Source organism: Nonomuraea insulae (assembly GCF_042656245.1).
The window spans coordinates 139,207-192,864 of the sequence record NZ_JBHSPA010000023.1; the positions used below are offsets into that span (position 1 = coordinate 139,207).

The window sequence follows — 53,658 nt, forward strand, 5'->3', positions numbered from 1 at the left end:
CCACAAGTCCGTCAGCCTGGCCACGGCCTCGGCGGGGGCGGCGGCGATGACCGCGCCGTTCAGCGCCCCGACGGAGGTGCCCACCACGAGATCGGGACGGATGCCGGCCTCGTCGAGCGCCCGCAACATGCCGACCTCGTGCGCGCCGAGCACACCGCCGCCTCCGAGCACGTACGCGGTCTCCACGCGACTCCTCCTTCGGGCGCCGGGCACGACCCGCCTGGACGCCTGAGCCGCGTCACCCGGCCCGTTCACGCCCGGATCTTACCCACCTCGTCCGCCCCCGCTCCCGGAACTCCTCACCTCGGGCAGGGTTTGCCCTCGTGGGCCGCCGCGGCGGCCGCGTCGATGATGGAATCGAGCTTGCCGCGGGTCTTCACCATGTCGCCGATCTTCGTGTCGATGCGGTTCCGCTCCGCCCGCAGCCGTTCGAGCAGTTCGGGCGTCACCTCGCCTGACACCACGCACGGCATCAGCGGCTCGATCGACCGGCTGGCCAGCCCCGCCGCGTAGAGCTGCTGGATCAGCCACACCCGCTCGACCGCGCTCTCCGAGTAGACCCGCTGCCCACTTTGACTGCGCTCCGAGCCGAGCAGGTGCTGCTCCTCGTAGTAACGCAGCGCCCGCACGCTCGCTCCCGTGCGGGCGGCGAGTTCGCCGATGCGCATGGTGATCCCCCTCACAATCCTTGCCTCTGACGTCAACGTCAGGTCTTAGCGTAGCCGCGAACGACGAACACCTGAGAACTGCCAGGAGGCAGCCATGCAGATTTCCGGCTCCGTAGCCCTCGTGACCGGCGCCAACCGCGGCATCGGCCGTCACTTCGTCCAGCAGTTGCTGGAGAGAGGCGCCAAGAAGGTGTACGCGACCGCCCGGAACCCCGAACTCGTCGACATCCCCGGCGTGGAGGCGTTGAAGCTGGACATCACCGACCCCGCGGCGGTGACGGCGGCGGCCGAGGCCGCCCAGGACGTCACCCTGCTGATCAACAACGCCGGCAGTGCCACGTACGCGAACCTCATCGATGCCGACCTGGACAAGATTCGCCTGGAGATGGACACCCACTACTACGGCACGCTCCGCATGGTGCGCGCGTTCGCCCCCATCCTCGGCGCGGGCGGCGGCGGCGCGATCGTGAACGTCCTGTCGGCGTTGTCGTGGTTCTCCTACGACGGGTCCAACGCCTACAGCGCGGCGAAGGCGGCCGAGTGGAGCCTCACCAACGGCGTCCGCCTGGAGCTCCGCGGCCAGGGCACCCTGGTCACCGGCGTGCACCTGGGCGCCGCGGCCACCGACATGCTCGCCAGGTCCGGGTACGAGGGCGACGCGATCGACCCCGCCGAGGTGTCCCGCGCCGCGCTCGACGGTGTGGAGGCGGGCCACATCGAGGTCGTCGTGGACGAGTGGAGCGCCAGGGTCAAGGCGTCTCTGGCGGGCGATCCGAGCCTGTTCTACGCCGCCTCTTGAGTCTCCAGTCAGGGGAGACGCGAGAGTAGGAGCCATGGACGGGGACACGCTCTACTCGATCGGCGACCTGGCCCGGCGCACCGGGCTGACGGTCAAGACCATCCGGTTCTACTCCGATCAGGGGATCGTGCCCCCCACCGGCCGCAGCCCGGCCGGCTACCGCCTGTACGACCTCGCCGCCGCCGCCCGCCTGGACCTCGTCCGCACGCTGCGCGACCTCGGCCTGGACCTGCCCACGATCCGCCGGGTCGTGGACCGGGAGATCTCGCTCCCCGAGGTCGCCGCGGCGCACGCCGAGGCCCTGCGGGCCCAGATCCGCACGCTGAAGCTGCGGCGCGCGGTGCTGACGGCGGTGGCCAGGCACGGTTCCACCCCTGAGGAGACCAACCTGATGCACGAACTCGCCAAGTTGTCGGAAGAGGAGCGCCAGCGCCTGATCGGCGACTTCCTCGCCGCCGCGTTCGGGGACCTCAACGCCGGCTTCGCCGCGTCGATGACCCCCGAACTGCCGGACGACCCCGAGCCGGAGCAGGTGGAGGCGTGGGTCGAACTGGCCGAGCTCTCCCGCGACCAGGACTTCCGCGCCCGCCTGCGCCGCCTGGCCGACCGCTGGCAGCAGACCGGGCTGCGCCCTGACCCCGCCGCACTGGCCCGCGACCACGCCGTCCCCGCCCTGGCGGCCGGCGTCGACCCGGCCTCCCCCGAGGCAGAGCCGTACGTCACGGCGCTCGTCGACGCCTGCGGAGTCGACGGCCCCTCCCTGCTCGCCCGGCTGGAGGAGGCCAACGACCCCCGCAGGGAACGGTACGTGAGCCTGCTCGCCGTGATCAACGGCTGGCCACCCCCTGACAGCCTCACCCCCGCGCTCGACTGGTTCGCCGCGGCGCTGAGCTCTTCTGCCCAGATCAACCCGGCCCGCTGACGCGGCGCAGAAAGTCCTCCGCGAGCCGGTCGGTGTAGCCGGGCCCGACCGGCTCGTCGGTGACCAGGACGCGGTAGTAGAGGGGCCCCACGAGCCGGTCGGTCTCGGCCGCCACGTCGAGGTCGGCGGGCAGCTCGCCCCGTCGCACCGCCCGTTCGAGCGGCAGCCGGTCGCGGCGGCGCTGCTCGTCGATGTGCCGGGCCCGGAACTCCGCCCCGAAGGCCGGATCGTGCTGGGCCTGGGCGATCAGGGCCTTGAAGACGGCCCCGGTGTCGGTCCCGCTCAGCACATGGGCCAGCCGGGCGAGGTAGGCGGGCAGGTCGAGGGCGAGGCCGCCGAAGTCGGGTGGCGTCAGCTCCTCTGCCATGTCCGTGACGAACGCGTCCATGAGCACCGCGGTCTTGCTGCCCCACCAGCGGTAGACGGTCTGCTTGGCGACCCCGGCCCTGGTCGCGAGGCCCTCCATGGTGAAGCCCGCGAAGCCCTTCTCGGCGAGCAGGTCGTCGGCGGCCTCCAGCACCGCCTGGCGGGCCTCTTCGCTGCGCCCGTGCCGGTTGCCGTGATGACGTCGCATGTCACCAGAATACCCCTAGAGTAGACGCGACGTTGCGTCTACTCTAGGGGTCATGACCTACACCAACACGCTCGCCGACCCGCGAGTGGCACAGGCTCTCACCCGGATGTTCAACGCGGCGGCCCACGACGCCGACCAGGTGGTCGAGGACGGGGCGACGACGGCCCAGGAGCTGGCCGACGCGCTGGCCGCGATCTACATGCCGATCTCCGCCGACGGCGGCAAGCTGCTGTACAACCTGGTCAGGGCCACCCGCCCGGCCACGGTGGTCGAGTTCGGCACCTCGTACGGCATCTCGACCCTCTACCTGGCCGCCGCCGTACGCGACAACGGCGCCGGACGCGTCGTCACCACGGAGATGAGCAAGGACAAGATCACCGCGGCCCGCCGGACGTTCGCGGAGACGGGCCTCGACAACCTGATCACCGTGCTGGAGGGGGACGCCCGCGACACCCTCGCCGGCCTCGCGGACCCGCCGGAGTTCGTCCTGCTGGACGGCTGGAAGAATCTCTGCCTGCCCGTGCTGCGCCTGCTGGAGCCCCGGCTCGCCCCCGGCACGCTCGTCGTCGCCGACGACGTCAACCTGGACAGCCTGCGGCCCTATCTCGACTACGTCCGCGACCCGGCCAACGGATACCAGAGCGTCACCTTCCCCGTGGAGGACGGCATGGAGATCAGCTGCCGGCTCTGAACCCGCTCCACCGGCTGGAGTGGCCAGGTAGGCAGTGGTGACCCACGACCGGATTCGCGCCGGGCAGGTCGGGCGTTGTCGGCGGGGTTGCCTACCATACGCGCATGACCACGCACGGATTCACGCTCACCGCAGAAGGCCCGTTCGACTTCGCCGACTCGCTGCGCTTCGTCGAGGACTGGCCCGCCACCAGCGCGCTGCCCTCCGACGGCCGGGCGCTGCGCTTCGCCTACTGCGCGGAGTCCGACTGGCGGCCGATCGGCGTGAGCGTGACGGCCGCGCCGGGCGGGGTCGCCGTCACCACGACGCGGGCCGCCGGGCCCGGGATCCGGGGCGAGGTGGCGCGCATCCTCTCGCTCGACGTGGACGGAGCCGGGTTCGCCGAGGTGGGTGCGGCCGACCCGGTGCTCGGCGACCTGCAGCGGGCGCGGCCGGGGCTGCGGCCGGTGTGCTTCTGGAGCCCGTGGGAGGCGGCGTGCTGGGCGGTGATCGTGCAACGCTCGTCGATGCTCATCGCCTCCCGGATCAAGCAGCGCATCGCGGAACGCCACGGCGCGCAGGTCGTCGTGGACGGGCGGCCCTACCCGGCCTTCCCGCCGCCCGTCTCGCTCGTGGACGCGGGCGGCCTCGGACTTCCCGTCCAGAAGGAGGAGTGGCTGCGCGGGCTGGCCAGGGCGGCGCTCGATGGCGTGCTCACCACCGAGCATCTGCGCTCGCTCGCCCCGGAGGAGGCCCTGGCCGAGCTGCGCGGCCTGCCCGGTGTGGGGCCGTTCTCGGCGGGCCTGATCCTGATCAGGGGCGCGGGCGTGCCGGACGCGTTCCCGGGTGACGAACCGCGGCTCTTCGGGATCCTGCGCGAGGCCTACGGGCTGCCGGAGGACACCGCCCCGTCCGCCTACCGGAGGCTGGCCGAGACCTGGCGGCCCTACCGCTCCTGGGCCTCCTTCCTCTTCCGGGCGACCGCCTACTGAGTGTCTCCGTCCGGCAGGTCGTGCTCGGCGAACAGGTCGATCAGGAGGCGGACGGGCATGCCGGCCTCCGTCGGATAACGAAAGTGCTGCTCGAGGTTGAGGCTGTAGTGATTGCGCCGCCCGACCCGGTCGCGAGTGAGGTAGCCGGCCTGGTAGAGGTCGCGCACGATGCCCTGGACGGCCCGCTCGGTGATGCCGATGCCGACGGCGATGTCGCGCAGCCGGATGCCCGGATCCTTCGCGATCTCCACGAGCACTCGCGCGTGATGGGTGAGGAACGTCCAACTGGAGTGGTCAGCGGTCACAGCCTGGGCCTCTTCATTATCTGAAGATCCTATGACGAAATGTCTTTCCGGTATCTATCGACGGGCTTATAGTATGCCGCAACGGCAGGCGTCGCCGCGGTTACCGTTCGTCACCATCGGCCGCTCACCCTCGGGAGTGCCCGTGCACCTCACCTGTCGCCACCTGTCAGGGGCCACGATCATCACCATCACGGGGCAGGTGGACACCACCACATCCGGCGTGCTGGAGGACTACATCGACCGGCAGCGACGGAACCTGAACGACCATCTGATCATGGACATGAGTCAGCTGACCTTCCTGGACAGCTCGGGCCTGGCGGTCCTGCTCGCCGCCGCCACGCTCGCCCGGGCACACGGCGTCAGCGTCCATCTGGCCGCGCTGCAGTCGATGCCGGCCCGGCTGCTGGAGATCACCGGCGCCGGGCGGGCGGTGACGCTGCACGACCATGTGGAGCAGGCCATCGCGGCCGTGCAGAAGAGCGCCTGACCGGCAGGGTCACGCCGGCGACGGGGTCACGCCGGTAGACAGGGTCACGCCGGTCGGCGGTGCACCCCCACGAGATGGCCGTTGCGGCGGATCCGGGCCTCATCGTACGGGCACAGCGTGCGGGTCACGTACGACTCGGCGATGCTGTCGGCCTCGCCCAGGTCCACGCCCCAGCCGATCGTGTGCCAGCGCGCCTCCCCGTCGCCGCCGGTGGTGTCCAGGACGGCGATCTCGTACAGCTCAGCGGCGGCGGGAGGGGTGCACCGGAGGCGGGCGGGCACTTCTCCCTCGGCGGAGTGAATCTTCCGGCTGCCGGTCCTCCGCTGGTCCATGTGGCTCTCCCTCCGGTCACGCAAATCTGGTCCGGAGATGCATGCCCCGATCTACGACGAGTCAGTCATTCCGCAGGCAGCGCCGCCCTTGGGCGTGATCATTACCGAAAGCGGAGCGTTCGGCGGGAGCGGCCAGAGGCCCGGCAGGGAAGCCCTCGATGGGGCACATTCTCGGACCGGCGCGAAGGAGCGCACGCACATGACCTTCGATCCACTGCGGGAGCGGGGCATCCCGCTGGACGGGCAACTGCGTAATTGGCGGGAGCTGAACGTCACGCCGATCGATCCCGACCATGCCGATCCGTACACGCGGTGCCGGGTCATCGCGATGAACGGGATCGAGGTGGAGGCGATCCAGTTCAGCCACCGGCTCGCCCGCCACTGCCCCGACCTGGAGGTCAGGCAGCAGTTGGCGCGGGTGCGCTACATCGAGGCGCAGCAGCAGAAAGTGGTCGGCTGGCTGCTGCCCGGGGTGTCGTCGGTGCTGGAGATGACGATCGCCTACGAGCAGGTGGCGGTGGACCTGACGGCGTGGGTCGCCAGGATGGAGCCGGACGCGTACCTGAAGCAGGCCTACCAGTTCGGGGTGCTGGAGGACTTCGACCATCTCTACCGGTACGCCAACCTGTACGAGATGATCGAGCGCCGCAAGGCCGAGAAGATCGTCGACGGGCTCACCGAGGTCATGCCGGGACGGCCGGCGCACCTGCACCACCGTGACCCGATGGACAACGTGCGCGAGCCGTACAACAGGGAGAACACCGCGCCGGTCAGCAAACTGCACGCTCTGACGATCATGTCGGCCGAGCAGCAGACGATGAACTTCTACATGAACGTCGGCCCCATGTACATGGAGCCGATCGCGCGGCAGCTCTACCAGGAGATCGGCCTCATCGAGGAGGAGCACGTCACCCACTACGAGTCCCTGGTGGACCCGGGTGAGAGCTGGTGGGAGAGGTTGCTCAACCACGAGTACAACGAGTGCTACCTGTACCACTCGTTCATGGAGACCGAGTCCGACCCCAAGGTGAGGGCCATCTGGGAGTTGCATCTCAACATGGAGCTGGAGCACCTGCGGCTGGCCGCCGAGTTGTTCAAGAAGCACGACGGACGTGACCCGGAGCAGGTGTGCGCCCCCGAACTGCCCGCGCCCGTCACTTTCGAGCCGAACAAGGCCTACCTGCGCGAGCTGCTCGCCACCCAGATCGACTACACCACCCTGGGCACCGGTTACGTGCGGGCGGCCCACGAACGGTTCGAGAGGATGCGGGAGGCGATCATGGGTGGCGAGAAGGCGCCGTCCGAGCGGGTCATCGAGGACAACCGGGAGCGGTCCGGCCACGAGTATCGGCTGCAGACCGAGGGTGAGCACCCCGTGGGCAGCCTGGCGGACCACCGCTGAGTCATGGGCGGGCATACTTTCGCCGTTGTGGCCGCCCCCGGGGCCGTGCCCGGCACTAAGAACAGGCCGGTGACATCACTGCGTTCGCGGTGGGCGCTGCTCCTGGTGGCGCTCTGCTACGGCATCGTGCAACTGATCGCGGTCTCTCCCGGGATGGGGCTGGGGTGGGACGAGGTCGTGTACGTCAGCCAGGTCGATCCGCGGGTTCCCGCGGCCGAGTTCATCGCGCCCAGGGCCCGGGGGATTACGCTGCTCGTCGCGCCGGTGGTGCTGGTCACCTCCTCCACCGAGGCGCTGCGGGTCTACCTGTGCGTGTTGTCCGCCCTGGGGCTGTACGTGTCGTTCGGCACCTGGCTGCGGATACGTCCCGGCGCGACGGCGCCCCTCGCGGCCCTGCTGTTCGCCTCCACGTGGCTGGCGGTCTTCTACGGGAACGAGGCCATGCCGAACTTGTGGGTGGCCTTCGGCGCGGTGGCCGCCGTGGGCTGCTTCCTGCGCTGCGCGCGGCCGGACAGCGGGCGGGGTGCGGCGGTCGGGCTGGCGGTGAGCGTGGCCGCCGTGGCCCTGCTCCGGCCGCCCGACAGCATCTGGCTCGTCCTGCCGCTCGCGCTGGCGCTGGCCAGGCCCGCATGGCGGCTGATCAGACCCGGACCACCGCTGGACGGGAACGGGGACAAGGTCAGGGACGGGGTCGGGGACGGTCGGCGGTGGGTCCGGGCCGGGGTGGCGCTCGTGGCGGGGCTGGTGGTGGGCTGGGCCGACTGGATCGTGGAGGCGTACGTGCGGTTCGGCGGGTTCGCCGCGCGCTGGCAGGCCGCCGGCGCGGCGAACGAGACCGGTCTGCACGTCACGCTCCTCGACCACATCCGCGCGCTCAACGGCCCGCTGCTCTGCCGCCCTCCCGCGCACTGCGGGCCCGTCGTCTGGCCCTGGTTGGTGTGGTGGCTGGCGATCCCCGTCCTCGTCCTGCTCGGCCTGTACGCCGCCGCCCGCCGTGACCGCCTGCCCGAGTGCGCGCTGCCGGCGATCTGCGGCCTGACGCTGGCCGTCCCGTACGTCTTCCTGGTCGGCTACGCGGCCCCCCGCTTCCTGCTGCCCGCGTACGCGCTGCTGGTCTTCCCCATCGCGCACGCCCTTTTGTCGCTGAAAGGACGCCCGGCCGCCGGGCTCGCAGCGGCGGGCGTGCTCGCCCAGTTCGTCCTGCAGGGGCTCACCCTGGAGAAGATCGTCTCCCACCGGCTGTCCATGCGGGGGTCCGACGTCGAGGTCGCCGAAGCCCTGCGCGCCCTGAACGTCCGCCCGCCCTGCCTGGTGTACGGCGAGCACGCGGTGATGATCGCCTACCGGATGGGCTGCGACGGCTACCCGGTCCTGCGCTGGCCGGCGCAGGCCCCGGCCCCGGTCCTCAGCTCGGGGAAGAACGTGGTCGCCGTCGCCGAGGGCCGTACGGTCCCGGCGCCGCTCCGGACGTGGGGAAGGGGGCGGCTGACGGGCAACTGGTACGCCTACCAGCCCCGATGACCTCAATCCTCCAGAACCGGCAGGCGCAGCACGAAACGCGCACCGGTGTCGGAGTCCTCGATGGACAGCGTCCCGAGGTGGGCCGTGGCGATCTCGCGGGCGATGGGCAGGCCGAGCCCGGTGCCACCGGCGTCCCTGCTGCGTGAGGCGTCCAGCCGGGTGAAGCGCTCGAAGACGATCTCCCGCTGGTCGGGCGCTATGCCCGCGCCGTCGTCCAGCACCTCCGCCACGACCTCGCCGTCCAGCCGCCGCAAGGTCACGATGATCTTCGACTCGGCGTGCCGTTCCGCGTTGTCCAGCAGGTTCGTCAGCAGGCGGGCCAGTTGCAGCCGGTCGCCCGTGACGACCACGCCCGTCTGCAGGGTGGTGACGACCTGCTTGGAGCGCGGCCTGGCGGTCTCGGCGGCGACGAGCTCGCTCAGGTCCAGGGGCTCGCGGCGGTCGGGGGCGCCCGCGTCCATCTTGGTCAGCGTGAGCAGGTCCGCCACGATGGCCTGGAGCCGGTCCAGGCTGTCCAGCACCTCGTTGCCCGTCTCCTGCCAGTCGGCGTCCTCGGGGTACAGCAGGGCGTCCTCGACCTGTGCGCGCGCGGCGGTGATCGGGCTGCGCAGGTCGTGCGAGGCGTCGGCGGCGAACCTGCGCTGCCGCTCCATCGCCACCTGCTGCTGGTGCAGCGCCGACTCCAGCCGCCCGAGCATCTGGTTCCCGGTCTCGGCCAGGGCCTTGATCTCGTCGTCGTTCTCCGGCACGGGGATGCTCATCCCGCCGCCGCCCGCGCTGATCTCGGCCAGCTTCCTGGTGATGCGGCTGACCGGCGCGAGCGTCTTGGCCACCACGCGTGACACCCCGAACCAGGTCAGGGCGACCAGCCCCCCGGTCAGACAGACCTGGAACAGGATGAACTGCGGGCTGACGTACCAGGGGACCGCGGGGGCGAAGGCGTAGATGATCCAGTCGCCTTCCGGCTGGTACGCGACCACGGCCACCACGATCTTGCACGTGCGGGGAAAGGCGGGCAGGTCGCAGAACTCGCGGAAGTCGTTGGCCTGGTCGCTGTGGGGGATGGCCGACGTCTGACGCGGCTGGCCGGCCAGGTTGGGCGTCCAGGCGACCGGGCGGCCGCTCGGGTCGATCACCTGGATGGCGTCGAGCCCCTCGTACCTCAGGTCCCGGGACAGGTTGCCGTGCTTGATCATGAGCAGTACGTGGACGGCTCTGCCCTGCACCTCGTGTGCCCGGATGTCGGCCACTTCGTTGCGGATGCCGTACATCACGAACACGCTGACGACGATGTTCAGCAGCACCATCGCGATACTGGCGAACAGCGCCAGCCTCGTCCGCAGCGACCGGCCCAACCGTGTGCTCACGCCACTCCCCCGAGGACCAGAAGATCACAGTGATCCCCTTCGCCGCTAACCTCGGGAGATTCCTCGACAAATCCGGTCCGTCCGCCGCGCTACTCGACGACCAGGGTGACCGGGATGTTGCCGCGGGTGGCGTTGGAGTACGGGCAGACCTGGTGGGTGGCCTCGACGAGTTCGCGGGCCGCCTCCGGCGCGATGCCGTCGGGCAGTTCGACGCGGAGTGTCGCCTCAAGCTGGAAGCCGCCCTTGCCGTTGGGTGACAGGCCGACCTCGGCGGTGACCGCGGCGTCCGAGACATCGAGCCCCTGTTGCCCGGCCACCAGCCGCATCGCCGAGGCGAAGCAGGCGGCGTAGCCGGCGGCGAAGAGCTGCTCCGGGTTGGTGCCCTCGCCGTCGCCGCCCAGCTCCTTCTGCAGGGCCAGCTTGACGTCGAGGCGACCGTCGGAGGAGACCGCGCGGGCGTCGCGTCCGGCGGAGGTGGCGATGGCGGTGTAGATGCTCATGTCGTGCCCTTTCACGAGTAGACAGACAGGTCTGTCTGGCAATGTCTCGATAATAGACAGGTCTGTCTGCTAACGTCAACAGGGTGAGCGCAGAAACGTCGGAAGGCCGCCGGAGCCCGGCACGCGACCGCGTGCTCGAGACCGCGGGGCGCCTGTTCTACGCGGAAGGGATCCACTCGGTCGGGATCGACCGGATCATCGCGGAGGCGGGCGTCGCGAAGGCGACCTTCTACCATCACTTCCCGAGCAAGGACGACCTGGTCCGCGCCTACGTGAGCGCGCAGAGTTCGATGCAGCGCGCCATGGTGGCCGGGATGCGCGACGGGTCCCCGTACGAGCGGTTGCGAGCCATCTTCGCGTTCATGTGCGAGTTCGGCGCCGGGCCCGGCTACCGCGGCTGTGCCTTCGTCAACACCGCGGCCGAATATCCCGACCCGGCTCATCCGGTGCGTCAGGCCATCGCCGAGCACCGCCGCTGGAACCGCGACCTGTACCGCGACCTGCTGGCCGAGGAGGGCCATCCGGGCGCGGAGCTGACGGCCGACGTGCTCCTGCTGCTGCGGGACGGGCTCGTGGTCGGCTTCGACCTCGACGATCCGGCCACCGTTCGCGCCGCCGTGCGGGAGGCGCTGGACAAGGTGCTGGAGCGGTGAGTCAGAGGCGGTCGAAGAGCCGGTAGAGGCCGACCGGCCGTCAGCGCGGCCACAGTCGGGTCTCCTCATTCTGCCCATCTGTCACGAAACAGGGGCAACTAGGTCATAAGTGCGCCGGGCCGACCGACTGGCCCGGCACCAGGGTGCACGGGATGAGGACGTGCGGCGACGCGGGGACCCCTTCGAGCTGGTCGACCAGCGCGTCCGCGGCCAGACGCCCCAGCTCGGGGGCCGGCGCCGCCATGACGGTCAGGGCCGGCTCGATCATCTCACCGAACTCGTGCGTGGTCGCCGCCGAGATGATCGACAACTCCTCCGGCACGGTACGGCCGAGCGCCCGCACCCCCTTGGCCAGCCCCGCCGAGGCGCCCTCGTTCACCAGGATCACGGCCGTCGCCTCGGGGAAGTCGGTGTGGAGCGTGCTCGCGGCCTCCCGCCCGCCGGCCGAGGTGCCCTCCACCGTGATGACGGCGGGCCGCCCGCCAAGGGGCGCGATGGCGCCGAGGTAGGCGGACTCGACCCGCATGATGCGGCCGGGCTCGTTCCCCGGAGACGCCTTCGTCCGCTGCGTGACCAGCGCGATGTTCCGGTGGCTGTAGGAGCGCAGATGCTCGACGGCCTGGTGGATCGTGGTGGCGAAGTCGATGTCGACGTAGGGCAGGTCGTCGTTCTCGGTCCGCCCGATCAGCACGAACGGCACCCCGGAGGACAGCAGCCGTTCGACCCGCGAGTCGCGGATCTGCACCTCCATGAGCAGCACGCCGTCCACAAGGCCCCCGGCGAGCAGGTGCGACATCTGCTCGTCGTCGTTCACCGGCCACAACACCAGGTCGTAACCGCGCTCGCGAGCGCCGTGCGCGGCACCCATGACGAACTGGATCACCGTGGCGTTCGGCCGGGACTCCAGATCCGGGTGCAGCAGCGCGAGGATGCGCGTGCGCGAACTGGCCAGGGCGCGGGCGACGACGTTGCGCCGGTAGTTGAGCTCCTCGATGGCCGCCTCGATGCGGGCCCGGGTCGCGGGGGCGACGCGTTTGGTGCCGTTGAGCACGAAGGAGACCGTGGCGATCGAGACGTTCGCCCGCTCGGCGACGTCGCGCATCGTGACCATGGATGCCGCCTCCCAACTCGTGCGGGCACGCGAAGCACTGCGACTATATATCCCTGGCGACTTGAGTAAAACGCTTAACTTGTTGTTGACATCACAGACAGAACGGCGCAACATACTGCACAAGCGAGCGCCGGTTAAGCGCTTTGATTGATCAGTGACCGGCCATACCACGCGTGGCCCCATAAAACACCCCCCATCCTCCTCATCGGGAGCGCAGCCGCATGCCCTCCCTCCCCCGACTGCTTTCCACAAAGCCCCCCGTCCACCACAGGTGGTGCACATGGAGACAACACGGAAGCGCTCCGGAAAGGCGCCCAGAGCGGCTGTCGCGGCGGCGGCCCTGTTCCCCCTCACCCTGACGGCGTGCGGCGGCACGGCCTCTTCCGACACGGAATCCCCGAACACGCTGACCATCCAGGACTACTACGACGAGGTCCGCGATCCGATCTACCATTCGTGCGCGAAGAGCGTCGGCGTGGACATCGAGATCAGCCACCTCCCCGGCCGCGGCCTGATCCCCAAAGTGCTCCAGCAGAGCTCCTCCCGCACCCTGCCCGACGTGCTGATGCTCGACAATCCCGACGTGCAGCAGATCGCCGAGTCCGGCGCGCTCTCCCCGCTGAGCGACTACGGCATGCACGGCGAGGGCATGGTGCCCGGCGTGGTGAAGGCGGGCACCTACGCCGGCACGTTGTACGGTCTCGCCCCGTCCGTGAACACCCTCAGCATCTTCTACAACAAGGACCTGTTCTCGGCCGCGGGAATCACGACACCGCCCAGAACCTGGGAAGAATTCCGCGCCACCGCGAGGAAACTGACCACGCCGGACCACTACGGCTTCGCGATGAGCACCATCAACACCTACGAGGGCTCATGGCAGTTCCTGCCGTTCATGTGGGGCAACGGCGGCACGGAGCAGGACATCACGACGCCGGGCACCGAACAGGCGTTGCGGTTCCTGGTCGATCTGCAGAATGACGGGTCGATCTCCAGGAGCTCCATCATCTGGAGCCAGGACGACGTCAACGACCAGTTCGTGGCGGGCAAGGCCGCGATGGTGGTCAACGGCCCGTGGCAGATCCCCGCGCTGCAGGAGCAGAAGAACGTGCGATGGGGGTCGTTCACCGTTCCCACGCGGCTGGCCTCGCAGCCCACGGTCGCCCCGCTCGGCGGTGAGCTCTTCACCGTGCCGCGCACCGGGAACACGGCCAAGATGGCCAAGGCCGGGCAGTTCGTGAAGTGCCTCGTCTCGCCGGAGCACCAGCTCGAAACGGCGAAGATCACGCAGACCGTGCCCACGAATCCGGACGTCGCCGAGGAGGCGGCGAAGGCCAACCCGGCGATGGCCACGTTCGTCACGACCGTGAAGACGGCGCGCTCGCGCACGGCGATTCTCGGGCCCGACTGGCCCAAAGCGGCGACGAAGATCTACAACGCCGTACAGATCGCCCTGACCGGCAAGGCGACTCCCGCGCAGGCACTGCGGCAGGCGCAGGGCGAGTAGCCACTCGAAAAGACCCCTACCCAAATTCCTTTCGAACTTCTTCGACTTCGCCCGAAATTCGCCGAAATTCGCCGAAAAGGAGTGGCTCGGTGACCTCAGCCAACCTCACCCTCACGGCCGCGGCCGGCGACCGCCGCAAGACCTTGTGGACGCACCTGCTGAGGCGCGCCACGCCGTGGTTGTTCTCCCTGCCCGCGATCGTCTTCGTGGCGATGTTCTTCGGTTATCCCGTCGTCCAGAACATCGTCATGAGTTTCCAGGAGTACACGACCTCGACCTTCTACAGCGGGCAGGCGCCGTGGGTCGGCCTGGGCAACTACGTGACGATCCTGTCGAGTTACCTGTTCACCACGACCATGGTGAACACGGCCCTGTTCACGATCGGGTCGATCACCTTCCAGTTCGTGATCGGGCTCGCGCTGGCGCTGTTCTTCAAACGCAACTTCCCGTTGAGCGGTTTCCTGCGCTCGATGTTGCTGCTTCCGTGGCTGCTGCCCCTGATCGCGTCGAGCGCGGTCTGGAAATGGCTGCTCGACCAGGAGAGCGGCGCGCTCAACCAGTTCCTCGGCCTGTTCGGCGTGCCCGCCGTGCCGTGGCTGGTCGACCCCACGCTCGCGCTCGCCGGGGTCATCGGCGTGAACATCTGGCTCGGGATCCCGTTCAACGTCGCGATCCTCTACAGCGGCCTGCAGGCGGTCCCGAAGGAGTTGTACGAGGCGGGGGCGCTGGACGGCGCGGTCGGATGGCGGGCGTTCCGGCACATCACCTGGCCGAACATCCGGTCCGTGGTGAGCGTCGTGCTGGTGCTCGGCGTCGTCTACACGCTCAAGGTCGTCGACATCATCCTCGGCCTGACCGGCGGCGGCCCGGCCAACTCCACCCAGACCCTGGCCACGAACGCCTACAACAAGTCGTTCATCGAGTTCAACTTCGGCGAGGGCGCCGCGATCAGCAACATCCTCATCGTGGTCTCGCTCGTCTTCGCCATGGTCTATCTCTACATCTCGCGCCGGGAGCCCACCGAATGAACACCTCCCCGACCGTGCGCCGGCTGCCCATGACCGTGCTGGGCGTCTTCTTCCTGGCCGTGATGATCTTCCCGGTCTACTGGATGGTGAACAGCAGCCTGCAGGCCAGCTCCGGCGCCGCCACCAGCGATTTCTTCCCCTTCCACCTGAACCTCTCCGGATACACCACGGCCATCACCGAGCAGGGCCCGAACTTCGTCACGAGCCTGCTGATCGCCCTCGGGACCGTCGTGCTCACCTTGCTCATCGCCACCCCGGCCGCCTACGGGCTGGCGCGTTTCCGCAGCCGGGGCGGGAACGTGTTCCTGCTGGTGTTGCTGATCACGCAGATGATCCCGGCCATGGTCATCGCCAACGCGCTCTATCCGCTGTTCAACTCGCTCTTTCTGATCAACACCATCTTCGGCCTGATCCTGGCGAACACCGCCGCGGGCATTCCCTTCGCGGTGTTGCTCATCCGGGCTTTCATGGGCTCCATTCCCGGGGCTCTGGTGGAGGCCGCGCTGGTGGACGGGGCGGGCAATCTCCGGGCGTTCGTCTCCATCGTCATACCGATCAGCAGGAACGCGATCGTGACCGCCGCCCTGTTCACCTTCCTGTCCGCGTGGAGCGATTTCCTGTTCGCCCTCACCCTGACCAGCACGCCGGAAGTCCGGCCCATCACGCTCGGCATCTACGACTACATCAGCGCGAACTCGCAGGACTGGGCCGCCGTGATGGCCACCGCGGTGCTCGCCTCCATTCCCGCCGGTCTGCTGCTGATATTCGCGCAGCGCTACATCGCGGCGGGCGCCGTCAGCGGCGCCGTCAAGTGACCTTTTGGAAAGGACCTTCCCATGAACGCTCGATCCATCAACGTCCTGGTGTGGGGCGAGAACCGGCACGAGCAGGCCGAGCCCGAGGTGGCCGAGATCTACCCGGACGGCATGCACAACGCCATCCGCCGGGGCGTCGAGGCCAGGCTGGGCGACAAGGCGGCCGTCACCACGGCCACGCTCGACGACCCCGAGCACGGGCTGAGCGAAGAGGTGCTGGCCGGCACCGACGTGCTCACGTGGTGGGGGCACGCGGCCCATGGCGAGGTGGCCGACGAGGTGGTCGAGCGGGTGCACCGGCACGTCCTGTCCGGCATGGGCCTGGTCGTGCTGCACTCCGGCCACTGGTCGAAGATCTTCACCAAGCTCATGGGCACCACGTGCACGCTGCGCTGGCGCAGCGACAACGACCGCGAGCTGGTCTGGACGGTGAACCCGACCCATCCCATCGCCCGCGGCGTCCCGCATCCGATCGAGATCCCCGCCCAGGAGATGTACGGCGAGCAGTTCGACATCCCCACCCCCGACGAACTCATCTTCATCAGCTCCTTCACCGGCGGCGAGGTGTTCCGCAGCGGCTGCACCTTCCACCGCGGCAACGGCAGGATCTTCTACTTCAGCCCCGGCGACCAGGACTACCCCGTCTACCACCATCCCGACGTGCTCCAGGTCATCGCCAACGCGGTCGAGTGGGTGGCCGGCGATCCGGCGCGGCGGGAGGTGCCGACCCTGCTGCGGTACGACAGGGACGACTTCTTCAACGGGCAGGGGTACCGCGGCGCCATGCACAACAAGGAGAACGCGTGAGCCCTTTGCGGGTCGTACAGGTCGGGGCCGGGTCGATGGGCCTGGCCTGGATGCGGACCTTGACCGCGGCCCCCGGCGTCGAGCTCGCAGGGGTGGTGGACCTCGACGTCGAACGGGCGCAGGCGGCCGTGCGTGAGGTGGGCGGGGAGGCCAAGGTGTCGGCCTCGCTCGGCGAGCTGCTCACGGCGACCGGGCCGGACGCGGTCGTGAACGTCACCGTGCCGGCCGCCCACACCGAGGTCAGCGTCGAGGCGTTGTTCGCCGGGGTGCCGGTCCTGTGCGAGAAGCCGGCCGCGCCCACCCTGGCCGAGGCGCTCGTCCAGGCCGCCGCCGCCGAGGCCGCCGGGCGGTTGCTGATGATCAGCCAGTCGCGCCGGTACTACGCCGCGCTCGCCGAGTTCCGCGACCGGATCGGCACGCCCGGCCTGCTCACCACCGGCTTCTTCCGCGGCCCGCGGTTCGGCGGCTTCCGCGAGGAGATGGAGCAGCCGCTGCTGGTGGACATGGCCATCCACGCCTTCGACGCCGCCCGGTACCTGCTCGGCGCCGAGCCGGTGTCGGTGGTGTGCGAGAGCTGGAACCCGGCCTGGAGCTGGTATCGCGGGGACGCCTCCGCGACGGCGACCTTCCTGTTCGACGACGGCAGCCGCTACGTCTACACCGGGAGCTGGTGCGCGGACGGGCTGGAGACGTCGTGGAACGGCGAGTGGCGGGCCGTCGGCGCCGGGGGCACCTCAACGTGGGACGGTGAACAACTCGTCACCTCCAGCGCCGGTGGTGTGAGCGAGGTGCCGCCGGGGGCCAGTGAGCAGATCGCCGGGGCGCTGGAGGAGTTCCTGGAGGCGGTTCGCACGGGTGTGGAGCCGTCCGGGGCCATCGCGCGCAACATCCGGAGCCTGGCCATGGTGGAGGCGGCGGTCCGCTCGGCCGAGAGCGGCGAGCGGGTGGAGATCGGCGCGTTGCTGGATCAGGCGTACCGCGACGCGCTGGCCCTGCCGGTCCGGGAGGAGATCCGGGAGCAACTACGCTCCTGGGAAACCCCCGAGGCCGCTCTCACCCCGTCTCCGGCGCGGGAGCGGTGATCGCGCCGGGTCACGTCTCGACCGTGCGGTCCAGGCGGTCCAGGCGGTCGTGGAGGGCGGTGAGCAGGCGGGCGCGGGCGGAGGCTGAGGCCGTAGCGTCGTAGGTGTCCGGGCGGTCGGCGCACAGGAAGCCGTGCCCGGCTTCCGGGTAACTCACCAGTTCGTGCGCCACACCCGCCGCCGTCAGCCGCCGGCCGAACTCCTGCCACTCCGCGGGCGGAACCAGGTGATCGTGCTCGCCGACGAAGCCGAGCACGAAAGCGCCCAGGGCGGCGATGGCCGCGCTCCCCTCCACGGGCGGCGCGGGGTCGGCGAGCGGGATCCCGCCGTGCACGACCCACCCGCCGTAGAAGTCCACCACCACGTCGAACGGCACGGCGGCCGCGGCCAGGATCGCGACGTGCCCGCCCAGGCTCAGGCCCACGATGGCGGCGCCGCCCCGGCCCGCCCGCGAGACGGCCTCCGTACGGGCGGCCAGGACGTCGGCCAGGACCTCCTCCCGCCGCAGGTCGCGCATGAGCCGCAGACCGTCGTCCCGGCCGTGCTCGGCCCGCCGGGCCCGGCGCCAGTACAGGTCGGGGGCCACGGCGACGTACCCCTCCCCTGCGAGGTCCGCGCAGACCTCGCGTACGTGCGCCGTGACCCCGAAGATCTCCTGCACCACGACCACGGCCCCGCGCGCCGGCCCTTCGGGCATGGCGACGTGCAGCTCCGGCCCGCCCGCTGAACCCACCCAATCAGTCTTGATCACGACGCCGAAGCTACGCCGCCGGACGCCCCAGGAACCAATAGCGACAACGATGGCACCCATCGGCGAATCGATGGGAACCGCTACTTCGTGAACCTGGCCAGCAGCAGGGCGAGCCGTCGCGGGTGCTGCTCACGGGGGATCCGGCCGCCGAGGGTGAGTGTGGCCAGCCCGTGCAGGGCCGCCCAGAGCGTCTCGGTGAGCAGGCCCAGGTCGTCGCCGTCCGCGTGCGGGCGCACGGCCTCGGACAGTTCCTCGAAGGCCGCCCGCAAGGCGGGGGGCGCCTCGGCGGTGGCGAACGGCAGATCGACGTGCCGGCGGAACATGGCGTCGTAGAGGGCCGGGCGGCGCTCGGCGAACGACGTGTAGGCCTCCCCCACCCCTGCCAGGGCACCGGCGGCGTCCGGCGCGGCGGTCCTGGCCGCGCGTATCTCCTCGGCCATCTCGGCGAAGCCCTCCACCGCCACCGCCGCCATGATCGCGTCCTTGCCCTTGAAGTGGCTGTAGAGCACCGGCTGGCTGTATTCGACCCGCTCGGCCAGCCGCCGCGTCGTCACCGCCTCCCAGCCCTCGGTCTCGGCCAGCTCACGGGCCGCCGTGATGATCAGCTTCTCCCGCTCCGCCCGCTCGCGCTCCCGGCGCGTCTGGATCGACATGCTCCTGATTCTAGCATCGCTAGCGTTATTGTCGATGACCGTGATAGCGTCGCCTCTGTTCCTAGCACTGCTAGCACCTCACGGAGACGGACATGTTCCCCACCATCGCCTACGGCCTCGCCATCGTCCTCGACCTCTTCGTCGCCTTCATCGGGGCCAGATTCCTGCTCGCCCCGCGTGTCGCCGCCACCGGCTACGGCGTCCCGGCCAGGCAGGACGGCGACCCCGCGTACCTGACGATCAAGGGTTTGCGCGACGGCACCTACGGCCTGGCCGGCCTGGCCCTGCTGGCCTTCGCCGGCGCGCACGCGGCGGCCTGGCTCATGCTGGTCGTCGCCCTGGTGCCGCTCGGCGACACCCTCATCGTGCTGCGCCACGGAGGGACGAAGGCGGTCGCGTTCGGCATCCACTTCGCGACCGCCGTAGTCGTCCTGATCAGCGCCGCCCTGCTCTTCGCCGTCTAGACGACCACGCGCCCCGCCCCCCGGGATCGGCACAGGAGCGCTCCGTCCCGTGACAAGAGCGCGACGGCTCAGGCGATGTACGGGAGTTGCTCCGGCTCCACCCGTCCGACCAGCGGCGCCCCGCTGAGGAACCGGCCCACCTCGGCGACCGCGAACTCCCCCAGCCGGCGCAACTCCCTGCCCTGCGCTCCGGCCAGGTGCGGCGTGACCAGGACGTTCGGCAGCGCGAGGAGCGGGTGCCCCGGCGGCAGCGGCTCGGGGTCGGTGACGTCGAGCACGGCGGAGATGCGGCCGGAGGCGCACGAGCGGGTCAGCGCCTCGGTGTCGATCAGCGAGCCGCGGGCGGTGTTGATCACGACCGCGCCCTCGGGCAGAAGGTCGAGCCTGCGAGCGTCGAGCATGTGACGGGTCTCGGGCAGGGCGGGCGCGTGCACGGTGACGAGGTCGCCGCGGCGGCAGAGGTCGTCCATGCCCACCAGTTCGGCGCCCAGGTGCGCGGCCTCGGCGGCGCTCACGTACGGATCGTGGAGCAGCACCTCGACGTCGAATCCCCGCAGCCGGCGCAGCACGAGGCGGCCCACCCGGGAGGCGCCGATCACGCCGACCGTGCAGTGGTGCAGCCCGGTGCCCTCGCCGGACAACCAGTCCCGGGGCGTGCCCTCGACGGCGGCGGCGTAGCGGGCGGCGCGGCCGAACACCTGCTTGGCGCCCAGGACGAGCATGGCGATCGTGTAGTCGGCCACCGGGACGGCGTTCGCCTCGGCGGCCGAGGACACGACGAGCCCGCGATCGAACACGACGGGGTCGAGCCTGGCCTTGACGGTGCCGGCGGCGTGCACGAGGGCGCGCAGCCGCGGCGCGGCGGCCAGCACGCCCGCGTCGATGCGCGGGCAGCCCCACCCGGAGAGCAGGATCTCCGCCTCCGCCAGCGCCGCGGCGGCGGCCGGCCCGTCGAACGAGGTGAAGGTCGTCGCCGGGTCGATGTCCACCAGTTGCCGCAACCGGGTGAGCAGATCGACGGGGAAGACACCGCCGAACGCCCAGGGGGCGATGGCGAAGACCGCGACGGGTCGCCGTGGCACGGAGTGAGCTCCTATCAGAGAACGACGTGTAAACGCTTCCACAAACGGGCCTACGTGGAAGGCCGGCGGCGACCAGGTGGCCGGGGAACTGGCCAAGGAGTACGCCGCCGCCCAGTGATCAGCTCCGTTCGCAGGTGGGCGCCTCCGCCAGGCGGACCGTCGCCGTCTGTCCGCCCGGCAGGGTCAGCACGACCAGGTCGTCGCCCTCGACGCGCACGTCCGGCGCGGGGGGCTCCTGGTTCCCCGCCAGCCACACGAGGCTGACGTAGACGGCGGTGCCGCCGGGGTGGGTGCCGAGGGCGTACGGGGTGGCGGAGTGCGGGCCAAAGGCGTTGGCCTCCCGCGCCGTCACCAGGCCCGTGCCCGTGTAGCCGTGCAGGGCGCGCACGCCGCTGCTCAGCCCGTCAGAGCGCCGGACCTCCCCCTCGCCCAGGTCGAGCGGGACCGCCGCGGCCAGGGGGTGACCGCCGTCCCTGACCTGGTGGCCGGCGGGGGCGGTGACCTGGTGGATCCTGATCTCCGCCGCGCCCTCGACGACCGAGGCCGTCACGACGCGGACGCGGCCGTCCTGGTAGGCGGAGGCGGCGAAGCGGTCGGACACGGCCAGGGGTTCGATGCGCCGCCTGAGCGAGGCGGTGCCGTCGGGCGCGATGACGGCCAGATGGTTGTCCACGCCCTGGGTCTCGGGTCCCGTGTGGCTGGTGTAGGCGAGTTTGAGGTAGTTCGGGTCGGGGGTGCCGTCCGGGTGTTGCACGCGGTCGCGGTCGCTGCCGTGGTTGACCAGCCGTACGACGCCGTCCGCCCGCGTGGCGTGCAGCAACCAGCCGGGCGCGCGCATGGCGATCACCTGGTCGGCCAGGTCGATGGGCGCGGGCTGCTCGGGGTCGGTCCAGACCGGATGTTCGGGGGGCAGCAGCAGGCCGAGGAACGCCTTGCTGGCCCAGTAAGGGGAGGCCGGGCCCGAGTAGTCCTGCGCGATGGGCAGGTAGGCGTCGTACCAGCCGAGGGTGAGCAGGCCGCGCTCGTCCGGGGCGCCGCGCTCGGCGAAATGGCGCAGCGCGCCGCTGGCGATGCGCCGGGTGCGGCCGGGCGGCAGCGGCGAGGCGCCGGTCAGCGCGCCCAGCCACAGCGGCGCCACCGTCGCGAACCGGTAGGTCAGCGACCGCCCCTGGTGAACGGGGCCGCCGTCGGCGGCGAAGAAGTGCTGGTACTGCTGGAGGAAGCGGTGCAGCCGGGCCGCGTACAGCTCCTGCCGGCCGGTGTCGCCGGCCATCCGCGCCCACAGGGACGGGTAGAGGTGCAGCGCCCAGCCGCAGTAGTAGTCGAAGTTCTTGCCCTTGCCGTCGGAGTACCAGCCGTCGCCGGCGTACCACTCCTCGATGCGCTCCAGCCCGCCGGTGATCTCGCCCGGTTCGTACGGCCCGCCGGCCTCGGCCAGGAACTGCTCGACGATCACCCGGAACAACACCCAGTTGTTGTCCGGCGTGCGCCGCCCGACGAACCCGGCCAGCCACGCCACCACCCTGTCCCGCTCCCCCGGTGACAGCCGGTCGAACAACCACGGGCGGGTCTCGTGCAGGGCCAGCGCGATCGAGGCGGCCTCGACGAGTTGTTGCGACATGTCGGTCAGGGCCGGCCACGCGTACGGGTGCGCGGGGTCGGTCCCCGCGGTCAGGCCGCCCGCGTACCGCTCCAGCAGCTCGGGCGGCACGTTCCCGCCGGCCCCGGCGATCCTGAACGCGGCCAGCAGGAACGTGCGCGCGAACCCCTCCAGCCCGTCGCTCACCGGCCCTGACCTGCCGGCCCGGCCCGGGAGGCGGTACTGGGCGAACCCGTCCGTCGCGTACGGCACCACGGAGGCCAGCAGGTGATCGGCCATGGCCTCCCAGTGCGCCCGGGTCCAGCCGGTGTGGCCGGACAGTCGATCGTCGGGTGGGGGGAGGCTCAAAGGCATGGGGAGGATCCTAGTGTAAGCGGTTTAACATCAGTAGCTGATGTTCGGCCTCGGAGGCTTCGTCATGCCGGAGCCGAGGAAGTAGTCCACGTGGTGCGACTGCATGTAGCCCTTGAGCGTCATGCCGTTGCGGTAGGCGGGGTTGTGGGCGAGGGTGTACAACCTGGTCGTGGTGGGCTGGTTCGTGGTGAAGATGATCAGCTCGTTGTAACTCGCGTTGGTGTAGACGGCCTCCTCGCGCCAGTCGCCGAGGATGTCGCCGACGAGGGTCGGCCCGCTCTGGGCGGCGGTGACCGCGCCGTAGTTCCAGGTGGCCAGCAGTCGCGGCAGGCTGCTGGTCGGCTTGGGGTTGGCCGGGTCCCACTTCTCGATCTTGCCGGCGTTGAGCAGCTCCATGCTCAGGTCGCCGTCCCACCACAGGCCCAGTTGCGGCCACGGGCGCAGTGACGTGTCGGGTTCGGTGAGCTGGTTGGTGCGGGCGTTGTAGAGGCCGGAGAACGACCAGACCTCCATGCCGGGGAAACGCGGGTCGACGTCGCCCGCCATGCCCCGGCCGACGTCGCCGACCCCTGCCTCGGCGTGCTGCCAGATCATGGTGCCGTTGGCGGCGTTGTAGTAGTACTCGCGCAGGCCGCTGGGGTTGTCCTGCTGCACGCCGTAGCCCTGCAGGCCGGCCTTGCCCGGGTCCATCTTGGCGATGTGGAAGCGGTCGCCGTGGATGATGCCCTCGTCGGCCAGGCTGTAGCGCAGGGTTCCGTCGCCGTTGAGGACGAAGCCGATCTCGGCGACCTCGTCCTTGCCGTCGCCGTCCACGTCCACGATGCGGGTGTTGTGCCCGTCGGGAAGATCCTGGTTGCCGCGCAGGAACTTCCACTGCCGGGTCAGCGTGCCGCCGTTGAACTTCCAGGCGGTGTACATGAGGTTGAAGCCGCCGTTGCCGATCCGGTTCTTCATGTACGCGACCAGGCTGTTGCTCGTGCCGTCGAGGGAGCCGATGCCGAAGCGGGCGTACAGGGGGCCGTCGGCCAGGTAGTCCGCGGGAACCGGCGCCTTGGCCCTGGGCGCGCCGGTGCGGCCGTCGAGGATGGCGATGGACTGGCGGGTGTTGTCGCTCTCGGTGTGCCTGGAGCCGTCGCCGAAGGTGACGCCGTTGGCGACGCGCACGGCGACCTCGGCGCGGCCGTCGCCGTCGAGGTCGCCGACGGTGACCCCGTCATTGTGGCCGACGTCGACGGTGGCCGAACCGCCTTCGATGTTGTCCTGGTCGGTGCTGTTAGGACCCATGTTCACCGACCACAGGAACGTGCCGTCGCTCTTGTACGCCTCGATCGTCTGCGGCGAGGTCTGCCGGTCGATGACGTAGTCGTAGGCGCCGTCGCCGTCCAGGTCTCCGACCCAGGTGAACTTCACCGCGCCGCCCGCGCGCAGCGGGACGCGGACCACCGGCTCGACGGCGTGGCCCGCGCTCAGCAGGAAGGATTCGCTCGCCGGCTGCCAGACGCCGTCGATCACCGGGCGGACGTAGTAGCTGTTGCGCCGCGTGAGATCGGCCGTGGAGTCCACGAAGTTCGTGCCGCCGGTCAGCAGGTCGGTGTTGATCTTGACGGCCGCGCCGCCGGCCGTGGAGCGGTAGAGGTTGAAGCCGATGCCGTCGGGGTCGAGCCCCAGCAGCCGCCAGGTGATCAGGACGCTGGTGCCGCTGGCGCGCACGGCCACGACGCCGCGCCCGAGGTTCTCCATCGGGCGGGCGGCCGCGGCGGTGCTCGGTAAGGCCGGCCCGGCTACCAGCGCCGTACCGGCCGCCAGCAGCGCCGCGGCGACGACCGCGGTTTTGCGCAGGGCGTACATGGTGTTCTCCTTTGCGTGGGGGGGTTACGCGGGGAGTTCGTCGCCGATGAGGGCGAGGCACTGGATGGCGGCCAGGCCGTACTGCGCGGAGGCGTTGGTGCTGAACTGGGCCTCGTCGATCGGCTTGAGGACCTTCGAGCCCTCGATCCGTACGGACTCGAAGGGGTGTGCCTTGGGGTAGCCGGCGTGGCCGGTGTCGAACTCCTTCCACGCCCGCGCGGCCAGGGCGGCGTCCCCGAGCTTGGCGGCGGCGTAGGCGGTGAGCCGGGAGTGGGCCTGCCTGAGGTTCTGGCTGCCGAACGACTGCCCGGTCTCGGCCTGCTGCTCGGCGGCGGTGCCGTTGTAGAGGCGGCAGTACTGCAGCCACGCCTTCGTGAACGCCTCGTCACCCGTGAGGCGGATCACCTCGCTGCACAGCTCGACCAGCCCGAACACCGCGCCGAGCGAGCCCACGCTGACCGCGGTCTCGTTCGGCTTGAACGTGCCGTCGTCGATGTCGTACCAGCCGCCGCCACGGACGAAGCCGTTCGGCATCGCCGCGATCGTGCGCATGCCGTTGAGCAGCTTCTCCTTGGCGATCGGGTCGCCGCCGCGCTCCCACTCGGTCAGCCAGGCCAGCGCCAGGGCGCCCCAGTCGGTGCCGGTGCCGACGCCGAGGGCGTGCGGGTCCGGCTCGTACGGCTCGGTGCGGATCTTGCGGACGGGGTCGAGGACCAGGAACGTCCTGTCGGAGTCCACGAGGTCGCGCAGCAGATCGCCGACCCGCTCGTCGGCGGTGAGGAAGTAGTAGAAGCGGCGGTAGCCGGCGTTGCTGATGCGGGTCTGCTTGGCGCTGTCGGCCCAGTGCATGACGCCGTGCCGGGTGCCCAGGTCCCTCCACTTGCCGAGGTGGTAGACGTCGACCTCGCCCGTGTGGCGGGTCATGGACTCGGCGAAGCGGAACGCCTGCGACGTGCCGGTGCGCAGGTAGTGGTACCAGAGCCACAGGTCGGTGGAGAGCTCCGAGTTGTCCCAGGCGTAGCCGCCGACGTCGTAGCGCCAGACGTGCCGGTCGCCGTCGTAGCTGTGCATGACGTCGCCGTAGTCCCAGAAGCCGTACCAGGAGCGCTGCTCGGGCTGCTCGCTGTGGTACTTGAACATCAGGTCCAGGCGGTCCTCGATCAGCTTCCTGGCCGGGGTCGAGCGGTCCACCGGCGACCAGTCGCCGAACACCCCCGCTCCGTGCAGGTGCGCGGGCGGCGCGACGACCTGCGGCGGCGTGCGCACGACGTCCGTCAGCTCCGCGATCCTCTCAGCCGCCGGGGTGGCCTCCAGGGCCCAGAACATCAGCTCCGTCGTCCTGGCGATGCCGTACGGGGTGCCGAAGCCGGGCTCGTAGTCCTCGTAGGTGATCTCCAGACCTTCGAGCTGCTCCGCGTAGGTGTCCTGGCCCAGGCCGTCGTGGTAGAAGCGCAGGTCCATCGCCCCCGCCTCCGGCGACCACAACCACAACGTCACCTCGGCCCTGTCGCCGGCCGCGCCCCTGATGTCGAGCTGGGTCGGGTGCAACTGCCAGAAGTTACGCATGCCGAACGCGAACCCGCCCTCGGGGCCGCCGACGTATCCCAGGCCGCCCGCCCTCGATCCGGCGTCCACCCGGATCCAGGAGTTGCCCGCCTTGGTGCGCTTGTGAATCTGGAAGCCGTCCGCGCTGAGCTGGCGCAGCGAGTAGTCGCCGAAGGCCGGGATGAGGTGCAGGCGGGAGCTGACCCTGGTGTCCCAGGTCTCGACCGCCGGGGTGGCCTGGCCGGCGACCTGCGCCTTGCGGACGGCCTCGCCCGGGTCGCGGCGCAGGCCGGTGATGCCTCGAACGGCCTCGGCCAGCACGCCGTCATCCGGGCCCGCGAAGCGGACGTGCCGGTTGTACAGCTCGCCGCGCATCGGCACCTCGAACCGGATGCCCAGGCCGCGGATGAAGTCCTTCTTCTCGTTGCCGTCGTACACGAAGCTGTGGACGGCGCGGACGCTGTCGCTGCCCGCGTAGAAGTACAGGCGCACGGTGAACGGCAGCCAGGAGCGGTTGCCGTGCCGGTGCCTGCCCTCGATCCTGATCACCGCGCGGACGGGGCCGGACTGCTCGACCGTCACCTTCTCCGTCCGGCCGGCGAACTTCTCCGTCTTTCCCGCCCGGCCCTCGTCGTCGTCCGGCTCGTCCTGGCGCAGGCAGACCAGCTCGCCGTCGCGGGCGATCTCCTTGTCGCCGCGCAGCAGGGAACGTACCAGCTTGTCGCCCTTTTTCGGGATCCGGCAGGTGATCACGCCGGTGTTCACCTCGACGTCCTCACGACCGTCCTTCACCGTCACGGCCGTCGCCGACGCGGCGGAGGCGCCGGCGGTGAGCACGTACTGCTCAGCCGGGGCGACCTCGGCGCCGATGGCGTGCGCGGTCCACTTCAGCGACCCGTCGGGCCAGTACGCCGTCGCCCACGTCTGCACCGGCACCTGCTGCCCGGCGGCGGTCTTCAACGCGAACGCCTGATCCTTCTGAACGGCGCCCATCGGCCACGGCACACCCCAGGTGGACCCGGCGGCGAGCTGCTTGGGCGCGCCGCCCTCCAGCCACTTGAGCCGCACGCCGTCGGCCGGCGGACCGGTCGTCGCGGCCCCCCGCGCGGGTCCCGCGTTCAGACCGAGCTGTCCGGCGGCGCCGACCGCCGCCGCGCTCAGGAGCAGGTTTCGTCGGGACATCATCGCCATGGGGGCTCCACTCGGGCTAGGCGTAACACCGATGAAACGGTCCGTTGTTTAACCGTTTACTAAGCGCTGATCGCAGCACGGCCAGTTAGACCTGTCAAGAGGCCCCTTTTGGCGTTGGATACGTTTGAACTGGTCATGTCCGCTTTCACAAGGTGCCACCTCACCGCGGGGCGTCGTGGCGGTGATTTGACACCGCGACAACCAGGCGGAACCATCACGCGTAAGCGGTTTACCAGCAAGTTTCACTGCCCGGTGGAGGTGGGATGGTCCGGCGAGCGGCGTCCGACGACGAGGGGCGACGGCCGACGACGATCCGCGACGTGGCGGCGCACGCGGGCGTGTCCGTGGCCACGGTCTCCCGGATCCTGTCCGGCACCTACCCCAGCGCGCCCGCCACCCGCGGCAAGGTCATGAAGGCGGTCCGCGAGCTGGACTACGTGGCCAACGCCAACGCCCGCGGCCTGGCCGGCGCCAGCAGCCGCAGCGTGGCCATCATCGTCAACTCCGTCATCTCGCCCCACTACGCGCACGTCGCGCAGGGCGTGCAGACGCAGGCCGCGCTCGAAGGCAAGCTCTGCATCATCGGCACCACCGGCGGCGACCCCGAGCGCGAGCTCGCCACCGTCCAGCTCATGCGGCAGGAGCACGCCGAATGCGTGATCCTCGTCGGCAACGTCGTGGCGGACGAGGCGTACAGGGAGCGCATGGGCGAATACGCCCGCGCCCTGGCGGCGGCCGGCTCCCAGCTCGTCCTCTGCGGGCGGCCCGCGCTCGGCCCCGACGTGCCCGCCCTCGTCGTCGAGTACGACAACACCGGCGGCGCGTACGCCATCACCAGCCACCTGCTCTCGGCCGGCCACCGGCGCATCCTCTTCCTCGGCCGCCGCGACGGCTACACCACGCCTGACGCCCGCATCGCCGGCTACCGCGCCGCCCTGGCCGACCACCGGGTGCCCCATGACCCGGATCTGGAGCTCGAAGGCACGATGGAGCGTCACGAGGGCTACCGCATGATCCGCGAACGCCTCGCCGCCGGGGCCCGCGACTTCACCGCCGTCTTCGCCGGCAACGACCTGCTCGCCGCCGGCGCCCGCCAGGCCCTGCGCGAACACGGCCTGCGCGTGCCCGACGAGGTGTCCATGGCCGGCTTCGACGACCTGCCCACGGCCGCCGACATCGACCTCACCACCGTGCACGTGCCGCACGAGGAGCTGGGGCGTACGGCTGTGCGGCTCGCGCTCGAACGGCGGCAGGACAGGTCGGGCATGAACGCGCACGTCATGCTCGGCACCCACATCATCGTCCGCGACTCGGTCCGCCCCCTACGGGGCCCGAGCCGGTAACCGGCCGCTCGGGACATCGCTGGGCCCATACCAGAGTCGGAGGGTGGTCTCAGGCGTAGAGCCAGTCCACGTAGGTGTAGTCGCGGGCGTCGCGGCGGCGGAACAGCTCGTTTCGCATGAGGCGGCCGACGCCGTCCACGTGCCACATGTCGCCCCACAACCGGGCGGTGTCCTGCACCCGGGCGGTGCGGGCGGTGCGCTCCGCCTCGTACCGCTTGAGTGCGTCCGCCCAGTCCGGATCGGACAGTTCGGCGGCCAGGCAGCGCGCGTCCTCGATCGCCTGGCACGCCCCCTGGGCCAGGTACTGCAGCATGGGATGGGCGGCGTCGCCGGTCAGGACGAGGCGGCCGTCGGTCCAGCGGGCGATCGGCCGCCGGTCGTACATGGGCCAGCGCCGGTCCCGCCACAACGATGCCAGGCCCTCGCGGACGTCGGGGCAGCTCGACGCGAAGGCCGCGTCGAGTTCCTCGGGGCCGCCCCAGTCCTCCGCGCCCGCCTCGTACGACGGCGAGCGGAAGACGGCGACGGTGTTGAGTATCTCCCCGCGGCGCAGCGGATACTGCACCAGGTGGCGGCCGGGGCCGACGTGCACGACCACGTTCTGGGTGGTCTCGGGGCCGAGGTCGCGGCCGAGGCGGGCGATGGGGAAGGCGCCGCGGTAGGCGACGTACCCGGAGCAGATGGGCTCGTCGTCGCTGAACTTGGCGCGCAGCCGCGAGCGCAGGCCGTCGGCGACGACCACGAGCCGCACCGCGTGCTCGCCGCGTGCGCTGTGGACGACGGCCCGGTCCGCCTCGGTGACGGCGTCGTGGACGGCGCAGTCGGCCACGAGGTCGACCCCGGCGCGCTCGCAGGCGCGGGCGAGGATGTCGAGCAGGTCGCTGCGGTGGATGACCACGTACGGGGCGCCGTAGCGCTCGACGAAACCGTCGTCGAGGTCGAGGTGGGTCAGGTCGCCGCCGTCGAGCGCGTCCTTGAACAACAGCCGCCGTGGGGTGACGCCGGCGGCGAGGACGTCCTCCAGCAGGCCCCAATCCTTGAGCACGCGGGTCGCGTTGGGCGCCATCTGCAGGCCGGCGCCGACCTCGGCGAACTCGGGCGCGCGTTCCAGCACTCGTACGGAGTGCCCGGCGGTGGCCAGGGCGTAGGCGTTGGCCAGGCCGCCGATGCCGCCTCCGACGACCACCACGTCCACGGGAGCATTCATCGTCGTCATCCTTGATCGAGGGTTCACAACCAGGGCCCCAGCTCGGGCGGCCTGGGGCTGCGGCCGGTCAGCCAGCCGGCCAGGCCGGCGGCCGCTCCCTTGGCGGCGTGCCGGGCCAGCGCGTCGGCGGCGAGGGCGGCGTTGAAGTCGTCGGGCAGGTCGGCGAAGCCCACGCCGTGGGCCAGGTCGACGGTGTGGACGGCGACCTCCCTGGCCCGCATCCAGACGATCTCGCGGGCGGGCACGGTACGCCCTTGGGCGGTCACCACGGCCTGGTCCCAGGCCGGCGCGGGCAGCCGGTCCATGTCCTGCGCCAGTTCCCGCGCCGAGCGGGCGGCCAGGGCGCGCAGGGTCGCCGCGGGCAGCGCCGCGACGGCCTCGATCTCGTCGGCGCGCTGCCGGGCGTCGGCGTACATGCGCTGCTCCACCCCGGTGGCGGCCCAGCTCAGCAGGCGGCGCAGCGCCTCGGCGTTGCCGTGGACGTGCCCGATGACGTGCCCGCGGGTCCAGCCGGGCAGCGCGGTCGGCGCGGCGAGTTCCTCGTCGGTGAGGCGATCGACGGTGCCGAGGAACAACTCGGTGCCCAGGTCGAGCCAGGGACGCGCGTTCACGGCTTCCTCACCGCGCTCGACGAGCCGGGCCAGGAGCGCGCCTTCACCGCGTCCTCCAAGCCGGGCCAGGAGCGCGCCTTCACCGCGTTCACGATTTCCTCGCCGTGTTCTCCAGGCGGCCGATGCCCTCGATCTCCGTCACCAGGGTGACGCCCTCGGCCAGGTAGCGGGGTGGCTTGCGGGCGTGGCCGACGCCGCCGGGCGTGCCGGTCGCGATGACGTCGCCGGGCCGCAGGGTCATGATCGTGGAGACGTACCGGACGAGGTCCACCGGGCCGAACACCAGGTCGCCCGTGTCGGCCCGCTGCACCACCTCGCCGTCCACGCGGCAGGAGATCGGCAGGACCGGGGCGACCCCGCCGGGCAGTTCGTCGGGGGTGACCAGGACGGGGCCCAGCGGCGTGGTGCCCTCGAAGGTCTTGCCCTGGAGCCATTGTCCGGTGCGGTACTGCCAGTCTCGCATGGTGACGTCGTTCATGACGGTGAACCCGGCGATGGCCGCCGCCGCCTCCTCCGCCGAGGCCCGGCGGACCGTGGCGCCGATCACGACCGCCAGTTCGGCCTCCCAGTCCACGGCCGACGACTCGGGCGCGAGCTGGATGTCGTCGCCGGGGCCGATGAGGGCGTCGGCGTACTTGGCGAACAACGTCGGGTATTCGGGCAGGTCGCGGCCCATCTCCAGAATGTGGTTGCGGTAGTTGAGCCCGACGCACACCACCTTGCCCGGCCGCGGCACGACGGGCGCCAGGCCGGTCACGTCGAGCCGCTCCCCCGCGGCGGCACCGGCCAGGCCCGTACGCGCAAGGAACGTGCCGACGTCGGGGCAGCCGAGGTCGAGGTAGCCGTCGTCGGTGAGCAGGGCGGCGCGGGTGCCCTCTGCGGTGCGGACGGTCGCGAGCCTCACTGGTGGTCCCCCTTGACGCGATGCTGGTGCAACTTCTCGAAGATCGGTGTGTCGCTGAACCGGAACAGGTCCAGCCCACCGTCGGTGGCCACGCGCAGCGGCTGCCACGACGGCACCACGAACAGGTCGCCCCGCTCCGCCTTCCACGTGTGCTCGGCGACCGTGACCTCGCCGGCGCCGTCGAAGACCTGGAAGACCGACGAGCCGACCTCCCGTACGGGCTCGGTGGCGGTGCCGGGCGCGAGCCGGTGGAACTCGGAGCGCAGGGTCGGCATGACGTCGTCGCCGGTGGTGGGGTTGACGTAGCGGACGGCGGCGTGGCCGGGCTCGACCGTGGCGCGGTAGCCCTCGGCCTCCAGGGCGAGCTGCTCGCTCAGCGCCCGGTCGGTGTGCTCCCAGCGGTAGGCCAGCAGCGGCGTCGCCGGCGTCGGCTGGAGGTGGGTCAGGGGCCGCAGCCCCGGGTGCCCCCACAGGCGCTCGGAGCGCGATCGGTCGGGCGCCTCGCGGGTCTCCACCTCGTCGGGCCCGAACTCGAAGAACGTCGAGTCCGCGTAGTGCTGGAACGGGATGTCCAGGCCGTCGATCCAGGCCATGGGCCGGTCGGTGACGTTGTGGTGGCCGTGCCAGTGCCAGCCCGCCTGCGGCAGGAAGTCGCCGCGGCGCATCGCGACCGGGTCGCCGTCCACGACCGTCCACACGCCCTCGCCCTCGACGACGAAGCGGAAGGCGTTCTGGGTGTGGCGGTGCACGGGGGCGTCCTCGCCCGGGTTGAGGTACTGGATCGCGGCCCACAACGTCGGCGTCGCGAACGGCCGGCCGGCCAGCCCGGGGTTGGCCAGCGCGATCGCCCGACGCTCACCGCCGCGCCCGACCGGGACCAGCTCCCCCGCCCGCTCCGCCATCGGCAGCAGGTTCGTCCACCGCCACAGGTGCGGCACCGCTCTGGAGCGCGGCGCGAGCGGCATGAGATCGCCGATCTCCGTCCACAGCGGGATCAGCATCTCGCGCTCGAAGCCGCGGTAGAGCGCCTCCAGCTCCGGCGTGCGCTCGGGCTGGTCCTCGGCGTCGCTCGCGACGACGGCTACCGGTGTTGAGGTCATGGCAGGACCTTTCGTGATGTCGGCCAGGCCTCCAGCATGTCTGGTTTTCCGCAGCTCAGATAAGCTCTTTCTGCGATGAGGAATAAGCCCCCGTACGCGCTGTCGTCCGTGGACCACGCGCTGCAGCTCGCCGCGCTGTTGCAGCAGGAGGGCCCGCTGCGGGTGACCGACGCGGCCGAGCGGCTGGGCGTGGCGGTCTCGACGGCGCACCGGCTGCTGGCGATGCTGGTCTACCGGGACTTCGCCGAGCAGGGCGCCGACCGGCGCTACCGGCCGGGCAAGGTGCTGCGGCCGGCCGAGACGACCGGGGCGCCCGTGGCGCTGCTGCGCGAGGTCGGCCTGCCGGAGCTGCGCACGCTGGTGGAGCGGACGCGCGAGTCGGCCAACCTCGTGGTGCCGGCCGGGGCCGAGGTGCGGTTCGTCGCCACGGCCGAGTCCCCGCAGATCCTGCGCGTCGGCGACCGGGTGGGCTGCTCGTTACCGGCGCACCAGGCGTCGGGCGGCAAGGCGATCCTGGCCGCGCTGCCGCCGTCTGACGTCACGGCCTTGTACGACGGGGACGCCGGCATCGACCTTCCCCGGCTGCGCCGCGAACTGGCGCTGGTCCGCAAGCGGGGCTTCGCCGTCAACGACCAGCTCACCGAGACCGGCCTGACGGCCATCGGCGTGGCGGTCCGGCGCGCGGACGGCTCACCGCTGGCCGCGGTGTCCCTCGCCATGCCCACCGCGCGGTTCGACCGGGACATGGTGCCGGCCTGGGTGAGCGCGATCTCGGCGGCCGTGACGCGGATCCAGGCGGCTCTGGAACATCCGGCCTAGCAGGCCGGGGGCTCATGGGGCAGCGGCTCGCAGCGTGATGGGGAAGTCGACCCAGCGGAACGGGTTCGCCAGGCCTGCCTCGGCCGCGCGGGCGGGATCGTCCACGACGGCGAACTCGCGGATGAGGCTGGACTTGACGCCGAATACCGCGTCCGAGTCCAGGTAGGGGGTGCCCGCCACGAACAGGTGGGTCGTGAGCGTGCGCAGCCCCGGCGCCGAGACCTCGACGTGGATGTGCGCCGGGCGGTTGGGATGGCGGCCCGTCGCCTTGAGCAGCCGCCCGACCGGACCGTCGTCGGGGATCGGGTAGTAGCGCGGCACGATCGTACGGAACCAGAACCGGCCGTCGGCGTCGGCCGTGAACAGCCCGCGCAGGTTGAGCGGCGGCACCTCGCCGGGTCGCTGCACGTCGTAGAACCCGTCCGCGTCGGCCTGCCAGATGTCCACGGACGCCCCCGCGACGGGCGTGCCGTCCTCGCCGACGACCCGGCCCGTGAACAGGCACGGCTCGCCCTTGCCCGCCTCGTCGATGGTGTCGCCGAGAGCTCGCGGCGGCGAGGCGATCACGTGGAAGGGGCCCTCCACGGTGGACTCCGTCAGCTCGCCGCCGGCCCGGTGGTTCAGGGTCTCGACCAGCATCGACACGCCGAGCACGTCGGACAGCAGGATGAACTCCTGCCGCGTGTCGGTGCACGTCTGGCCGGTGGTGGTCAGGAAGGCGATGGCCGCCTGCCACTCCTCGGGGGTGAGCGCGACGTCCTTCACGAAGGCGTGCAGGTGCCGTACCAGCGAGTCCAGCACGGTACGCAGGCGGGAGTCCTCGGTCCTGGCGAAGCTGGCGGCCACGATCTCGGCCGAGCGCTCTTCTGTGAACAGATGCTCTGTCATATCCAGATCTTTCACCGGATCGGGGAAGCGCGCCTCCTCCCGTGGTTCAGTGGGGTGTGCGGCCGAGGTGGCGCAGGGCGCGGGCGGCCGGGGTGCCGGCGTCGGCGGTGAGGAAGACGACCTGCTGGTCGTCGTCGGGGACGATGAGGACGTCGCAGTTGACGCGGAGCGGGCCCGCCTCCGGATGCTGGAGCACCTTCTTACGGTGCCCAGGCGCGTGCACCGGGTTCGTCTCCCAGATCCGGGCGAACTCCTCGCTCCCGGCCCGCAGTTCGGCCAGCAGTCCGGCGACGGCCTCGTCACGGGGGTAGCGTTCGGCGGCGCGGCGCAGGCGGGAGACCACGATGCGCCCGAACTCCTCGGCGCTCGGCCCCTCGTACAGGCGGTAGGAGCCCAGGAAGCGGCGGCGGGCCAGGTTCGGCTCGGCTCTGAGGTCCCGGCCGAGGAGGGCGTCGGCGAGCGGGTTCCAGGCGATGACGTCGTAGCCGGCGTCGGTGACGATGGCGGCCGTGTCGGGGATGCGGTGCAGCAGTTCGGCCACGTGGGGACGGACCCGGCGTACGGGGCCCGGCGGCGGGGTCGGGTCGGCGCCGGCGAGCTGGAACAGGTGGGTGCGCTCGACCAGGGTGAGCCGGAGCGCGCCGGTGAGGGCGTCGAGGATGCGCGGCGACGGGCGCGGGCCGCGCGCCTGTTCGAGGCGGGCGTAGTAGTCGACGGACATGTGGGCCAGGTCGGCCACCTCCTCCCTGCGCAGGCCGGGGGTGCGGCGGCGCCGGTCGGCAGGCAGCCCGACGTCGCCTGGGCGCAGGCCCTCCCGTCGTTCGCGCAGGTAACGGGCCAGTTCCTGCCTCGCCACGCGTGCCTCCTTCTCCGCTGACAGGGATCGGCTGTCCCTGGCTACGGGCGTGCCGCCGCGGAATCGTCATCGCTATGAACGACTTCGCGACACCGAAGGATTCCATCGCCCTGGTCACGGGCGCCAACAAGGGCATTGGCAAGGAGATAGCGCGGCAACTCGCCGACGCCGGACTGACCGTGTACGTCGGCTCGCGCGACGCCGGTCGGGGAGAGGCGGCCGCCGCGGAGCTCGGCGGCCGGCCGCTGGTCCTCGACGTCACCGACGAGCGGAGCATCGCCGAGGCCGCGCGGCAGGTCGGCAGCCTGGACATCCTGGTCAACAACGCCGGGATCATGGTGGACGGCGCCAATCCGGCCGAGGCCGGCGTGGAGAGCTTCCGGCGTACGTACGAGACGAACGTCTTCGGGGTCCTGGCGGTCACCAACGCGTTCCTGCCGGCGCTGCGCCGCTCCCTCAGGCCCAGGATCGTGAACGTCTCCAGCGGCACCGCGTCGTTGACCTGGAGCTCCGACCCGGAGCGTGAGTTCGCCCTCGCGGGGGGCTCGGGCGCCGCCTACCGCTCGTCCAAGGCGGCGCTCAACGCCGTGACGCTCTACTACGCCCAGACGCTGGCGGCCGACGGGTTCAAGGTGAACGCCCTGGCTCCCGGGCTGCGCAGGACCGGCCTCAACGAGCGGGCCGCCACCAGCGACGGCGACCCGGCCGAGGCGGCGCGGGGCGCGGTCCGGCTGGCCTTCCTCCCGGACGACGGTCCCACCGGCCGCTTCTTCTCCTGGGACGGAACGGACGTGCCGTGGTAGCCGCCGGCGACCGGTGATCGCGCCGATGCCGGACGGGCGGGGATCGGGAGAGCATCGGTGCCGACCCCCGGAAGGAGAACGCCTCGGCCGGTCGGAGGAGGCCGTACGGTCCTCGCTGGAGCGGCCATAGGGGCCGTCTGCGGCGTGGCACCGTTCCCGGTCGGCGCGGATTCCTCACAATGGGAGACTGTCCGGTCACGGTGTGCGAAGGGGACTTATGCGGTCCATCACGGGAATCGCGGCGGTGGCCGTCCTGGCGACCACCGCAGGGGCCGGGGTGGCGCGGGCGGACACCTCGCCGCCGTGGAGGAAGCTCACGTCCTTCTGGGTCACGCCGGAGGCGCCCCATCAGAACGACGTCATCCGGGTGCTCCTCCACTGCCCCGTCGAGGCCAACCACGCGATCGTCGGCTCCACCGCGTTCACCCTGAAGGGCTCCTGGCGCCTCTACCGTGAGGTGGGGGTGGGTCTGTCCGACCGGGGTTTCGGCAGGCGAGGGGTGATCATCTCCCGCTACGCGCCGCCCGGGGACCACGAGGTGCACATGAAGTGCGTCAAGGTGACGATCGACAAGGCGAGCGGGTTCAGGAAGGTCAAGGTGCTCAGCCGCAGGTGGGCTCCGCTGCTGGTACGCGAGTTCCGCATCCGGCAGTACTTCTGAGGCGGCTCATCGCTCGGCCAGGCTCTTGACCCAGATGGACACGCTCTGCATGAGGACGTCCAGTTCCCTGCGCAGTTCGGCGTTCTCCGCGCGCAGCGACGACAACTCGGCCCGTTCCTGATCGGTGAGGCCCTTTGCAGGCTCCGGGGCGTTCGCACGGAAGGCGTTCTCCCAGGGGCCGAGCCGCTCGTACCCGATCGCCATCGCCCGGGTCGCCCGTGCGAACGGCTGGGTCGCCTCGGAGGGCAGGTACTCGGCGGCGCGCTCGGGTGCCATCTGCGGGACAGGCTCGGGGAAGGCGGGCTCGGGAGGACGTTGCGCGATCGGTTCGGGGGCGGGCCGGACCGCGGCGGGTTCCGGGGCGCGCTGGGGCTTGGGGAGGATCAGGGTCACCAGCGCGGCCACCAGCGCGACACCGCAGCCGATCACCAGCGCCGTACGGAACCCGGACTCCGACGGCAGGGCGCGACCGCCCATCGACACGGTCATCTGCGCCAGCACGACACCGACGACGGCGGCCGAGGTGGAGGTGCCGATGGAGCGCATCAAGGTGTTGAAGCTGTTCGCGGAGGCCGTCTCGCTCTGGGGCACCGCGCCCATGATCAGCGCGGGCATCGCCCCGTAGGCCAGTCCGACCCCGATGTTGCCGATGCAACTGGCGATCATCAGGCCCCAGGCCCAGTCCATGAGCCCCAGCGAGGCCCCGTACCCGATGGCGATGATCAACGCCCCGAGGAACAGGCTGGTCTTGGGCCCGCGGGCGGCCGACAGCCGGGCGCCGAGCGAGGAGACGGCCATCATCATCAGCCCGGAGGGAGCCAGCCACAACCCGGCGGCCAGCATCGACTGGCCCAGGCCGTACCCGGTGGCCGCGGGCAGTTGCAGGATCTGCATGACGACCAGGGACTGGGCGTACATGGAGAAGCCGACGAGGATCGAGGCCAGGTTGGTGAAGAGGACCTGGGGGCGGGCGGTGACGCGGAGGTCCACGAGGGGGTCGCGGACGCGGAGTTCGTACAGGGCCCACAGGAGCAGAACCACGACGGCGGCGCCGAGCAGGCCGAGCGTGGTGCCGCTGCCCCAGCCCCAGTCGGCGCCCTTGGACACGCCCAGAAGCAGGCACACCAGCGCCGCGCCCAGGCCGATCGCCCCGAGGAAGTCCAACCGGCCCCTGGCGTTCCCTGGCGTGGCGGGGACCAGCGTCCAGATCAGCACGGCGACCAGCACGCTCAGCGCGGCCGAGCCCCAGAAGAGCATCCGCCAGTCCGCGTACTCGGCGACCGCCGCCGAGATCGGCAACCCGAGCGCGCCGCCGATGCCCATGGAGGAGCTCATCAGCGCGATCGCGGGGCCGACGCGCTGGGGCGGCAGCAGGTCGCGCAGCGCGCTCACGCCGAGGGGGATCATGCCCACGCCCAGTCCTTGCAGGCCACGGCCGGCGATCATCGGGATCAGCGAGCACACCACCGAGCCCCCGATGAGCGGCACCGAGCAGACGAGCATCATGCGGCGCTTGCCGTACATGTCGCCGAGTTTGCCGATCACCGGGGTGGCGACCGCGCCTACCAGGAGCGTCGCGGTGATCACCCAGGAGGTGTTGGCCGCGCTGGCATCGAGCAGCCGGGGCAGTTCGCCGACCAGCGGCACCACCAAGGTCTGCATGAGCCGCCTCCACGACGAACGCGAACGCAACATCCGCGGTCTTGAGCGCGTCATGACGGACTGGAGCGAGGAGGACTCCGCCGCGTTCGCCGCCTGCCTCCGACGCTTCAACGCCGCCGTCGAAGCCCTTTCCTAGGGACGGGGCCAGGGCCGCCCTTCGAGCCGCTCGATGTCGGAGTTGAACCGCCTCAGGTACGCCGCGAAGACGGCCGTCTCCTCGGGCGTCCAGCCGGCCAGCACCTTCTCCAGGCCGTGCAGGTTCCGCTCCCGCTCGCTCTCCAGCCGCCGCTCACCCTCCGCCGTCACGCGGAACTTCCTCGCGATCCCGCCGTCGGGGTCGGGGATGCGCTCGAGCAGCCCGGCGCGCATCATGGCGGAGGTCTGCCGGTTGAGTGTGGAGGGATCGAGCCTGAACGCCTCGCTGAGCTGCCCGATCGACATCGGGCCGTCCAACCGCAGGCGACTGAGCAGGATGTAGGCGCTGCGGTCCAGCCGTCGCTCCCCCCGGGCGCCGGTCGTGTCGCGCAGGCGCCCGAGCAGCATCGTTTCGTACTCGATCAGGTGCGTGGACTCGTCCATGACCGGTCTCGTTTCCTCTCCGCACGTCGGCCCACGAAGAAGACGCATCCTACAGGGAGTCACCGGGCGGGACGGAGCCCGTCGAGGACGAGACGGACCACCGCGTGCGCTCCCGCCTCCCAGTCGGGCTGGTCGTGCGAGGTGCAGACGCCGCCCATGGCACGGAAGACCGTCTCTGGTGCGACGTCCGCCCGGATGTCCCCCGCCTCGGCCCCGGCCGCCATGATCGTGGCGACCGCGTCCATCATGGCCGCGCGGGCCTGGGCGAAGATCTCGGATCGGGTGGTCGTCAGGCTCTCCAGCACACTGGCCATGCCCGCACTGGCCGCCGCATGGGCGATCAACTGCCCGAGGAACGCGCCGAGCGCGTCATAGGGCGCGTGGGCGGACAGCAGGCGCGGCGCGGTGGCGCACAGATCCTCCACCCGCCGGCGGTAGACGGCCTCGACGAGCGCCTCGCGGGTGGCGAAATGGCGGTAGAACGTGCCCACGCCGACCCCGGCCCGGCCGGCGATCTCCTCGATGCGGATGCCCACCTCACCGGCCTCGAACGCCTTCAGCGCCGCCGCCAGGAGGGCCGCGCGGCTGCGCTGCGCGTGCGCCCGCAACGGCCGCTCGCTCTCCGCCATCGTGCCCCCCTCTGTCCGTCGGACCCACGATATCGGAATATGATTCCGCTATGATGCCGGAATGTGATTCCGGTTTCTCCCCGACACCCGTGAAGGCGGACCTGATGCAGCACACGACGTTCGGCCGGCGTACCGGCCTGCGGGTCTCCGAGTACGCGCTCGGCACCTCGAACTTCGCCACCACCCGCGCGAGCGGCGCGGCCCGCGAGCAGTTCAGGGCGATCTTCGACACCTTCGCCGAGGCCGGCGGCACCTTCCTGGACAGCGCGGACGCCTACCAGGGCGGCGAGGCGGAGAGCGCGCTGGGCGAACTGCTGGCCGGGAAGCGCGACCACTTCGTCCTGGCCACGAAATACACCCGCGGCGTGACGCGTACGGGGACCAGCGGGACCGGCAACAGCCGCAAGACGATGATCAGCTCACTGGAGGCGAGCCTGAAGCGCCTCGGCACCGACTACGTGGACCTCTACTGGGCCCACCTGCCCGACACCGTCACCCCCGTGGACGAGATCGTCGCCGCCTTCGACGACCTGGTCCGCTCGGGGAAGATCCTGCACGGCGGACTGTCCAACTTCCCCGCCTGGCGGGTGGCCACCGCCGCCACCCTCGCCGACCTGCGTGACCGGGCGCCGATCATCGGCATCCAGGTCGAGTACAGCCTCGCCGAGCGCACCGCCGACCGCGAACTGCTGCCCATGGCGGAGGCGTTCGGCCTCGGCGCCGCCCTGTACGCCCCGCTGGCCGGTGGCCTGCTGACCGGCAAGTACCGCCACAGTGACGAGGGGCGTCTGAGCAGGCTGGGCGCCGGAGTGCGTACCGAGGACGACGACCGCACGACCGCGATCATGGACACCGTGCTCGCCATCGCCGGCGAGACCGGGGCCACCCCCACCCAGGTCTCCGTCGCCTGGTTGCGCGCCCACGCCGCCCGTTCTGCGACCGCCCTAATCCCCGTCATCGGCCCGCGTACCCTGGCCCAGCTCCGCGAATACCTCGACGCCCGCGAACTCGCCCTCACCGAGGAGCACTATCGGCGTCTGGAGCGCGTCAGCGCGGTCCCCCTCGGCACCCCGCACGAGACCGTCGCGGCGACGCTCCCCGTGATACTCGGCGGCGAGGCTCGCACCCTGGCCCGCCACCCCGTCCCGGTGATCTGACCGGGCGAGAACCAGGTGTCACACCGGAGGGCGGAGCAGGTCGAGAAGGTGCTCGCGGAGTTCCCTGGGCCCCAGGTCGGTCAGGGCGAGCACGCCGTCATCGCCGTCCGTCTCGGGCACGGCCAGCACCACCCGCCCCCGGGGGGCGTAGATCGTCCACCGCCTCTCCTCGATCTCGTCCGACGAGCTGAGGCGATGGTGGCTGATCTGGGTGATGGCCAGGGCCTCGGCGAAGATGTCCTGGCCGACGCCGCGCGCGATGTCGGTGAGCGGAACCCGCCGCAGCCCGCTCTCCTGCCGCTTCCCGGCGCCGCCGTCGGGGTCGCAGAACTCCGCGAACCGGTCCGCCAGCCGCTCGATCGGCCCGACGGCCAGGCCGTGCAGCCCGCTCTCGTTGACGTTCTCCTCCACCGCCACCGGCCCGGGGCCGATGTAGAAGACGCGGGCCTGCCTGCTCTCGGCCAGGACCCGCTCCGCCATCACGATGTGCCGCGGCGTACGACGGGCGGCGAGCAGGTCCTGCAGGTCGTCGGACAGGAGCAGCGCGAGGTCGTCGTCGTCGTGGCCGGTCGGCTCGGGACGGGCGATGCCGCGCGCGACCAGGCTGCGCAGGGCAACCATGCAGGCGGTGTCCCTGGCGGCCGGGTCCTGGGAGTCGTACCAGGGGCGGGGGGCGATCTGGTCGGTCTCAGGACCGTCGAGCACGGTGAGCTCTTCGTCGGTCAGGGCGATCACGGGCACGTACGCGGTCCGCGCGCGTTCGAGTAAGGATTCCACGGTCATCTCGCAGGGTGTGCGAGGGACCGGGCGAACCGTGGCCGGCCGCCGGCGGCCGCTTCCATGTTGTCCGGCACTCCGCCCAGAAAGCCCATGCGCAGCAGCCTCTCCGAATGACCACTTTCACTCTGGAGCGTCATGATAGCTGAATGATCATGACAAATCCCGAGAAAGTTGCTGCCACACGTGTGGCGCTAACCATCCCGACCGGCGGTGGAGCCGCCGGTGACGAACCGGGTGGTGGCCCAGCAGGCGTAGAGCAGGGGCGCGGCCAGGACGAGCAGGCCGACCACCGGCTTGACCAGGACCACCCCCACGGCCAGGGCGAGCACGACGAGGATGGCCGCGGACAGGTACCAGCGGCGGGCCACCAGGAAGAGGCAGGGCAGCAGCCGGGTGCCGGGAGGTGCCGCCAGCAGGGCGAAGGCCACCGAGACGACCAGCGCCACCGCCGTGCAGAAGAACGGGACCAGCGCCGGGCCCCACGCCGTACGCGAGACGACCACCGCGTCCAGCACCAGCACGCTCACGGCGACGGCGCCCGCCGCCCAGACCGTCAGGGCGCGCCCGGCCCCGCGCCGGTAGGCGCCCCAGAACGCGCGCAGCACCTGCGTGGAGCCGTTCCCCAGCGCCTCGAAGCAGCCGAACGCGCCCGCCAGCGCCGGCCCGCACACCAGGGACAACACGGCGAAGAACGGCCACGAGGCCGACGGGTCCCGCACGATCGCCAGTGCCGCCAGCAGCGGCGAGCAGGCGACGGCGAGCAGCACGTTCGTCATGAGGCCGACGTAGACGGTGTCGAACACCCTCTCGTAGGTCCCCTGGCTCGCCGGCTTGAGGATGTTCATCCCTTGAGTCCGCTCGTCGCGATGCCGCGGATGAAGTATCGCTGCCCGAACAGGAACATGACCAGGATCGGCAGCACCGACAACACCGCGCCCGTCATGATCATGGCGTACTCCGCGTCGTACTGGCCGACGAACGAGCGCAGGCCGAGCTGGACGGTCCACAACTCGTTGCTCGTCAGGTAGATGAACGGCCCCATGTAGTCGTTCCAGGTGTTGACGAACGTGAGCAGGGCCAGGCTGGCCAGCGCCGGTTTGGACAGCGGCAGCACGATGCGCCAGTAGATGCCGTACTCGCTGAGCCCGTCGATCCGCGCGGCCTCGCACAGGTCGTCGGGGATCGACATGTAGTACTGCCGCATGAGGAACACACCGAACGCGCCGAACGCCTGGAGCAGGATGATCGACCAGTACGTGTCCGTCAGCTCCGCCCGCTGCATCATGATGTACTGCGGCACCATGTACGCCTGCCACGGCACCGCGATGGTCGCGATGTAGCCCAGGAACAACGCGTCCCTGCCGGGAAAGCGCACCTTGGAGAACCCGTACGCGGCGAAGCTGCCGGTCAGCACCTGCAGCAGGGTGATCGCGGTGGACAGGAACGCGGAGTTGCCCAGGTAGGTCAGCAGCGGGATGCGGTCCCAGATCTCCACGAAGTTGGACCAGCGCAACTCCTCCGGGATCCACTGGATCGGCACCGTGAAGACCTGGTTGTTCTGTTTCAGCGACGAGGACACCATCCACGCGAACGGCACCAGCACCAGCACCGTCACCACGATCAGCCCCGCGTACGCCACCACGGCGCGGAGCCACCGGCGCGGCGCGGCCCCGGCGCGCGGGCGGACGACGGCGTCGGGCGGTGCGGTCATGAGGCGCTCCTGCGCTCGTTGAGACGGAACTGGACGACGGTCACCGTGAGCACGATGAGGAACAACACCAGGGCGATCGCCGAGGAGTAGCCGAACTGCCCCTCCTTGATGCCCTCGCGGTAGACGAGCTGGGCGAGCACCAGCGTGCTGCGCCCCGGGCCGCCGTCGGTCATGACCACGATCAGGTCCAGCACCTTGAAGCTCTGGATCGTCAGCATGACCACGACGAAGAACGTGGTGGGCCGCAGGCACGGCAGCGTGATGCTCCAGAACCGCTGCCAGGCCCCGGCCCCGTCCACGGTCGCCGCCTCGTAGTACTCGCGGGGGATCGTCTGCAGGCCCGCCAGGTAGAGCACCATGTAGTAGCCCATGTCCCGCCACACGCTGGTGATGATCACCGCGGGCATCGCCCAGTCGGTGCTCGCCACCCACCGCGGCGGGTCCGCGACGCCGAGCGCCTCCAGGACCTGGTTGATGGGTCCCGCGGTCGGGTTGAACAACATGTTCCACACGACCGCGACGGCCACCAGTGAGGTGATGTACGGGAAGAACGCCGCCGTGCGGAAGAACTGCACGCCGCGGATCTTCCTGTTGAGCACGATCGCCAGGGTGAGCGCGGCGACGAGCGTCAGCGGGATGTGGCCGACCGCGTAGAACAGCGTGTTTTGGAGCGCGACGTGGAAGTTCTCGTCGTCGAGCAGCCGCACGAAGTTGTCCAGGCCGACCCATTCCGGCGTGCTGTAGGAGTCCCACTCCAGGAACGCCAGGGCGAACGCCGCCAGCATCGGCACGAGGGTGAACAGGGCGAATCCGACGAAGTTCGGGAGGATGAAGCTCCACCCGACGAGGATGCCGCGCCAGGCGCGTCGGCGGCGGGGCGGGGTGGCCGGCATCGGTGGCGTCATAGCCTGAGTCATGGTGTCTCCGGGGACGCCCTAGTTGAGAACTTCGTTCTTCACGCGCTCGTTCATCGACTTGATGCCGTCGGCCACCGACTTGTCGCCGACCATGATCAGTTCGTGCTCCTCGTTGAGGATCGTGTCGATGTCCGAGGTGTGCTCGCTGACCGGCATCTCCAGCACGACCTTGTCGGGCTCGAACGCCTTCTTGGACTGCTCGTCGGCGGGCATGCCCTTGAGCGCGAAGTAGGCGTCGGTGATCTCCGGGCTCTGCAGCGCCGGCACCACGCCGATCTTGGTGATCGCCTCCGCGCCGGTCCTGCTCGCGGCGAACTGCACGAACTTCTTGGCCGCGTCGGCGTGCTGGGCCCGCTTGTTGACGGCGAACGCGGTCGGCGAGCCGAACGTCGTCGTCCCGGTGGCCCCGGCCCGTTGCGGCATGGGTGCCAGGCCCCACTCGACGTCGGTGGTGCCCTTCGTCTTGGCCTCCAGGATGCCCGAGATGTACCAGGTGCCCATAGGCATCAGGGCGGTCTTGCCACTCTCGAACATGGTCCGGTAGTCGGCCTGCTGCGACTTGGCGGTGCCGAAGTCGACGACGGCGCCGGCGTCCTGCAGCCCCTTGGCGATGTTGTACTGGTCGGTGAAGAAGGTGTAGTCGCCGCCGAGCTGGTCGCCGCCGGTCTGCGCCGCGGCGATGGCCTGCACGACCGAGCGCCAGGTGTGGTGGTAGGCGCCGTAGACCTTCTCGCCGCCGTCGCCCTTCGTGAGCTGCTTGGCGATCTTGGCGTACTCGTCCCAGGTCAGGGGGTCGGGCAGCTTGACGCCGGCCTTGTCGAGCAGCGTCTTGTTGTAGTAGAGCAGCCAGAAGTCCTGCCGGTACGGGATCGCGAAATACTTGTTGCCGACGTTGAACGCGTCCAGGCCCGCGAGCTTGGTGGTGTCGGTCGACTTGACCAGGTCGGTGAGGTCGACGAGCTGGCCCCGGCTGGAGTAGCGCGAGTAGTCCGTGACGTTCTTCATCGTGATCACGTCGGTCTTGTCGCCGCCGGCGAGCATCGTCGTGACCTTCTCCGGATAGTCGTCCGCGAGGATGTCCACCGGCTTGACGGTGATGTTCGGGTTGGCCTGCTGGAAGGCGTCGAAGAGCGCCTTGAACTCGGGCGTCTTGGCCAGGTTCCAGACAGTGACGCTCAGGGTGATCTTGCCGTCGGCGCTCTCCGGCTCGTCGGAGCCGCAGGCCGCCAGGCCGAGCGAGAGCGCGGTCACGAGACTCAGGCCTTGAACGACCCGCCGTACCTTTCCTGAGGTGATCATTGATCTGGTGTCCTCTCCGTCACAGGGGGGTTGGTCAGGCGCTGACGGCGAACTCGTCCGGCGTGACGGCCGTGCGCGGCGGCCGGCCGGACAGGTGGCGTTCGAGTTCGTCGAGGGCGCTCTCGCTCATCCGCCAGGTCTCGTTGCCGAGAGAGCCGGCGATGTGGGGGGTGATCATGACGTTGGGCAGGTCGTACAACACCGAGTGGGCCGGGAGGGGTTCGGGGTCGGTGACGTCGAGAATGGCGTCGATCCGTCCGGAGGCGCACTCGTGCTCCAGCGCGGCGGTGTCCAGCACGGCCCCGCGCGCGGTGTTGATGACGGTCGTGCCGTCGCGCAGCAGTGCCAGCTCCGCCGCGCCGATGAGGTGGTGGGTGGCGGGGAGCGAGGGGACGTGCAGGGTGAGCACGTCGCAGCGCTCCAGCAGCTCGGCCAGCGCGACCAGTTCGCCGCCCGCCGCGCGTACCTCGTCCTGGCCGGCGTACGGGTCCGCGACCAGGACCTCCGTCTCCAGTCCGCGCAGCCGCTCGACGACCCGGCGGCCCACCCGCGAGAAGCCGACGACGCCGACCGTGCGGCCCCGGTTGGACAACTCGCCCCGGCGCTCCACGTAGGACCAGTCGTCGCGGTGCGTACGCGCGTCCTGGGCCAGGAACGGCGCCTTCTTCCCGGCGAAGATGATCGCGGCGAGCGTGAACTCGGCCACCGGGATCGCGTTGGCGTCGGCGGCGCTGGTCACGAGGATCCCCCGCCGCCACACCTCGTCGGTGACGAACGGGCGCACCGTGCCCGCGCAGTGGAAGATCGCCCGCAGCCGGGGCGCGTCCGCCAGCCGCTCGGCGGTCAGCGGCGGGCAGCCCCACGACGTCAGCAGCACCTCGGCCTCGCCCAGCCGCCGGCGCGCGGCGGGGGTGTCCAGGTCGTCGATCCTGATCGGATCGGCGAGCTCGACGAGAGCACGCAACCGGCCGAGCTGCCGCTGCCCGAACTGCACGCGGAACGTGGCCGCGTCCATGACCAGCAGAGCCGGCGGGCGTCGTACCGTCAACCTGGTCCTCCTTGGCTTGGGAAGCGCTTTCCGTGCGCGCCTGTTTCGATCGGCGCACGATCACGTTCGTTCATCTGTGATCGGTCAGCGTTGCATCGGAGTTAAGCGTGAGCACATCGGCTCCGTCAAGAGGCAATGGATCGCATTGATCAGCAATGCTCGCCTTAGATCACAACTGGTCAACGAAAGGGCCTGGTGCTTGACGTGCCCTGGTGCCGGTGTAAGCATCGCGTGAATCGATGGTTACGTAAACATGGGGCAGCCGCATGACTGACGAGCTCTCGCCGTACACCGGGTGGACGAGGCGGCACTGGGCGGAGCTCGCCGACCGTCTTCTGCTGTCCGCGCGCGGCCACGCCTCCCCAGGTCACGCGCGGATCTCCTTCCCTGGGCGGCCCGGCGGCTACGGGTCCGACGTGGACGGCCTTGAGGGCTTCGCCCGTACGTTCCTGGCCGCGGGTTTCCGGGTGGCGGGCGAGAACGGCGACGACCCGCTGGGCCTCATGGACTGGTACGCCAAGGGCCTGGCCACCGGGACGGACCCGAACTCGCCGGAACGCTGGGTCCGGCTCGACGAACACGGCCAGGCCAAGGTCGAGGCCGCCTCGATCGCCCTGATCCTGCACCTGACCAGGCCCTGGTTGTGGGACCGGCTCGACCCCGTCGTCCAGGAGCAGATCATCGGCTACCTCGCGCCGGCCGTCGGCTCCGACTACCCGCCGATCAACTGGGTCTGGTTCCAGATCGTCGTCGAGCAGTTCCTGGCCTCCGTGGGCGGCCCGTACGAGCCCGGCGACATCGCCGCCGGCCTGGCCCTGACGGACGGCTTCGCCAGGGAGAACGGCTGGTACGCCGACGGCTCGGAACGCGCCTACGACCACTACGCCGGCTGGGCGCTGCAGTTCTACCCGCTGATCTGGACCGAGATGGCCGCCGGCGACCCGGAGGCCGACGCGCGGCGACCGGTCTACCTGCGGCGGCTGGAGCAGTACCTCCAGGACGCCGTCCACCTCGTCGGCGGCGACGGCTCACCGCTCATCCAGGGTCGCAGCCTCACCTACCGCTTCGCCGCCGCCGTCCCGTTCTGGCTCGGGGCCCGCTCGGGCCTGACCAGCCCGTCGCCCGGCCTGCTGCGCCGCGCGGCCTCGGGGATCATGCGCCACTTCGCTGACCACGGGGCGCCGGACGAGGACGGGCTGCTGTCGCTGGGCTGGCATGGGGAGTGGCGGCCGATCGCTCAGTCGTACTCGGGGCCGGGCTCGCCGTACTGGGCCGCCAAGGGCTTCCTGGGCCTGACCCTGCCCGCGGACCACCCGGTGTGGACCGCCGCCGAGGAGCCCCTGCCGGTCGAGCGCGGCGACTACCAGCGGGTCATCGCCGCCCCCGGCTGGCTGGTCAGCGGCACGCGCGCCGACGGCGTGGTGCGGGTGATCAACCACGGCACCGACCACTCCGTTCCCGGCTCGAACCTGACCGACTCCCCGCTCTACGCCCGCCTGGCGTACTCGACCGCCACCTCCCCCCTCCTCGCGGGCCCGCACGCCGACCAGCCCCTGGACCAGTCGGTCGTCCTGCTCGACGCGGACGGCTCCCCCAGCCACAGGACCGGCTTCGACACGATCTCCCTTGAGCGCCTCCCCACGGGCACGGTGACCGGCGCGTCACGGTGGCGGGCGCACTGGGTCGAGCCCGGCCCCGAAGCTCCCGACCACGGCTCCGGCCGCTCCGGCCGGGTGCGGCTGGGCCCGTGGGTGTCCGTGCTCTCCATCGTGCGCGGCCCCTGGGAGGTCCGGCTGGTCCGGCTCACGGACGGGGACGAGCGGGGACGGCTCCGCACGGACGGGGATGAGCGGGGACGGCTCCGCGTCGGCGGCTGGCCGGTGCCCGCGGGCGCGGCCTGTTCCCTCGTACGGGGACTGGACGTGACCGGGACGGTCTCGGCCGAGGACGCCTCGCCTCTCGCGCCGTGGACGGACGTGCCGTGGTGCGCCACGAGCACGGCGGCGCGCGAGGACATCTGGTACGAGACGGCGCTCTACCTCGGCCCCAAGGACCCGGCCGAGCCCCCCGTCGTGACGTGGGACGACCCGTCGTCCGGCCGCGTCACCTGGCCGGACGGAACCACCGACACCTTCGACGCCCCGCCTCCCGGGGGCATGACGACGAGCGGCCCGGCGCCCCTTCCTGGGTCATGACGACGAGCCGCGCACGATGAGCTGAGGGCCGACCACCACGCGGTGCACCGGCCGTCGCGGGTCACGCAGCCGCTCGATCAGCAGCGCGAACGCGGCCCGCCCGATGTCGGCCTTGAACGGGCGGATCGCGGTCAGCGGCGGGTCGCACATCTCGGCCACCTCGTCGTCGTAGGTCACCACGGCCAGATCCCTGGGCACGCGGATGCCGCGGTCCTGGCAACGTTCCACCAGCGAGATCGCCTCCGGGTCCGAGTGCACGAGCAGGGCCCGCGTCCCCGTGGCCACGCACGTGTCGAGCATCTCGTCCAGCGCCCGCGCCCAGTCAGGATCGCGCCGATCGACCGTCCGCGCCTGCGGCGTGCCCTCCGTCTCCAGGCCCAGCTCCTCACACGCCTGCCGCCACCCGGCCCGCACGTGCGGCGCCGTGGGACTGCTGATCGTCGTCATGAGCCCCACCCGCCGATGCCCCAGCACCGCCAGATGCCGTACGGCCATCGCCGCGCCCAGGGCGTGATCGCTCACGACGGACTCCATGGCCTCCCGGTACGGCCCCACGGCCGCCGCCCGCTCGATCAGCACCACGGGCAGCCCGGCCTCGTGCAACCACCGGACCAGCTCCTCCCCCTCGCCGCCCTCGGTCGTGGGCGTGACCAGCAGCCCGTCCACGCCCACCGAGTCCACGAGCGAGGCGAGCTGCCTGCGCTCGTCGGCCACCTGGTAGGTGGCCCCCCGCAACACCACCCGGACCCCCGCCGCCGCGGCCGACTCCCGCACGCCACGGATCACGTCGGGGTAGTAGTAGTCGAGCGACGGCACCACCATTCCCACGGTCAGCCCCGTGCTCTCGGCGCGACCCCGCTCCGCGAGCGCCGCCCGGTCCCGCGCCGGCTGCTCCGCGAGCGCGGCCCCGCCGCGAACCCGCCGCACGACCCCTTCCTCGGCCAGCAGCCCGATGTCGCGCCGGATGGTGATCGCGGACACCGCCAGCTCGGAGGCCAGATCGTGCACCCGCATGATCCCGCGCCGCCGCAACAGCTCCACCATCCGGGTGCGGCGCTCGTCGGGCAACGGCCCCGGCGCATCCGGGTTGCCCGGCGTGAGCACGCCTCCGGCTTGATCGTCGTCTCGAACGGCCCCGTTGCTCATAGACGGCCATAGTAGCGATCGAAACTGATCAAAGGTGAATCAATGACCAGAGCTATCACGCACGGCGGTAGACGGACACGTGGGAACGCGACTCGGCGGTGAACTCGGCCCCGGCCCAGTCGGCCTGCCTGCTCTCCAGCTCGAACCCGGCCAGCTGGGCCATCAGATCGAGCTCGGCGGGCCAGATGTAGCGGTGCGGGCTGCGGAACACCCTGGCCCGGCCGCTCTCGTCGTACCTGAAGTGGTGGGACACCACCTGCTGCCGCAGCACGTCGTAGGTGTCCAGGCCGACATAGCCGGGCTCGCTGGAGAAGACCACCGCCTGCTGCCCCGGCGGGAGTTTGCGCAGCTCTGGCACCCACAGCTCGATCACGAACCGCCCGCCGGGCTCGAGGTGACGTGCGGCGTTACGGAAGCAGGCCACCTGCTCGGCCTGCGTGAGCAGGTTGGAGATGGTGTTGAAGACGAGATAGACGAGCGTGTACGGGCCAGGGGCCTCGGCGGTCGCCATGTCGCCGACGACGACGGGGATCGCCGCCTCGTCCGCCTTCGTCCGCAGCTGGTCGATCATCGCGGTGGACAGTTCGATCCCGGTGACGGGCACTCCTCGCCCGGCCAGCGGCACCGCCACGCGGCCCGTCCCGATGGCGAACTCGAGCGCCCGCCCGCCGCCCGCGAGCGCGGCGAGCCGGTCCACGGCCGGGTCCAGCACCTCGGCCGCGAACATACCGGTGCCGGGCGTGTCATAGCTCTGGGCGGCCTCGACGCCCCAGATGTCCTGCTGTCGCATGCCGCCCACGATGGCCGCAGGCGTGGCGGGTTGTCCAACGAATTGTCGGGCCTCAGCGCCGGATCAGCTCGGCGAGCACCGCCGCCGAGCTGATCTCGGCCGCCTTGGTGGAGGTGAGCAGGGTGAGCGCCCCATCGGCGGCGAGCTCGCGCAGGTGCGACACGGCCTGCGCCCGCTCGGGATAGGCCAGCTCGTTGCGGTAGCGGCGGGAGAACTCCTCGAAGCGGTCGGGGTCATGGTGGTACCAGGTGCGCAGTTCCGCCGAGGGCGCGACCTGCTTGCACCATTCGTCGAGGTTGAGGTCGGCCTTCTCGATCCCGCGCGGCCACAGACGGTCGACCAGCACCCTGGTGCCGTCCTCAGCCGTCGGCTCCTCGTAGACCCGGCGCACCCGGATCCGGTTGTCACCTGCCATGGCTGCCTCCTCAAGCTCAATCATGCCCCGCTTTCCCAAGGTCAGTCGGGGAGCCCGCCCTGCCGGCCATTTTAGGGTCCGCAGAGTCCCTTATTGCATCTTCAGGGTTCTCTATGTAAGGTCCTAAACGTCTCTTAATAAGGGACCGCAACCTCCCGGCGACAGGACCTGACATGGAAGATCTCCGTACCGGCGTCAACCGCGGCGCCACCTACGGCCTGTTCGGCGCGCCCGAGCCGTTCATGCACCACCTACGGGCCCTCGGCGGCCGGTTCGTCCGCGTCAACCTCTTCTGGTCCCAGATCGAGCCGGAGCCGGGCAGGTTCGACTGGCGCGTGGTGGACGCCCTGCTCGACCAGCTCCAGGACGGCGACGAGGTCTGGGTGACCGTGTGCGCCTCCTCGCCGTGGGCCACCCGGCGGGCGACCCGGTTCCTCCCGGCGTCACCGGCCAAGGACCCCGCCGCGTACGCCCGGTTCGTCGGCGAGCTGGTCCGCCACGCCTGCGGCCTGGTCCGCTTCTGGCAGTGCGAGATCGAGCCGAACATCCCGATGTTGTGGTCGGGCGACCCGGACGACTACCTGGCCCACCTGCGCGTCTTCCACCAGGCGGTCAAGCGGGCCGACCCGGGAGCGCTCGTCGCCCTCGGCGCCGCCGTGCCCGGCGCGATGACCGCCGACAACGCCCGGTGGACGGTGTACTTCGATCGTGTCCTGGCCGGCGCGGGCGACTGGTTCGACGTGTTCGACCTGCATCCGTACGGGGACCCGTACCAGATCCCGGCTTTGGTCGAGGCGTGCCGCCGGCAGATGGGCGCGCACGGGTACGACAGGCCGATCGCCGCCAGCGAGTTCAACGGCCCGATGCCCACCGCCTTCCCCGCCAACCTCCCCTACCTGCGTGAGGCGCTGACCGTGCACCGCGAGCAGTTCCTCGGCGAGACGCCGATCCCCGAGGAGGGGGTGCTCGAAAGCCGGGCCCAGCCCGCCGTGACCGCGCTCTACGAGCGGATGGAAGAGCTTCCGCGGACGTTGCGGATGTTCCTGGACGGCTGCTCCCCCGAGCTGGAGGCCAGACGGTTCAGGATGACCGGGAGCGACATCGTGACGCGCACGATGCTCCTGCTGGCGGCCAGCGTACGCAGGACGGCCGTCTTCCAGCTCGCGCCCGAGTCGCCGTACGAGGGCAGCCGGCACACGGTCAGGACGCTGATGTTCGGCACGTTCGCCCTCATGGACTCGGCCGGCGTCCCGCACCCGACCGCCACCACCGTCGAGCTGCTCTCGCACCACCTCCGTGACGTGACAGAGGTCCGCAGGCTGCACGTGACGGGAAGCCCTGGCATCTACCTCTTCGGCCTCCAGCCAGAGCCGCGGCTCGTCGCCTGGCGGCGCGCCGACGACGACGAGCCGCCCGTGCCCTTCGACTGGCCGTGGCCGCTGCCCACCGCGCGCGCCGTGGACGCCTTCGGCGCCGACGTGCCGGTCAAGGTCGCCGACGGCCGCCTCCACCTGTCCCTGTCCTCCACACCCGCCCTCGTCACCCCGGGGAACCACCGATGAACAAGTCCACCCTGCTCAAGACCCTGATCCCAGACGTCCTGCTGCCCGTCGCCATCTACTACCTCTGCCGCAGGTTCGGCCTGGACGAGGAGCCCTCGCTGCTGCTGGGCGCGGCGGCGGCCCTCGTCCGCGTGCTGCTCGCGGCCGTCGTGGCGCGCCGGTTCAACGGCCTGGCCGCCCTGGTCTGCGCCGGTTTCGTGGTGGGGGTGCTGCTGGCCCTCCTCACCGGCGACCCGCGGTTCCTGCTGGCCAAGGAATCGGTCCTGTCGGGGCTGCTCGGCCTGCTCCTGCTCGGCTCCTGCTTCATGGGCACACCCCTGATGTACGTCCTCATGCGCCGCCTGACCGCCGACAACCCCGGCAAGCTGGCCGAATGGGAGCAGCTGTGGCAGTCGGCGCCCCGCTTCCGCAAGGTGTTCCAGACACTGACCCTCGTCTGGGGCGCGGGCCTGCTCGCCGAGTCGCTCATCAGGATCCCGCTGATCTACGAACTGCCGCTCGACGTGATGGCGGCCCTGTCCACGGTGCTGCAACTCGCCACGTTCGCGCTGCTCATCGGCTGGTCCCTGCTCTACCGCCGCCTGCGGGCGGCCGCCTGACCGTCAGGACCAGGTGCCGGCCTCGGCGTAGATGGCCGCGGCGATCCCGGCCGACTGAGCGGCGATCCGCTCCGGCGGCGAGGGCCGGCCGTTCTTCAGCCACCACGTGATCGACTGGACGAACACCGCCGCCACCAGCGTGGGCGCGAGCCCGTCCCGTACGGCGGGGTCGGTGAAGTGCCGGGAGGCCATGTCCGCCAGAGCGGCGCGCATGCGCTCGGCGAACCAGGGGCTGGCGAGCAGGGCGCCGTAGAGGCGGTGGTAGGCGGAGATGTGCTCCCAGAACGCGATCCAGCGCTCCCTGACCGGCCGCTCGACCTCGGACATCGTCCCGGTGAGGTCGGCCATGGCCTCGTCGAAGATCAGCTCCACCAGCTGGTACTTGTCCCGGTAGTTGCGGTAGAAGGCCGCCCTGCTGACCATCGCCCGCTCAGTGATCTCTCCCACCGTCAGCCGCTCGAAGCCGCGTTCCTCGACGAGTTCGATCAACGCCTCGCGCAGGAGCTTGCGCGTACGCCGGACCCTCAGATCGCCATCCTGGGCGGACATTCTCCGCTTCCTGTCTCGTTGGGGACACGCTGCCCGAATTGCCGCTTGCGTTCGAGACAGCCTGTCTCGAACGGTAGAAGGTGTCAACCAACTCAGCTCAAGAGGATGCGATATGCGCATTGTGCGAGTACGTGCGTTCGGGCCGCCCGAGGTCCTGCGCGTGGAGGAGAGCGAGACACCGAGGCCCGGGGCCGGACAGGTACGGGTGGCGGTCGAGGTCGCGGGGGTGGGCTTCGGCGAGACGATCGTCCGCTCCGGCCGTTACCCGCTGCCGCTGCCGTACGAGCCGGGCATCGAGGTCGGCGGCCGGGTCGTGGAACTCGGCGCCGGGGCGGATCCCACGCTCATGGGGCGGCGGGTGGTGGCCACCACGCTCGGCAATGCGGGCGGCTACGCCGAAT

At 70.8% G+C, this 53,658-nt stretch carries 57 protein-coding genes (2 of these 57 cut by a window edge); 24 read left to right on the top strand and 33 right to left on the bottom strand.

The window, feature by feature from the left end; genetic code table 11:
* Together ACFPZ3_RS18265 and ACFPZ3_RS18270 are read right to left on the bottom strand one after the other, a co-directional pair.
* Window positions 1–186: the beginning of a patatin-like phospholipase family protein gene (locus tag ACFPZ3_RS18265; RefSeq protein ID WP_379515325.1), read on the bottom strand. It extends 627 nt beyond the left edge of the window; the window shows 186 of its 813 coding nt (coding positions 1–186); its start codon is at window positions 184–186; its stop codon lies off the left edge, out of view.
* A 113-nt stretch (window positions 187–299) separates the two neighbouring features.
* Entirely contained in the window at window positions 300–668 is a 369-nt protein-coding gene (locus tag ACFPZ3_RS18270) for a MerR family transcriptional regulator (protein WP_379515326.1), read from the bottom strand.
* Window positions 669–762: 94 nt separating this feature from the next.
* On the opposite strand from ACFPZ3_RS18270, the gene ACFPZ3_RS18275 reads away from it, so the two are divergent.
* Both ACFPZ3_RS18275 and ACFPZ3_RS18280 read left to right on the top strand, forming a co-directional pair.
* Entirely contained in the window at window positions 763–1,467 is a 705-nt protein-coding gene (locus ACFPZ3_RS18275) for an SDR family oxidoreductase (protein WP_379515327.1), read from the top strand.
* A gap of 34 nt (window positions 1,468–1,501) precedes the next feature.
* Window positions 1,502–2,389 carry a MerR family transcriptional regulator gene (locus tag ACFPZ3_RS18280; RefSeq protein WP_379515328.1) on the top strand — a complete coding sequence of 296 codons (888 nt, stop codon included), beginning with the start codon at window positions 1,502–1,504 and terminating at the stop codon, window positions 2,387–2,389.
* Here the strand turns inward: ACFPZ3_RS18280 and ACFPZ3_RS18285 are convergent.
* Complete coding sequence (locus ACFPZ3_RS18285; protein ID WP_379515329.1) at window positions 2,373–2,963, bottom strand: TetR/AcrR family transcriptional regulator; 591 nt, start codon at window positions 2,961–2,963, stop codon at window positions 2,373–2,375. The two genes, ACFPZ3_RS18280 and ACFPZ3_RS18285, sit on opposite strands and share 17 nt — an antisense overlap.
* Before the next feature lie 52 nt (window positions 2,964–3,015).
* On the opposite strand from ACFPZ3_RS18285, the gene ACFPZ3_RS18290 reads away from it, so the two are divergent.
* Both ACFPZ3_RS18290 and ACFPZ3_RS18295 read left to right on the top strand, forming a co-directional pair.
* On the top strand, window positions 3,016–3,654 hold the full coding sequence (locus ACFPZ3_RS18290) for an O-methyltransferase (protein WP_379515330.1): 639 nt from the start codon (window positions 3,016–3,018) through the stop codon (window positions 3,652–3,654).
* Window positions 3,655–3,758: 104 nt separating this feature from the next.
* Complete coding sequence (locus ACFPZ3_RS18295) at window positions 3,759–4,625, top strand: DNA-3-methyladenine glycosylase family protein (protein WP_379515331.1); 867 nt, start codon at window positions 3,759–3,761, stop codon at window positions 4,623–4,625.
* Here the strand turns inward: ACFPZ3_RS18295 and ACFPZ3_RS18300 are convergent.
* Window positions 4,619–4,930 carry a helix-turn-helix transcriptional regulator gene (locus ACFPZ3_RS18300; RefSeq protein WP_379515332.1) on the bottom strand — a complete coding sequence of 104 codons (312 nt, stop codon included), beginning with the start codon at window positions 4,928–4,930 and terminating at the stop codon, window positions 4,619–4,621. The two genes, ACFPZ3_RS18295 and ACFPZ3_RS18300, sit on opposite strands and share 7 nt — an antisense overlap.
* 142 nt (window positions 4,931–5,072) lie before the next feature.
* On the opposite strand from ACFPZ3_RS18300, the gene ACFPZ3_RS18305 reads away from it, so the two are divergent.
* Window positions 5,073–5,417, top strand: coding sequence for an STAS domain-containing protein (locus tag ACFPZ3_RS18305; RefSeq protein ID WP_379515333.1), 345 nt, complete (start codon window positions 5,073–5,075; stop codon window positions 5,415–5,417).
* A 44-nt stretch (window positions 5,418–5,461) separates the two neighbouring features.
* Here ACFPZ3_RS18305 and ACFPZ3_RS18310 read toward each other — a convergent pair whose 3' ends face one another.
* A complete protein-coding gene (locus ACFPZ3_RS18310; RefSeq protein WP_379515334.1) occupies window positions 5,462–5,749 on the bottom strand; it encodes a hypothetical protein in 288 nt (95 codons plus the stop codon).
* A 199-nt stretch (window positions 5,750–5,948) separates the two neighbouring features.
* On the opposite strand from ACFPZ3_RS18310, the gene ACFPZ3_RS18315 reads away from it, so the two are divergent.
* Window positions 5,949–7,151 carry a hypothetical protein gene (locus ACFPZ3_RS18315; protein ID WP_379515335.1) on the top strand — a complete coding sequence of 401 codons (1,203 nt, stop codon included), beginning with the start codon at window positions 5,949–5,951 and terminating at the stop codon, window positions 7,149–7,151.
* 69 nt (window positions 7,152–7,220) lie between these two features.
* Window positions 7,221–8,672 carry a hypothetical protein gene (locus ACFPZ3_RS18320; RefSeq protein WP_379515336.1) on the top strand — a complete coding sequence of 484 codons (1,452 nt, stop codon included), beginning with the start codon at window positions 7,221–7,223 and terminating at the stop codon, window positions 8,670–8,672.
* Window positions 8,673–8,674: 2 nt separating this feature from the next.
* Here the strand turns inward: ACFPZ3_RS18320 and ACFPZ3_RS18325 are convergent, their stop codons facing one another.
* Both ACFPZ3_RS18325 and ACFPZ3_RS18330 read right to left on the bottom strand, forming a co-directional pair.
* Window positions 8,675–10,039 (bottom strand): sensor histidine kinase, encoded by a 1,365-nt coding sequence (locus ACFPZ3_RS18325; protein ID WP_379515337.1) that lies wholly within the window; start codon window positions 10,037–10,039, stop codon window positions 8,675–8,677.
* A gap of 89 nt (window positions 10,040–10,128) precedes the next feature.
* On the bottom strand, window positions 10,129–10,539 hold the full coding sequence (locus ACFPZ3_RS18330) for an organic hydroperoxide resistance protein (protein WP_379515338.1): 411 nt from the start codon (window positions 10,537–10,539) through the stop codon (window positions 10,129–10,131).
* 83 nt (window positions 10,540–10,622) lie between these two features.
* On the opposite strand from ACFPZ3_RS18330, the gene ACFPZ3_RS18335 reads away from it, so the two are divergent.
* Window positions 10,623–11,192, top strand: a complete 570-nt coding sequence (locus ACFPZ3_RS18335) for a TetR/AcrR family transcriptional regulator (protein ID WP_379515339.1) — start codon at window positions 10,623–10,625, stop codon at window positions 11,190–11,192.
* 103 nt (window positions 11,193–11,295) lie between these two features.
* Here ACFPZ3_RS18335 and ACFPZ3_RS18340 read toward each other — a convergent pair whose 3' ends face one another.
* Window positions 11,296–12,303 (bottom strand): LacI family DNA-binding transcriptional regulator, encoded by a 1,008-nt coding sequence (locus tag ACFPZ3_RS18340; RefSeq protein ID WP_379515340.1) that lies wholly within the window; start codon window positions 12,301–12,303, stop codon window positions 11,296–11,298.
* Window positions 12,304–12,583: 280 nt separating this feature from the next.
* Between ACFPZ3_RS18340 and ACFPZ3_RS18345 the strand changes: the two genes are divergently transcribed.
* The 5 genes from ACFPZ3_RS18345 to ACFPZ3_RS18365 all read left to right on the top strand — a co-directional run bounded on the left by ACFPZ3_RS18345 (window position 12,584) and on the right by ACFPZ3_RS18365 (window position 17,539).
* A complete protein-coding gene (locus tag ACFPZ3_RS18345; RefSeq protein ID WP_379515341.1) occupies window positions 12,584–13,807 on the top strand; it encodes a sugar ABC transporter substrate-binding protein in 1,224 nt (407 codons plus the stop codon).
* 89 nt (window positions 13,808–13,896) lie between these two features.
* A complete protein-coding gene (locus tag ACFPZ3_RS18350) occupies window positions 13,897–14,835 on the top strand; it encodes a carbohydrate ABC transporter permease (protein ID WP_379515342.1) in 939 nt (312 codons plus the stop codon).
* A complete protein-coding gene (locus ACFPZ3_RS18355; protein ID WP_379515343.1) occupies window positions 14,832–15,650 on the top strand; it encodes a carbohydrate ABC transporter permease in 819 nt (272 codons plus the stop codon). The genes ACFPZ3_RS18350 and ACFPZ3_RS18355 overlap by 4 nt, the downstream gene beginning before the upstream one ends.
* Before the next feature lie 21 nt (window positions 15,651–15,671).
* Window positions 15,672–16,457: a ThuA domain-containing protein gene (locus ACFPZ3_RS18360; protein WP_379515344.1), complete on the top strand. Its 786-nt coding sequence runs from the start codon at window positions 15,672–15,674 to the stop codon at window positions 16,455–16,457.
* Window positions 16,454–17,539: a Gfo/Idh/MocA family protein gene (locus tag ACFPZ3_RS18365; RefSeq protein ID WP_379515345.1), complete on the top strand. Its 1,086-nt coding sequence runs from the start codon at window positions 16,454–16,456 to the stop codon at window positions 17,537–17,539. The genes ACFPZ3_RS18360 and ACFPZ3_RS18365 overlap by 4 nt, the downstream gene beginning before the upstream one ends.
* 10 nt (window positions 17,540–17,549) lie before the next feature.
* Here ACFPZ3_RS18365 and ACFPZ3_RS18370 read toward each other — a convergent pair whose 3' ends face one another.
* Together ACFPZ3_RS18370 and ACFPZ3_RS18375 are read right to left on the bottom strand one after the other, a co-directional pair.
* Window positions 17,550–18,290: a dienelactone hydrolase family protein gene (locus ACFPZ3_RS18370; RefSeq protein ID WP_379515346.1), complete on the bottom strand. Its 741-nt coding sequence runs from the start codon at window positions 18,288–18,290 to the stop codon at window positions 17,550–17,552.
* An 80-nt stretch (window positions 18,291–18,370) separates the two neighbouring features.
* The gene (locus ACFPZ3_RS18375; RefSeq protein WP_379515347.1) at window positions 18,371–18,943 is read right to left on the bottom strand and encodes a TetR/AcrR family transcriptional regulator; all 573 of its coding nucleotides are present in this window, start codon (window positions 18,941–18,943) and stop codon (window positions 18,371–18,373) included.
* 92 nt (window positions 18,944–19,035) lie between these two features.
* Between ACFPZ3_RS18375 and ACFPZ3_RS18380 the strand changes: the two genes are divergently transcribed.
* The gene (locus ACFPZ3_RS18380; RefSeq protein WP_379515348.1) at window positions 19,036–19,407 is read left to right on the top strand and encodes a DUF4267 domain-containing protein; all 372 of its coding nucleotides are present in this window, start codon (window positions 19,036–19,038) and stop codon (window positions 19,405–19,407) included.
* Between the two features lie 68 nt (window positions 19,408–19,475).
* Here the strand turns inward: ACFPZ3_RS18380 and ACFPZ3_RS18385 are convergent, their stop codons facing one another.
* The 4 genes from ACFPZ3_RS18385 to ACFPZ3_RS18400 form a co-directional block, all read right to left on the bottom strand.
* Window positions 19,476–20,489 (bottom strand): hydroxyacid dehydrogenase, encoded by a 1,014-nt coding sequence (locus tag ACFPZ3_RS18385; RefSeq protein WP_379515349.1) that lies wholly within the window; start codon window positions 20,487–20,489, stop codon window positions 19,476–19,478.
* A gap of 118 nt (window positions 20,490–20,607) precedes the next feature.
* Entirely contained in the window at window positions 20,608–22,443 is a 1,836-nt protein-coding gene (locus ACFPZ3_RS18390) for a DUF2264 domain-containing protein (RefSeq protein ID WP_379515350.1), read from the bottom strand.
* A gap of 30 nt (window positions 22,444–22,473) precedes the next feature.
* On the bottom strand, window positions 22,474–24,291 hold the full coding sequence (locus tag ACFPZ3_RS18395) for a rhamnogalacturonan lyase family protein (protein WP_379515351.1): 1,818 nt from the start codon (window positions 24,289–24,291) through the stop codon (window positions 22,474–22,476).
* A gap of 24 nt (window positions 24,292–24,315) precedes the next feature.
* Entirely contained in the window at window positions 24,316–27,027 is a 2,712-nt protein-coding gene (locus ACFPZ3_RS18400; RefSeq protein WP_379515352.1) for an exo-rhamnogalacturonan lyase family protein, read from the bottom strand.
* Window positions 27,028–27,290: 263 nt separating this feature from the next.
* On the opposite strand from ACFPZ3_RS18400, the gene ACFPZ3_RS18405 reads away from it, so the two are divergent.
* Window positions 27,291–28,370 (top strand): LacI family DNA-binding transcriptional regulator, encoded by a 1,080-nt coding sequence (locus ACFPZ3_RS18405; protein ID WP_379515353.1) that lies wholly within the window; start codon window positions 27,291–27,293, stop codon window positions 28,368–28,370.
* A gap of 49 nt (window positions 28,371–28,419) precedes the next feature.
* Here the strand turns inward: ACFPZ3_RS18405 and ACFPZ3_RS18410 are convergent, their stop codons facing one another.
* The 4 genes from ACFPZ3_RS18410 to ACFPZ3_RS18425 all read right to left on the bottom strand — a co-directional run bounded on the left by ACFPZ3_RS18410 (window position 28,420) and on the right by ACFPZ3_RS18425 (window position 32,192).
* On the bottom strand, window positions 28,420–29,577 hold the full coding sequence (locus tag ACFPZ3_RS18410) for an FAD-dependent oxidoreductase (RefSeq protein WP_379515354.1): 1,158 nt from the start codon (window positions 29,575–29,577) through the stop codon (window positions 28,420–28,422).
* Window positions 29,578–29,600: 23 nt separating this feature from the next.
* Window positions 29,601–30,188, bottom strand: coding sequence for a maleylpyruvate isomerase family mycothiol-dependent enzyme (locus ACFPZ3_RS18415; RefSeq protein WP_379515355.1), 588 nt, complete (start codon window positions 30,186–30,188; stop codon window positions 29,601–29,603).
* Between the two features lie 88 nt (window positions 30,189–30,276).
* The gene (locus ACFPZ3_RS18420; protein ID WP_379515356.1) at window positions 30,277–31,092 is read right to left on the bottom strand and encodes a fumarylacetoacetate hydrolase family protein; all 816 of its coding nucleotides are present in this window, start codon (window positions 31,090–31,092) and stop codon (window positions 30,277–30,279) included.
* On the bottom strand, window positions 31,089–32,192 hold the full coding sequence (locus ACFPZ3_RS18425; RefSeq protein WP_379515357.1) for a cupin domain-containing protein: 1,104 nt from the start codon (window positions 32,190–32,192) through the stop codon (window positions 31,089–31,091). Before ACFPZ3_RS18425 ends, ACFPZ3_RS18420 begins: the two co-directional genes overlap by 4 nt.
* Before the next feature lie 75 nt (window positions 32,193–32,267).
* Between ACFPZ3_RS18425 and ACFPZ3_RS18430 the strand changes: the two genes are divergently transcribed.
* Window positions 32,268–33,011 (top strand): IclR family transcriptional regulator, encoded by a 744-nt coding sequence (locus ACFPZ3_RS18430; RefSeq protein ID WP_379515358.1) that lies wholly within the window; start codon window positions 32,268–32,270, stop codon window positions 33,009–33,011.
* A 12-nt stretch (window positions 33,012–33,023) separates the two neighbouring features.
* Here the strand turns inward: ACFPZ3_RS18430 and ACFPZ3_RS18435 are convergent, their stop codons facing one another.
* Together ACFPZ3_RS18435 and ACFPZ3_RS18440 are read right to left on the bottom strand one after the other, a co-directional pair.
* Complete coding sequence (locus ACFPZ3_RS18435; RefSeq protein ID WP_379515359.1) at window positions 33,024–33,899, bottom strand: dioxygenase family protein; 876 nt, start codon at window positions 33,897–33,899, stop codon at window positions 33,024–33,026.
* A 46-nt stretch (window positions 33,900–33,945) separates the two neighbouring features.
* The gene (locus tag ACFPZ3_RS18440) at window positions 33,946–34,755 is read right to left on the bottom strand and encodes a helix-turn-helix transcriptional regulator (protein WP_379515360.1); all 810 of its coding nucleotides are present in this window, start codon (window positions 34,753–34,755) and stop codon (window positions 33,946–33,948) included.
* Between the two features lie 74 nt (window positions 34,756–34,829).
* Here ACFPZ3_RS18440 and ACFPZ3_RS18445 point away from each other — a divergent pair, with 74 nt between their 5' ends.
* Window positions 34,830–35,558, top strand: coding sequence for an SDR family NAD(P)-dependent oxidoreductase (locus ACFPZ3_RS18445; protein WP_379515361.1), 729 nt, complete (start codon window positions 34,830–34,832; stop codon window positions 35,556–35,558).
* Between the two features lie 217 nt (window positions 35,559–35,775).
* Window positions 35,776–36,219: a hypothetical protein gene (locus ACFPZ3_RS18450; RefSeq protein WP_379515362.1), complete on the top strand. Its 444-nt coding sequence runs from the start codon at window positions 35,776–35,778 to the stop codon at window positions 36,217–36,219.
* A gap of 6 nt (window positions 36,220–36,225) precedes the next feature.
* Here the strand turns inward: ACFPZ3_RS18450 and ACFPZ3_RS18455 are convergent, their stop codons facing one another.
* Window positions 36,226–37,881, bottom strand: a complete 1,656-nt coding sequence (locus tag ACFPZ3_RS18455; protein WP_379515363.1) for an MFS transporter — start codon at window positions 37,879–37,881, stop codon at window positions 36,226–36,228.
* On the opposite strand from ACFPZ3_RS18455, the gene ACFPZ3_RS18460 reads away from it, so the two are divergent.
* Window positions 37,880–38,017: a hypothetical protein gene (locus tag ACFPZ3_RS18460; RefSeq protein ID WP_379515364.1), complete on the top strand. Its 138-nt coding sequence runs from the start codon at window positions 37,880–37,882 to the stop codon at window positions 38,015–38,017. The genes ACFPZ3_RS18455 and ACFPZ3_RS18460 overlap by 2 nt on opposite strands.
* On the opposite strand, the gene ACFPZ3_RS18465 is transcribed toward ACFPZ3_RS18460, so the two are convergent.
* Together ACFPZ3_RS18465 and ACFPZ3_RS18470 are read right to left on the bottom strand one after the other, a co-directional pair.
* Window positions 38,014–38,460 (bottom strand): MarR family winged helix-turn-helix transcriptional regulator, encoded by a 447-nt coding sequence (locus tag ACFPZ3_RS18465; RefSeq protein ID WP_379515365.1) that lies wholly within the window; start codon window positions 38,458–38,460, stop codon window positions 38,014–38,016. The two genes, ACFPZ3_RS18460 and ACFPZ3_RS18465, sit on opposite strands and share 4 nt — an antisense overlap.
* Window positions 38,461–38,519: 59 nt before the next feature.
* The gene (locus tag ACFPZ3_RS18470) at window positions 38,520–39,089 is read right to left on the bottom strand and encodes a TetR/AcrR family transcriptional regulator (protein WP_379515366.1); all 570 of its coding nucleotides are present in this window, start codon (window positions 39,087–39,089) and stop codon (window positions 38,520–38,522) included.
* 104 nt (window positions 39,090–39,193) lie between these two features.
* Between ACFPZ3_RS18470 and ACFPZ3_RS18475 the strand changes: the two genes are divergently transcribed.
* Complete coding sequence (locus ACFPZ3_RS18475; RefSeq protein ID WP_379515367.1) at window positions 39,194–40,246, top strand: aldo/keto reductase; 1,053 nt, start codon at window positions 39,194–39,196, stop codon at window positions 40,244–40,246.
* An 18-nt stretch (window positions 40,247–40,264) separates the two neighbouring features.
* On the opposite strand, the gene ACFPZ3_RS18480 is transcribed toward ACFPZ3_RS18475, so the two are convergent.
* The 6 genes from ACFPZ3_RS18480 to ACFPZ3_RS18505 form a co-directional block, all read right to left on the bottom strand.
* A complete protein-coding gene (locus tag ACFPZ3_RS18480; protein ID WP_379515368.1) occupies window positions 40,265–41,029 on the bottom strand; it encodes a hypothetical protein in 765 nt (254 codons plus the stop codon).
* Window positions 41,030–41,217: 188 nt separating this feature from the next.
* Window positions 41,218–41,871 carry a hypothetical protein gene (locus ACFPZ3_RS18485; RefSeq protein ID WP_379515369.1) on the bottom strand — a complete coding sequence of 218 codons (654 nt, stop codon included), beginning with the start codon at window positions 41,869–41,871 and terminating at the stop codon, window positions 41,218–41,220.
* Complete coding sequence (locus ACFPZ3_RS18490; protein ID WP_379515370.1) at window positions 41,868–42,737, bottom strand: carbohydrate ABC transporter permease; 870 nt, start codon at window positions 42,735–42,737, stop codon at window positions 41,868–41,870. The genes ACFPZ3_RS18485 and ACFPZ3_RS18490 overlap by 4 nt, the downstream gene beginning before the upstream one ends.
* Window positions 42,734–43,630, bottom strand: coding sequence for a carbohydrate ABC transporter permease (locus ACFPZ3_RS18495; RefSeq protein ID WP_379515371.1), 897 nt, complete (start codon window positions 43,628–43,630; stop codon window positions 42,734–42,736). The genes ACFPZ3_RS18490 and ACFPZ3_RS18495 overlap by 4 nt, the downstream gene beginning before the upstream one ends.
* Window positions 43,631–43,672: 42 nt before the next feature.
* Entirely contained in the window at window positions 43,673–44,953 is a 1,281-nt protein-coding gene (locus ACFPZ3_RS18500; protein WP_379515372.1) for an ABC transporter substrate-binding protein, read from the bottom strand.
* Between the two features lie 34 nt (window positions 44,954–44,987).
* Window positions 44,988–46,001 carry a hydroxyacid dehydrogenase gene (locus ACFPZ3_RS18505; RefSeq protein WP_379515373.1) on the bottom strand — a complete coding sequence of 338 codons (1,014 nt, stop codon included), beginning with the start codon at window positions 45,999–46,001 and terminating at the stop codon, window positions 44,988–44,990.
* A 266-nt stretch (window positions 46,002–46,267) separates the two neighbouring features.
* On the opposite strand from ACFPZ3_RS18505, the gene ACFPZ3_RS18510 reads away from it, so the two are divergent.
* Window positions 46,268–48,196, top strand: a complete 1,929-nt coding sequence (locus ACFPZ3_RS18510; RefSeq protein ID WP_379515374.1) for a DUF2264 domain-containing protein — start codon at window positions 46,268–46,270, stop codon at window positions 48,194–48,196.
* Here ACFPZ3_RS18510 and ACFPZ3_RS18515 read toward each other — a convergent pair.
* Genes ACFPZ3_RS18515 through ACFPZ3_RS18525 form a run of 3 tightly spaced genes read right to left on the bottom strand, consistent with a single transcriptional unit; the run spans window position 48,191 to window position 50,547 of the window.
* Window positions 48,191–49,342, bottom strand: coding sequence for a substrate-binding domain-containing protein (locus tag ACFPZ3_RS18515; RefSeq protein ID WP_379515375.1), 1,152 nt, complete (start codon window positions 49,340–49,342; stop codon window positions 48,191–48,193). The two genes, ACFPZ3_RS18510 and ACFPZ3_RS18515, sit on opposite strands and share 6 nt — an antisense overlap.
* Window positions 49,343–49,397: 55 nt before the next feature.
* Window positions 49,398–50,132, bottom strand: coding sequence for a class I SAM-dependent methyltransferase (locus tag ACFPZ3_RS18520; RefSeq protein ID WP_379515376.1), 735 nt, complete (start codon window positions 50,130–50,132; stop codon window positions 49,398–49,400).
* Between the two features lie 52 nt (window positions 50,133–50,184).
* Window positions 50,185–50,547, bottom strand: coding sequence for a DUF488 domain-containing protein (locus tag ACFPZ3_RS18525; protein ID WP_379515377.1), 363 nt, complete (start codon window positions 50,545–50,547; stop codon window positions 50,185–50,187).
* Window positions 50,548–50,720: 173 nt separating this feature from the next.
* Between ACFPZ3_RS18525 and ACFPZ3_RS18530 the strand changes: the two genes are divergently transcribed.
* Entirely contained in the window at window positions 50,721–52,109 is a 1,389-nt protein-coding gene (locus ACFPZ3_RS18530) for a hypothetical protein (RefSeq protein ID WP_379515378.1), read from the top strand.
* Window positions 52,106–52,708 (top strand): VC0807 family protein, encoded by a 603-nt coding sequence (locus tag ACFPZ3_RS18535; RefSeq protein ID WP_379515379.1) that lies wholly within the window; start codon window positions 52,106–52,108, stop codon window positions 52,706–52,708. Before ACFPZ3_RS18530 ends, ACFPZ3_RS18535 begins: the two co-directional genes overlap by 4 nt.
* A gap of 3 nt (window positions 52,709–52,711) precedes the next feature.
* Here ACFPZ3_RS18535 and ACFPZ3_RS18540 read toward each other — a convergent pair whose 3' ends face one another.
* Window positions 52,712–53,257: a TetR/AcrR family transcriptional regulator gene (locus tag ACFPZ3_RS18540; RefSeq protein ID WP_379515380.1), complete on the bottom strand. Its 546-nt coding sequence runs from the start codon at window positions 53,255–53,257 to the stop codon at window positions 52,712–52,714.
* Between the two features lie 112 nt (window positions 53,258–53,369).
* Between ACFPZ3_RS18540 and ACFPZ3_RS18545 the strand changes: the two genes are divergently transcribed.
* Window positions 53,370–53,658: the 5' end (the start) of a zinc-binding dehydrogenase gene (locus tag ACFPZ3_RS18545; RefSeq protein WP_379515381.1), read on the top strand. It continues 683 nt past the right edge of the window; the window shows 289 of its 972 coding nt (coding positions 1–289); it begins with the start codon at window positions 53,370–53,372; the stop codon falls past the right edge of the window.

What these genes read in the sequence shown, in the direction of transcription:
- ACFPZ3_RS18270 (WP_379515326.1), bottom strand. Translation starts at nt 668, where the DNA reads ATGCGCATCGGCGAACTCGCCGCCCGCACGGGAGCGAGCGTGCGGGCG.
- ACFPZ3_RS18275 (WP_379515327.1), top strand. Translation starts at nt 763, where the DNA reads ATGCAGATTTCCGGCTCCGTAGCCCTCGTGACCGGCGCCAACCGCGGC.
- ACFPZ3_RS18280 (WP_379515328.1), top strand. Translation starts at nt 1,502, where the DNA reads ATGGACGGGGACACGCTCTACTCGATCGGCGACCTGGCCCGGCGCACC.
- ACFPZ3_RS18285 (WP_379515329.1), bottom strand. Translation starts at nt 2,963, where the DNA reads ATGCGACGTCATCACGGCAACCGGCACGGGCGCAGCGAAGAGGCCCGC.
- ACFPZ3_RS18290 (WP_379515330.1), top strand. Translation starts at nt 3,016, where the DNA reads ATGACCTACACCAACACGCTCGCCGACCCGCGAGTGGCACAGGCTCTC.
- ACFPZ3_RS18295 (WP_379515331.1), top strand. Translation starts at nt 3,759, where the DNA reads ATGACCACGCACGGATTCACGCTCACCGCAGAAGGCCCGTTCGACTTC.
- ACFPZ3_RS18310 (WP_379515334.1), bottom strand. Translation starts at nt 5,749, where the DNA reads ATGGACCAGCGGAGGACCGGCAGCCGGAAGATTCACTCCGCCGAGGGA.
- ACFPZ3_RS18315 (WP_379515335.1), top strand. Translation starts at nt 5,949, where the DNA reads ATGACCTTCGATCCACTGCGGGAGCGGGGCATCCCGCTGGACGGGCAA.
- ACFPZ3_RS18330 (WP_379515338.1), bottom strand. Translation starts at nt 10,539, where the DNA reads ATGAGCATCTACACCGCCATCGCCACCTCCGCCGGACGCGACGCCCGC.
- ACFPZ3_RS18340 (WP_379515340.1), bottom strand. Translation starts at nt 12,303, where the DNA reads ATGGTCACGATGCGCGACGTCGCCGAGCGGGCGAACGTCTCGATCGCC.
- ACFPZ3_RS18345 (WP_379515341.1), top strand. Translation starts at nt 12,584, where the DNA reads ATGGAGACAACACGGAAGCGCTCCGGAAAGGCGCCCAGAGCGGCTGTC.
- ACFPZ3_RS18355 (WP_379515343.1), top strand. Translation starts at nt 14,832, where the DNA reads ATGAACACCTCCCCGACCGTGCGCCGGCTGCCCATGACCGTGCTGGGC.
- ACFPZ3_RS18360 (WP_379515344.1), top strand. Translation starts at nt 15,672, where the DNA reads ATGAACGCTCGATCCATCAACGTCCTGGTGTGGGGCGAGAACCGGCAC.
- ACFPZ3_RS18375 (WP_379515347.1), bottom strand. Translation starts at nt 18,943, where the DNA reads ATGTCGATCCAGACGCGCCGGGAGCGCGAGCGGGCGGAGCGGGAGAAG.
- ACFPZ3_RS18380 (WP_379515348.1), top strand. Translation starts at nt 19,036, where the DNA reads ATGTTCCCCACCATCGCCTACGGCCTCGCCATCGTCCTCGACCTCTTC.
- ACFPZ3_RS18390 (WP_379515350.1), bottom strand. Translation starts at nt 22,443, where the DNA reads ATGCCTTTGAGCCTCCCCCCACCCGACGATCGACTGTCCGGCCACACC.
- ACFPZ3_RS18395 (WP_379515351.1), bottom strand. Translation starts at nt 24,291, where the DNA reads ATGTACGCCCTGCGCAAAACCGCGGTCGTCGCCGCGGCGCTGCTGGCG.
- ACFPZ3_RS18400 (WP_379515352.1), bottom strand. Translation starts at nt 27,027, where the DNA reads ATGGCGATGATGTCCCGACGAAACCTGCTCCTGAGCGCGGCGGCGGTC.
- ACFPZ3_RS18405 (WP_379515353.1), top strand. Translation starts at nt 27,291, where the DNA reads ATGGTCCGGCGAGCGGCGTCCGACGACGAGGGGCGACGGCCGACGACG.
- ACFPZ3_RS18410 (WP_379515354.1), bottom strand. Translation starts at nt 29,577, where the DNA reads ATGAATGCTCCCGTGGACGTGGTGGTCGTCGGAGGCGGCATCGGCGGC.
- ACFPZ3_RS18425 (WP_379515357.1), bottom strand. Translation starts at nt 32,192, where the DNA reads ATGACCTCAACACCGGTAGCCGTCGTCGCGAGCGACGCCGAGGACCAG.
- ACFPZ3_RS18430 (WP_379515358.1), top strand. Translation starts at nt 32,268, where the DNA reads ATGAGGAATAAGCCCCCGTACGCGCTGTCGTCCGTGGACCACGCGCTG.
- ACFPZ3_RS18435 (WP_379515359.1), bottom strand. Translation starts at nt 33,899, where the DNA reads ATGACAGAGCATCTGTTCACAGAAGAGCGCTCGGCCGAGATCGTGGCC.
- ACFPZ3_RS18445 (WP_379515361.1), top strand. Translation starts at nt 34,830, where the DNA reads ATGAACGACTTCGCGACACCGAAGGATTCCATCGCCCTGGTCACGGGC.
- ACFPZ3_RS18450 (WP_379515362.1), top strand. Translation starts at nt 35,776, where the DNA reads ATGCGGTCCATCACGGGAATCGCGGCGGTGGCCGTCCTGGCGACCACC.
- ACFPZ3_RS18460 (WP_379515364.1), top strand. Translation starts at nt 37,880, where the DNA reads ATGAGCCGCCTCCACGACGAACGCGAACGCAACATCCGCGGTCTTGAG.
- ACFPZ3_RS18455 (WP_379515363.1), bottom strand. Translation starts at nt 37,881, where the DNA reads ATGCAGACCTTGGTGGTGCCGCTGGTCGGCGAACTGCCCCGGCTGCTC.
- ACFPZ3_RS18465 (WP_379515365.1), bottom strand. Translation starts at nt 38,460, where the DNA reads ATGGACGAGTCCACGCACCTGATCGAGTACGAAACGATGCTGCTCGGG.
- ACFPZ3_RS18470 (WP_379515366.1), bottom strand. Translation starts at nt 39,089, where the DNA reads ATGGCGGAGAGCGAGCGGCCGTTGCGGGCGCACGCGCAGCGCAGCCGC.
- ACFPZ3_RS18475 (WP_379515367.1), top strand. Translation starts at nt 39,194, where the DNA reads ATGCAGCACACGACGTTCGGCCGGCGTACCGGCCTGCGGGTCTCCGAG.
- ACFPZ3_RS18480 (WP_379515368.1), bottom strand. Translation starts at nt 41,029, where the DNA reads ATGACCGTGGAATCCTTACTCGAACGCGCGCGGACCGCGTACGTGCCC.
- ACFPZ3_RS18485 (WP_379515369.1), bottom strand. Translation starts at nt 41,871, where the DNA reads ATGAACATCCTCAAGCCGGCGAGCCAGGGGACCTACGAGAGGGTGTTC.
- ACFPZ3_RS18490 (WP_379515370.1), bottom strand. Translation starts at nt 42,737, where the DNA reads ATGACCGCACCGCCCGACGCCGTCGTCCGCCCGCGCGCCGGGGCCGCG.
- ACFPZ3_RS18495 (WP_379515371.1), bottom strand. Translation starts at nt 43,630, where the DNA reads ATGCCGGCCACCCCGCCCCGCCGCCGACGCGCCTGGCGCGGCATCCTC.
- ACFPZ3_RS18500 (WP_379515372.1), bottom strand. Translation starts at nt 44,953, where the DNA reads ATGATCACCTCAGGAAAGGTACGGCGGGTCGTTCAAGGCCTGAGTCTC.
- ACFPZ3_RS18510 (WP_379515374.1), top strand. Translation starts at nt 46,268, where the DNA reads ATGACTGACGAGCTCTCGCCGTACACCGGGTGGACGAGGCGGCACTGG.
- ACFPZ3_RS18515 (WP_379515375.1), bottom strand. Translation starts at nt 49,342, where the DNA reads ATGAGCAACGGGGCCGTTCGAGACGACGATCAAGCCGGAGGCGTGCTC.
- ACFPZ3_RS18520 (WP_379515376.1), bottom strand. Translation starts at nt 50,132, where the DNA reads ATGCGACAGCAGGACATCTGGGGCGTCGAGGCCGCCCAGAGCTATGAC.
- ACFPZ3_RS18525 (WP_379515377.1), bottom strand. Translation starts at nt 50,547, where the DNA reads ATGGCAGGTGACAACCGGATCCGGGTGCGCCGGGTCTACGAGGAGCCG.
- ACFPZ3_RS18530 (WP_379515378.1), top strand. Translation starts at nt 50,721, where the DNA reads ATGGAAGATCTCCGTACCGGCGTCAACCGCGGCGCCACCTACGGCCTG.
- ACFPZ3_RS18535 (WP_379515379.1), top strand. Translation starts at nt 52,106, where the DNA reads ATGAACAAGTCCACCCTGCTCAAGACCCTGATCCCAGACGTCCTGCTG.
- ACFPZ3_RS18540 (WP_379515380.1), bottom strand. Translation starts at nt 53,257, where the DNA reads ATGTCCGCCCAGGATGGCGATCTGAGGGTCCGGCGTACGCGCAAGCTC.